Genomic DNA, 56,552 nt, shown 5'->3' with positions numbered 1-56,552 from the left:
GTTGGACGCGGCCAGCGACACGGCGTCGCCGTACGGCCGGATGCGGCGCTCCGCCTCCGCGGCGGACAGGCTCACCGCGAGCATGGTGCCCGTGCCCGCCAGCCGGTGCTGGAGCCGGCCGCGGTGCACGGTGACCGCGACGGCGTCCTCAAGGCTGTAGACGCCGGCTTCGTAGAACGCAGCGACCTCGCCGGTGCTGTGTCCCACGACGGCGTCGGGGCGCACTCGGTAATGGCGCCACAGGGCCGCGAGGCCGGTCTGCAGGGCGAAGTTGGCGGGCTGCGCCAGCCAGGTCTCGTTCATCCTCGATTCGGCTTCGCCGGCGGTGAGTTCGTCCACCAGGGACCAGCCGGTGAGCTTCGCGATCTCGTGGTCGCAGCGCTCGACCGCCTCGCGGTAGACGGGCTCGCTCTCGAACAGCCCGCGTCCCATCGCCCACCACTGCGGCCCCATGCCGGTGAACACCCAGACCAGCCGCCGTCGCGGAGCGGCCCGGCGCTGGTCCACGAGCACGCGGGGGTGTTCCTCGCCCCGTACGTACGCTTCCAGGCCTTCCGTCAGCGAGGCGCGCGAGGAGTACACGACCGACAGCCGCGATTCGTGGTGCTGGCGGCGGTGCGCCAGGGTGTGGCCCAGGTCGGACAGCGACACGGGCGCTTCGTCGTCGCCCGCGCCGGTGATCTCCCGCAGCACGCCGGCCGCCAGCCGGGGCAGGGCGCCGGGATCCCGCGCGGTCAGTGGCATGACGGTCCAACGCGACTTCCGCGACCTGGCGTTCGGGGCGTCTCCGGAGCGGTCGGAGCGGGGGCGTACCGGTGTCTTCGGCGCCTCCTCCAGCACCACGTGCGCGTTCGTTCCCCCGAATCCGAACGCGTTCACTCCGGCGCGGGCCGGCCCGTCGTGCTCGGGCCAGTCAGTCGGCCGGGCCGGAATCTCGTACGGCAACGACGCCAGGTCGATGGCCGGGTTGATCCTCCCCAGGTTGATGTGCGGCGGGATCGTACGGTGCTTGAGGCACAGGACGGCCTTGATCAGTCCCGCGATGCCCGCGGCCGACTCGGTGTGGCCGATGTTGGGTTTGACGGAGCCGACGTAGCAGCTGGCGCCCGGCTTCCGCCCGACCGACAGGGCACGGCCGAGTGCGGCTGCCTCGATCGGGTCGCCGACCGGTGTCGAGGTCCCGTGTGCCTCGACGTACTGCAGGTCGCCGGGTTCGACGCCCGCCTCGGCGCAGACCCGCTCGATGAGCTCCACCTGAGCGTTCGCACGAGGGACGGTGATGCCGTCGGTACGGCCGTCCTGGTTGACGCCGCTGCCGATGATCACGGCATGGATCGGGTCGCCGTCACGCTCGGCGTCCGCCAGCCGCTTGAGCGCGACCATGCCGACGCCCTCCGCCCGGACGTAGCCGTTGGCCGAGGCGTCGAAGGTGCACGAGCGGCCGTCGGGGGACAGGAAGCCGCCCTGGGTCTCGGCGATGGTGTACTGCGGCGCCATGTGCAGCAGCGAGCCGCCGGCGAGCGCCAGGCTGCTCTCGCCGCGCAGCAGGCTCCGGCAGGCAAGATCCACGGCGACGAGCGAGGAACTGCAGGCGGTGTCGATCGAGACGCTGGGACCGCGGAAGTCGAAGCAGTGCGAGACGCGGTTCGACAGCATCGTCATCATGGTGCCGGTCGCGGTGTGCGCGGCCAGCGTGTCGAAGCCGAGGTCCGCGAACTGCAGGATCTTGTAGTCGAGGGTGAACCCGCCGACGAATACGCCGATGTCACGCCCCGCCAGTTCCGCGGGTTTCTGCCCGCCGTCCTCCAGGGCCTCCCAGGCCACCTCCAGCAGTTTGCGCTGCTGCGGGTCCATGTACTCGGCCTCACGCGGGCTGATGCCGAAGAACGCCGGCTCGAACTCGTCGAACCCGTCGATGTAGCCACCGCGACCCCCGACCAGCCGCCCTCGCCTCGCCTTGTCCCGGCTGCCGAGCGTCGTGACGTCGTACCGGTCGGCCGGAGTCGTCGTGATGCAGTCCTTGCCGTCGATCAGGTTCTGCCAGAAGGCCCGGTGGCTGGATGCCCCGCCCGGAAACCGGCAGCCGATGCCGATGACTGCGATCTTGTCGCGGGTGATCGCGTTCCCCATGTCTGTCATAGTCGAAGAGTCGAAATCCCTGAGTCGTGGTCCCTGGCGCGGCGTCGCGGACAAGCAGGACCGCCCGCCGTTGCGCGACGGGCGGTCGAGTGTCCCCGACGGGTCAGGCCCCGCTGAGGGCTTCGTACACGGCGACACCGAGGGCTTTGTGGTCGCCACTGACGTAGCACTCGCGCTGCATCGACGCGTACTCCTGGCTGGAGATGCGGCCGTCACCGTCCTTGTCGATGATCTGCATGACAGTGCCGGCCTGGTTCGGCTTGAGGCCGTAGGCCTTCAGCAGCGGGACGATCTCCTGCTGGTTGATGTAGCCGTCGTTGTCGCTGTCGGCGAGCGCGAACTCGGCCACCTCGCGGCCGATCGTCCCGACGACGTCCTTGACGGTCGCCCCGTCGAGGATCGCCGCGAACTCGTCCCGCGAGATCCGACCGTCGTGGTCGCTGTCCGCCACGTCGGCCAGCTCCTGCCACCATCCGTCGTACTGTCGGCGCACGGCCTGGGCCTTCTGCGGGTCCGCCTGAGGGAACTGCTGGATGATCGCGTCTGCACGCTGCTGGAAGTCTTCCTGCGTGATCAGACCGTTGTGGTCGGTGTCGAAGAGGCCGAACATGTTCTCGGACTTGCCGTGCGTGAAGCTGTCGGTCACGGGGGTGCGCCCTTTCTCGTCGTGGGCCCATGTGATGCATGAGCCACGCGCGCGATGATTGCACTGAGCAACGTATTGCACACGGAGAGTATTCGCATGTGCACGTGCAGGGTCGCCGCCGCGTGGTCAGCGAACGGGTGATGCCGTGCCGCCTGCCGCCTTACGGAGTCATCGCCGGCGGATCGTCGAAGGCTACTGCGCGCCGTAGACCGGCTGCGCGGGCTGCGCCTCGGCGAGGAGTTTCAGGGTCGCCTCGCCCGCCTCCGCCGGGGTCCAGCGGGCGCCCTTGTCGGTGGCGGGGCCCGGGCGCCAGCCCTCCATGACGGTGATCCGGCCGCCCTCGGACTCGAAGACCCGGCCCGTCACCCCCGCGGAGGCGGCGGAGCCGAGCCAGACCACGAGCGGGGAGACGTTCTCCGGGGCCATGGCGTCGAAGCCCCCGCCCTCCGGGGCGGCCATGGTCTCGGCGAAGGTCTGCTCGGTCATCCGGGTCCGGGCGGCCGGGGCGACGGCGTTGACCTGGACGCCGTAGCGGCCCAGTTCGGCGGCGGCGACGAGGGTCAGGCCGACGATCCCGGCTTTGGCGGCGGAGTAGTTGCCCTGGCCGACGCTGCCCAGCAGCCCGGCTCCGGAGCTGGTGTTGACCACCCGGGCCTCGGGCGTGCGACCCGCCTTCGCCTCGGCCCGCCAGTGCGCGGCGGCCTGCCTGAGCGGCAGGAAGTGGCCTTTGAGGTGAACGCGCACGACCGCGTCCCAGGCGTCCTCGTCGAGGTTGACGAGCATACGGTCGCGCAGGAACCCGGCGTTGTTGACCAGGGTGTCCAGGCGGCCGTAGGTCTCCAGGGCGGTGCGGACGAGTGAGGCCGCGCCCTCGGTGGTGGCGATGTCGCCTCCGTGCGCGACCGCCTCGCCGCCGAGCGCGCGGATCTCGTCGACGACCTGCTGAGCCGGTCCGGCGGTCCCGCCCGTGCCGTCGAGGCCGACGCCGAGGTCGTTGACGACGACCCTGGCCCCCTCGGCCGCGAAGGCGAGGGCGTGGGCGCGGCCCAGGCCGCGGCCCGCGCCGGTGACGACGGCCACGCGTCCGGTGCACAGTCCCGTCATGGGTGGGAGTCCTTTCGTCGGGTGCTCTCGTCCGGTGTCTCGGGGCGTGCTACTTGTTGACGCCGGCGGCGTCGAGGAAGGCCGGGCGCTCCCCTCCGCCGTGGACGTGCAGGCTCGCCCCGCTGATGTAGGCGGCGCGGTCGGAGGCGAGGAAGACGCAGGCGTCGCCGACGTCGGCGGGCGCGGCGAGGCGGCCGAGCGGGACGGTGCGTCCGACGGCGTTGATGCCGTCCTCGTCCCCGTAGTGCAGGTGCGACAGTTCGGTGCGCACCATGCCGGGGACGACCGTGTTGACCCGCACCAGCGGCGCCCATTCCACGGCCATGGAGCGGGCGAGGCTGTCCAGGCCGGCCTTGGCCGCGCCGTACGCCGCGCTGCCCGGTGACGGGCGCGTTCCGCTGACGCTGCCGATCATCACGATCGACCCGCCGCCGCCCTGACCGCGCATCAGCTCGTACGCGGCGAGCGATGCGGTGAGGGGGGCGAGAAGGTTCAACTCCACGACCCGGGCGTGCCGTTCGGGTTGGCCCTCGGCGAGGAGCCGGAAGGGAGTGCCCCCGGCGTTGTTGACGAGGGTGTCGAGGCGTCCGTACTCGTCCCGCACGCGCTCGAAGAAGGCGCCGCTCGCGTCGGCGTCGCGCAGGTCGGCGGGGAGGAAGCGGGCCGTGCGGCCGGCCGCCTCGACGGGCTCGTCCGGGGGCCGTCGCGCGCAGGTCACGACATCCGCGCCGGCCTCCAGGAACGCCCGGGCGATGCCGGCGCCGACGCCCCGGGTTCCGCCGGTGACGACCGTGACGCGTCCGGTGAGATCGATGATCGCCGCCAAAGGGCACCTCCCGCAGTGCGCACTCCGCTGCTACCTTCTCGCCTAACAAACGTTTGGTGGAAAGGTAGCTGATCTGCCCATGAGTGTCTCCACCTCCGTTCCCGAACAAGGCATCGCCGTCGTCACCGTGGACTTCCCGCCGGTCAACGCCCTTCCCGTGCACGGCTGGTACGAACTGGCCGCCTCCGTGCGCGCCGCCGGCGCCGACCCGAAGGTGCGGTGTGTGGTGCTCGCCGCCGAGGGCCGTGGCTTCAACGCCGGAGTCGACATCAAGGAGTTGCAGCGCACAGCCGGGCACGAGGCCCTCATCGGCGCCAACCGCGGCTGCTACGAGGCGTTCGCCGCGGTGTACGACTGCGAGGTCCCGGTGGTCGCCGCCGTACAGGGCTTCTGTCTGGGCGGCGGCATCGGACTGGTGGGGAACGCCGACGCGATCGTCGCGGCCGACGACGCGGCCTTCGGCCTGCCCGAGCTGGACCGGGGCGCCCTCGGCGCGGCCACCCACCTCGCCCGGCTGGTTCCCCAGCACCTGATGCGCGCCCTGTACTTCACCTCACGCACCGTCAGCGCCGAGGAGCTGCACCGGCACGGCTCGGTGTGGCGCGTGGTGCCGCGAGCCCAACTCCACGCCGCGGCATTGGAGTTGGCCCGCGAAGTCGCCGCCAAGGACGGGGCTCTGCTCCGCCTGGCCAAGGCGGCGATCAACGGCATCGACCCCGTCGACGTGCGCCGCAGCTACCGCTTCGAGCAGGGCTTCACCTTCGAGGCCAACCTCAGCGGCCTCGCCGACCGCATCCGCGACACCTTCGGCACGGACCGGGACACCTTCGGCACGGAACAGGAGCAGCAGCCGTGAGCAGGGACAAGACGATGACCGCCGACGAGGTCGTCGGCCGGCTGGACAGCGGCATGACGCTCGGCATCGGCGGCTGGGGTTCGCGGCGCAAGCCGATGGCGCTGGTGCGGGCGCTGCTGCGCTCGGACGTCACCGGCCTGACCGTCGTCTCCTACGGCGGCCCGGACGTCGGGCTGCTGGCCGCCGCCGGGAAGATCCGCAAGCTGGTCGCGGCCTTCGCCACCCTCGACTCCGTTCCCCTGGAACCGCACTTCACGGCGGCCCGGCAGCGCGGCGCGCTGGAACTGGTGGAACTGGACGAGGCCATGGTCATGTGGGGCCTGACCGCGGCAGCGCACCGGCTTCCCTTCATGCCGATCCGGGCCGGCCTCGGCTCGGACGTGATGAAAGTCAACCCCCGCCTGCGGACCGTGCGTTCGCCGTACGAGGACGGCGAGGAACTCGTCGCCGTCCCCGCGCTGCGCCTCGACGCCGCGCTGGTGCACCTCAACCGCGCGGACAGGCACGGCAACGCCCAATATCTCGGCCCCGACCCCTACTTCGACGACCTGTTCTGCGAGGCCGCCGACGCCGCGTACGTCTCCTGCGAACGGATCGTGGACAGCGCGGACCTGCTCAAGGACGCCGGGCCACAAACCCTCCTGGTCAGGCGCGCGTTCGTGAACGGCGTCGTGGAGACACCGAACGGCGCCCATTTCACCTCCTGCGACCCCGACCACGACCGCGACGAGGCCTTCCAGCGCGCCTACGTACGTGCCGCCCGCGACCCGGAGGCCTGGCGGGCCTTCACCGACCGGTTCCTGTCCGGCGACGAGGACGCGTACCAGGCCGCGGTGGCGGCGTTCCACGAGGAGGAAGCAGCGGCATGAGCGACACCCGTACGACAACGATGGCGACGCGCGCCGAGTACTGCGCGGTGGCCTGCGCCGAGGTCTGGCGGTATGCGGGGGAGGTTCTGGCCAGCCCGATGGGCACCGTCCCGGCGATCGGCGCCCGGCTGGCGAAGCTGACCTTCTCCCCCGACCTGCTGCTGACCGACGGCGAGGCACTGCTGGCCGGCGACGTCCCGGCGATCGGCGCCAAGCCCGGGGTGGTCGAGGGCTGGCTGCCGTACCGGCAGCACCTGGCCCTGGTCGCGACCGGGCGGCGGCACGTGATGATGGGCGCGAGTCAGCTCGACCGGTACGGCAACCAGAACATCTCCTGCATCGGCGACTGGAACCGGCCCACCCGGCAACTGCTGGGCGTGCGCGGCGCCCCGGTCAACACCCTCAACAATCCGACCAGTTACTGGGTGCCACGGCACTCCAAGCGAGTGTTCGTCGAGCGGGTGGACCTGGTCTGCGGCGTCGGCTACGACCGAGCCGCCGCGGCGGGTCCCTCCGCGGCTCGCTTCCACCAGATCGCGGACGTCGTCAGCGACCTGGGCGTCTTCGACTTCCGCACGCCCGACCGGACGATGCGGCTGCGCTCGCTGCACCCAGGTGTCACGGTCGAGCGGGTCGTCGAGGCCACCGGCTTCCCGCTCACCGTCCCGGACGAGGTGCCGTACACCCGGCAACCCACCGCCGAAGAACTGCGGCTGATCCGCGAGGTCATCGACCCGAAGGGGCTGCGCGACAGCGAGGTGCCCGCGTGAACGACCTCGCGATCACGACCCCACTGACGGAACTGGTCGGCGTACGGCACCCCGTCGTGCAGACGGGCATGGGCTGGGTGGCCGGTCCCCGCCTGGTGTCGGCCACCGCCGACGCGGGCGCGCTCGGGATCCTCGCCTCGGCCACCATGACGACCGGGCAACTCCGTTCCGCCGTCCGCGAGGTCAAGTCCCGTACCGACGAACCCTTCGGGGTCAACCTGCGGGCGGACGCCGCGGACGCTGCCGAGCGGGTGCGGATCATCATCGAGGAGGGGGTGAAGGTCGCCTCGTTCGCGCTCGCGCCCTCCCGCGAACTGATCGCCCGGCTCAAGGACGCCGGTGTCGTCGTCATCCCGTCCATCGGCGCCCGGCGGCACGCCGAGAAGGTCGCCGCATGGGGCGCCGACGCGGTGGTGGTGCAGGGCGGGGAGGGCGGCGGGCACACCGGGAAGGTCGCCACCACCGTCCTGCTCCCCCAGGTCGTCGACGCGGTGGACATCCCGGTCGTCGCGGCCGGCGGGTTCCACGACGGCCGCGGCCTGGTCGCCGCGCTCGCCTACGGCGCCGCCGGGATCGCCATGGGCACCCGCTTCCTGCTCACCTCCGACAGCACCGTCCCCGACGCGGTCAAGGCCCGCTACCTTGCGGCCACGGTCGACGACGTCACCGTCACGACCAAGGTCGACGGCCTCCCCCACCGGATGCTGCGCACCGAGCTGGTCGACTCCCTCGAACGCTCGGGCCGGGCAACCGCCTTGCTGCGCGCCGTACGTCACGCAGCGTCCTTCAAGGGGCTGTCCGGCATGAGCTGGGCGCAACTGGTCCGCGACGGCCGGGCGATGAAGCACGGCAGGCAACTGGCGTGGAGCCAGGTCCTGCTGGCCGCCAACACCCCCATGCTGCTCAGGGCGTCGATGGTCGAGGGCCGGACCGACCTCGGCGTGATGGCCTCCGGCCAGGTCGCCGGGCTGATCGACGATCTGCCGTCCTGCGCGGAACTCGTCGACAGGATCATGACGGAGGCCCGGGCGACGCTTCGCGGACTGCCTCCGGCCGGGTAGAGCCGTGGTCCGCCGGTCCCGTCAGAGCCGTTCGACGATGGTGACGTTGGCCTGGCCGCCGCCCTCGCACATGGTCTGCAGGCCGTAGCGTCCGCCGGTGCGCTCCAGTTCGTGCAGCAACGTGGTCATGAGCTTGGTACCGGTGGCGCCCAGGGGGTGACCGAGGGCGATGGCGCCGCCGTTGACGTTGACCTTCTCCGCGTCGGCGCCGGTCTCCTTCAGCCAGGCGAGCACCACTGAGGCGAAGGCCTCGTTGATCTCCACGAGGTCGATGGCGTCGAGGGTCATCCCGGCCTTCTTCAGGGCGTACGCCGTCGCCGGGATCGGCGCGGACAGCATCCGGATGGGGTCCTCGCCGCGCACCGAGAGATGGTGTATGCGGGCGCGGGGCGTCAATCCGTGCTCCCGTACGGCTCGTTCGCTCGCGAGCAGCAGGGCGGAGGCGCCGTCGGACACCTGGGAGGAGACGGCGGCGGTCAGCCGGCCGCCTTCGACCACCGGCTTCAGGCCCGCCATCTTCTCCAGCGTGGTGTCGCGGCGGGGGCCCTCGTCGGCGGTCACGTCGCCGTAGGGAACGAGTTCGCGGTCGAAGCGGCCCTCGTCGGCGGCGCGCACGGCCCGTTGGTGGGAGCGGAGCGCGAACTCCTCCATGTCCCGGCGGGAGATGCCCCACTTCTCGGCGATCATCTCGGCGCCGGTGAACTGGTTGACCGGCCGGTCGCCGTAGCGGGCCCGCCAGCCCTCGGAGCCGGCGAAGGGGCCCTGGGTGAGCCCGAGGGGTGCGGCGGCCTGGCGGCTGGCGAAGGCGATGGGGATCATCGACATGTTCTGCACACCGCCCGCGACCACCAGGTCCTGGGTACCCGAGAGCACGGCCTGCGCTGCGAAGTGCAGGGCCTGCTGGGAGGATCCGCACTGGCGGTCCACCGTCACCCCTGGCACCTCCTCGGGCAGCCCGGCGGCCAGCCAGCAGGTGCGGGCGATGTCACCGGCCTGCGGGCCGACAGCGTCCAGGCAGCCGAAGACGACGTCCTCGACGGCGGCCGGGTCGACGCCCGAGCGCTCCATCAGCGCCGTCAGCACGTGGGCGCCGAGATCGGCCGGGTGGACGGCGGCGAGCCCGCCGCCGCGCTTGCCGACCGGCGTGCGTACGGCTTCGACGATGTATGCCTCGGCCATGGCCACTCCTTGGGGGCTCGGTGGTTGCTGCGGTGTCATTCGCGCAGGGCGATGCCCTCCAGCACCATCGACAGGTACTGGCGGGCGATCTCCTCCGGGCTGTGCTGTCCGCCCGGCCGGTACCAGGACGCGGCGACCCACACGGTGTCGCGCACGAAGCGGTAGGTGAGCCGGACGTCGAGGTCGGCGCGGAAGACCTCGGTGGCCACTCCGCGCTCCAGCGTGCCCAGCCACGCCTTCTCGAACCTGGCCTGCGAGTCGGCGAGGTAGTGGAAACGCGGCTGGTTCACCAGGTGCTTGGACTCCTTCTGGTAGATGGCGACCGCGGCACGGTGCCGGCCGATCTCCCGGAAGGACTCGGTGACAAGGGCTTCGATCGTCTCCCTGGGGCCGAGCCCGGAGGCGAGTACGGCGTCGTAGCGGTCCCACAGCTCGTTCAGGAAGGTCGAGAGGATCTGGTCGAGCATCGACTCCTTGGAGTCGAAGTGGTAGTAGAGGCTGCCCGCGAGCATCCCGGCGGCATCCGCGATCTCGCGGACGGTGGTGGCCTTGTAGCCCTGCGCGGCGAACACCTCGGCGGCGGTCGCCAGCAGTTCCTCGCGCCGCTCGGGCGAGGGGCCGGGGGCCATGGTCTTCTTGCTGCTCTTGTTCGGCACCGGATCATTCTCGCCTCAGGCGTGCTGGCTGCTGACGGACAGGACCTCGCCGGTCAGGTACGAGGAGTAGCCGCTGGCCAGGAAGACGATGACGTTGGCCACCTCCCACGGCTCGGCCCAGCGGCCGAACGCCTCGCGGGCGGTCAGTTCCGCCAGGAGTTCCGGCGTGGTGACCTTCACCAGGTGCGGGTGCATGGCGAGGCTGGGTGAGACGGCGTTGACCCGCACCCCGTACTCCGCGGCCTCGACGGCGGCGCAGCGGGTGAGGGCCATGACCCCGGCCTTGGCGGCGGCGTAGTGTGCCTGGCCCTTCTGTGCCCGCCAGCCGATCACGGAGGCGTTGTTGACGATGACGCCCCCGCTGCCCGCCGCCTTCATGCGGCGCAGCGCGGCGCGGGTGCAGCGGAAGGTGCCGCCCAGGGTGACGTCGAGGACCTTGTCCCACTGCTCGTCGGTCATCTCGACCAGGTCGGCGGTGCCGCCGAGTCCGGCGTTGTTGACGACGACGTCCAGGCGCCCGTGCCGTTCCTCGACGAGGTCGAAGAGCGCGCCGACCTGGTCCTCGTCGGTGACATCGCAGGGCAGTGCCGCGACGCGGTCCGCGCCGAACTCCGCGGCCAGCGCCGCCTCCGACTCCTTGAGCCTGCGGGCGTGGGCGTCGGAGAGCACGACGCGGGCGCCTTCCTCCAGCAGCCGGCGGGCGGTCGCGCCACCGATGCCGGCGCCCGCGGCGGCGGTGACCACGGCGGTACGGCCATGAAGGAGGGCGTGGCCGGGGACGTAGGGCGGCGGGGGCGTGGTCACGGGCGGGCCTCCTTCGGCAGGCCGAGAGCGGCTCCGGACGGCTCTCGACGACTGACGGCCCGTCAGGTTAACCTACCAAACACTTGTTAGGGAAGGAGAGCGGATGTCCGCTGCCCGCACCGCACCCACGGAGCCCCTCCGCACCAAGGAGGCGGGCGCCTGATGGACCTCGACTTCTCCGCCGCAGAGGACGCCTTCCGCGCCGAGGCCCGCGCCTGGCTCGCCGCCCATGTGCCCGGCACCCCCCTGCCGTCGCTGGAGACGACGGAGGGCTTCGCGGCCCACCGGGACTGGGAGCGCACCCTGTTCGCCGACCGCTGGTCGGTGGTCTCCTGGCCCGAGGAGTACGGTGGCCGTGCGGCCACCACCTTCGAGTGGCTGATGTTCGAGGAGGAGTACTACGCGGCCGGTGCGCCGGGCCGGGTCAGCCAGAACGGCATCAACCTCCTCGCGCCCACCCTCTTCGAGCACGGCACGCCTGAGCAGTGCGCCCGCGTCCTGCCGTCCATGGCGAGCGGCGAGGTGATCTGGGCCCAGGCCTGGTCCGAGCCGGAGTCGGGCTCCGACCTCGCCTCGCTGCGCTCCACGGCCGTACGCACGGCCGGCGGCTGGCTGCTCAGCGGCCAGAAGACCTGGTCGTCGCGGGCGGCGTTCGCCGACCGCGCCTTCGGACTGTTCCGCAGCGACCCGGACGCGGACCGGCCGCACCGGGGTCTGACGTACCTCATGTTCCCGCTGGACGCGGAGGGGGTGACGGTACGGCCCATCGGGCGGCTCGACGGCAAGCCCGCCTTCGCCGAACTCTTCCTGGACGAGGTGTTCGTGCCCGACGAGGACGTCATCGGCGAGCCCGGGCAGGGCTGGCGGGTCGCGATGAGCACGGCGGGCAACGAACGCGGGCTCACCCTGCGCAGCCCCGGCAGGTTCACCGCCGCCGCCGACCGCCTCACGGCGCTGTGGCGGTCCGCCGCGGACCCGTCCGACACCGCGCTGCGCGACCGGGTCGCCGACGCGGTGATCGGCGCCCGCGCCTACCAGCTGTTCGCCTACGCGGGCGCATCGCGGCTGGCGGCCGGAGGTTCGATCGGTGCCGAGTCGAGCCTCAACAAGGTCTTCTGGTCCGAGCTGGATCTCGCCCTGCACGAGACCGCCCTGGACCTGCTCGGCCCCTACGGCGACCTCGCCGACGACGCCGGGGACGCGCCCGCGCACGGCGGCTGGGCCGAGGGCTACGTCTTCTCGCTGGCCGGCCCCCTCTACGCGGGCACCAACGAGATCCAGCGCGACATCATCGCCGAGCGGCTACTCGGCCTGCCGAAGGGACGCCGGTGATGCGGTTCCTCCTCGACGACGAGCAGCGCGACTTCGCCCGCTCGCTGGACGCCCTGCTGACGGCGGCGGGCACCCCGGCCGTCGTCCGCTCCTGGGCGGCCGGGGAAACCGGGTCCGGACGCGCCCTGTGGACCCGGCTGGCCGAGGCCGGGGTCTTCGCGCTCGTGGTACCGGAGCAGTACGACGGCCTGGGCGCACTGCCGGTCGAACTGGTCGTCGCCTTCGTGGAGTTGGGCCGCCACGCGGTGCCGGGGCCACTGGTGGAGACGGTCGCGGCAGCGGCCCTCCTGGACCGTCTGGGTGAGGCGGTGCCGGCCGCCGCCTGGCTGCCGGGGATCGCCGTCGGCAAGGTCGTCGGCTCCCTGTGCCTGCTCTCCCCCGCCGGCCCCTACGCCCTGGACAGCCCTTACGCCCTGGACGCGAGCGCCGCCGACGCGGTGTTCGCCATCGAGGGTGACACCCTGCGCCTGGCCGAGGCGCACGGTCCCGTACAGCGCTCGCTCGACCCGGCCCGGCGGCCGGCCCGCCCGCTCGGCGGCACCGTACTGGCCCGGGGACCGGCCGTCGCCGCCGCAGCCGCGCACGCCGCCGAGGTCGCTGCGCTGGCCACAGCCGCACAGGCCCTCGGACTGGGCCGCGCCCTGCTGGACCGGACCGTCGAACACGCCCGGCAGCGCAGGCAGTTCGGGGTTGCCATCGGCTCGTTCCAGGCGGTCAAGCACCGGCTGGCCGACACGCTCATCGCCCTGGAGTTCGCCCAACCGATGGTCCACGCCGCCGCGTTGGCGCTGGGGCGGGGTGACGACGGGTTCGGACGCGAGATCGCCGCGGCGAAGGTCTCCGCCTGCGAGGCCGCGTACGCCGCGGCGCGCACCGCCCTGCACCTGCACGGCGCCCTCGGCTACACCGAGGAACCGGACCTGTCCCTGTGGATCCGCAAGGCCCGCGCACTGCGCACCTCCTGGGGCACACCGTCGGCGTGCCGGGCCCGGGTGCTGGCTCCCTGACCGGCGCCGGTCAGGGCAGCGTCCAGAACCGGACCGTGACGAGGTAGAAGACAACAGCCCAGAGGGCCACCGCCACCGCGACGACACCGAGGCCACGGAGGTTGCTCCTTACCGCCGGTTCGTCCGGCGGTGGCCGCAGCCATCGCCCGAGCAGCGGGTTCACGTAGTAGGGCATGGTCAGGAAGCTCATGATGAAACTCGACAGCAGGTTGCCCACGAGCAGGCCGATCCAGAGCCGCAAGTGCAGCGGGGACAGAGCGAGCGTCAGCAGCACGACGGTCGGGTACAGGCCGACCCAGATGGCGAGGGAGGTCCTGGTCTCGGAGGGCGGCGGCGGTGCCTCCTTGCCGTTGCCCCCGAAGGCAAACCAGCTGCCGAACGAGTTGTCGATCGTACGCAGTTTGAAGTCGCTGAACTTCTCGCCCTCGGCCAGGATCTCCTGCCGCTGGGGCGACGTCAGCCAGGCGTCGAGGTGCTCGGCGCTGTCGTAGCGGTACAGCGTGGTCCATTCCTCCTGGAGCCCCTCGATGGGGCGGAAGAGCTCGGTCCCGCGAAACCCCTCGAACTTGCCCTCCTCCTGGACCATGCGGTGCTGCCAGGCGAGGAACTCGTCGACCTGGTCCGGGTGGACGCGGTGGGTGACCACCACGGTGACCAGCGGATCCAGTGACTGCGTGCCGCTGCTGACCACCTGCTGGGTCGCCGGACCGTCGAAGTACTTGGCGCCGACGTCGAGATACGTCTGCCTGGTCGCGCTGTTGATCCACGCCTGCAGATGCGCCACCGAGTCGAACCGGTACACGACGACCCAGTCGGGTTGCAGCGGTGTCGGCGGTGAGATCTCGGCGCCGAGGAAACCGGGGTAGTAGGAGGCCGCGGTGTTGAGGTCCTTCTGCCACGACTCGAACTCGCGCTCCATCCCGGGCAGGACCTTCTGGCCGATGATCGCCGTCGCCGCGGCAGCTATGTTCTTTCCGGTGTTCATGGTGGCTCAACCTGCCGACACCGACTGCTCCGCGGGGAGTCGGCCGTAAATGCGTTCCGGAGTCAGCGGCAGCGCTCGGTAGCGGACGCCCGTGGCGTCATGCACCGCGTTCGCGAGCGCGGGGGCCACCGGGTTGATACAGCACTCGGCCATCCCCTTGGCCCGCATGGGCCCCACCGAATCCGCCGAGCCCACCAGGAGCACCTCGGTACGAGGGATGTCGGCGTAGGTGGGGATACGGTAGTTGCGGAGGTTCGGGTTGACCATGACGCCGCTGTCGTCGACGTGATGGTTCTCGGTCAGCGCGAAGCCGATTCCCTGGGCGACACCGCCCTCTATCTGCCCCCGGACCTGCTCCGGGTTGATGATCACCCCGGCGTCCGCGGCCTGCACGCTGTACAGGATCCGGATCTCGCCCGTCACGCGGTGTACGGCGACCCGGAACCCCTGCGTGTTGGAGGTGACGCTTCGGGGCGAGCCGTATGCCTTGCGTGCGGCGGTGAAGCGGATTCCACGTGTCCGGGCCAGCGCGACAAGTTCGGCCAGCGACACCCGCCGGTCCCCGCAGACGACCCCGTCGTCGTCCATCGTGCACATCACGACATGGACGCCCGTGTGCGCCGCGGCGAATTCCAGGATGCGGTCGCGCACGGCATTGGCCGCCCGCAGGACCGCGTTGCCCGCCACGAAGAGGCCCGCGCTCGCGAAGGCACCGGTGTCGAATCCCGTGCGGTCGGTGTCGGACTGCACCAGACGGATGCGCGACGGCGTCGTGCCCAGCTGGTTGGCTGCGATCTGGACATGGGCCGTGGAGGTTCCCTCCCCGAACTCGGCGGTACCGACGGCCAGTTCGTAGATGAGATCGTCGCCCAGCGTGACCCAGGCCTCGGAGAGGTGTTCCGTCGGGGGCGCGGTCTCGTGCAGGGAACTCGCCACGCCGGCTCCGACGAGCCACTCGGGGCCGGGAGGCGGCCGGTCGGCCGTACGGGCCAAGGCGTCGCCCACCAGGTCGATGCACTTGGCGAGTCCGTCCTCGGTGAAGATCACGTCGTCGGGGCCGTCGTGCAAGGCGACCAGGGGCTCACCCGGCCGCACGATGTTGCGTCGGCGCAGTTCCAGCGGGTCGAGGTGCAGGGCGCGGGCCAGTTCGTCCATCGCCGACTCCACGGCGAACGCCGGCTGCGTCATCCCGTAACCTCGCAGCGCCCCGCTCGGCACGGTGTTCGTGTAGACGGAGTACGCGTCGTACTTCTTGTTGGGGCAGCGGTAGATCATGACGGCGGCTCCGCCCGCGTACATCGTTTCGCCGCCGTGGTTGCCGTAGGCGCCCGTGTTCGACACGTTGCGCACCTGGAAGGCGGTGAGCGTTCCGTCGGCCTTCGCGCCGAGCTTGACCGTCAGGGTCATCGGATGTCGCGGCGAGGCCGTGGTGAACTCCTCCTCACGCGTGTACTCGAGACAGGTGGGCCGCCCGGTGTCCAGGGTGGCGAGCGCGACCAGGTCCTCCGAGATCACCTCCTGCTTGCCGCCGAATCCGCCGCCGACGCGCTTGCAGAACACCCTCACCTGGTCCGGGCGCAGTGCGAACAGGTGCTCCAGCTTGACCTTCGCGATCGACGGTGACTGCGAACTGGTGCGGACGTTCAGCCGGCCGTCCTCCATCCAGGCGATCGAGCCGTGGGTCTCCAGATGCGCGTGCTGCACCCGCGGTGTGAAGTACGTGCCTTCGTGGATCACGTCGGCCGCGGCGAATCCCGCGTCGACGTCGCCGATGTGCGAGTGGAGTTCGACAAGGATGTTGTGGACGGGGTCGCGGACGAACGGATCGTCGGAGCCGTGCAGCTGGGGTGCGCCGTCGGCCATCGCCGCCTCGGGGTCGAACACCGCCGGCAGCACCTCGTACTCGACCGCGAGACGCCGGCAGCCCTCCTCGGCCGCCCCGACCGTGTCGGCCAGGACCGCGGCGACGCGCTGGCCGGCGAAGCGGACCGTGTCGTCGAGGACGTAGGTGTCGTCCGGGTCGACCAGGTGGTCGGTGTGGATCGCCGTGCTGAAACGTCTGCGGGGTACGTCTTCCCAGGTGTAGACCCGGTGCACGCCGGGCGCCGCGAGGGCGGCGCTCTTGTCGATCGAGCGGATCCGGGCGTGCGCGTGGGGTGAGTGCAGCACCTTGAGGTGCAGCATGCCGTCGATCTGCGTGTCCATGGTGAACTCGGCGTGACCCGTCACCACATCGTGGCCCGCGGGCGCGCCGACGCTCGTCCCGACGGCCTTGCCCGGTGCTGCCGTCTCCACCGCGCTGACGCCCTTCACGGCGTCCTCGATCGCCCGGTAGCCGGTGCAGCGGCAGAGGTTGCCCTTCAACGCCCGTGGCAGATCCGCCTTCTGGTCCTCGGTGAAGGTCGCCGAGGTCATGATCATCCCTGCGGTGCAGAAACCGCACTGGAACCCGGGGGCGTCCTCGAACTGCCGCTGCATGGGGTGCAGGGCGCCGGGCCGTCCAAGGCCCTCGATCGTGGTCACCTCCCGGCCGTCCGCACGGAACGCGGGGGTGATGCAGCTGTGTACCGGTACGCCGTCCAGCCACACCGTGCAGGCGCCGCAGTCGCCCGCGTCGCACCCCTTCTTGACGCCGAAGTGGCCGAGTTCGCGCAGGAAGGTGCGCAGGCACTGGCCGGGGGCCGGCTCCCGGTCGAATTCCTTGCCGTTCACGAGGTAGCTCATGCCAGGTCCCCAGCCGTGAGTTCCCGGCGGATCTCCTCGGCGAAGTGCCGTGTAAGATGCCGGCGGTGGTCAGGGGTTCCGTTGGGATCGGCGAACCAGACGTCGGCCGGCACGGCGTCGATGCTCTGCCGCAGGGTTCGGACATCGGGCAGGGAGTCGAAGGCGATGCGGACCGGCCGCGTGGTGCCGGCGGTGACGGTGAGCAACAGGTCGCTCGCTCCCAGCCGTTGTGTGCCGACGAGGAACACCGTCGAACGGCCGAGCCGGGTCAGCGTGAAGCGACGGTGCGCGGTGCGTTTGCGCAGCGCGTGCTCCGGAATGGTGATGCGCCGGAGGATCTCCCCGGGGGCGAGAACGTTGCGGTGGTCGCCCGTGACGAAGTCGAGGGCGTCGACGAAGCGCACGGAGCCGTCGGGCGCCCATAGTTCGTACTGCGCCTCCAGCGCGACCGTCAACGTGATCATCGGGCCGGCGGGCAAGGACATGCAGATGTTTCCGCCGACGGTCGCCGCGTTCCAGACCTTGAACGAGGACAGGAATGCCTCACAGCTCTTCCGGAAGAGGATTCCGGCGGTCCAGTCCTTTGGCCATGGGAAGGCGTACAGCTCGCGAATTGTGCATGTGGCGCTGATCTCCAGGCCCTCGCCCGTCGGGACAAGAGGCTCCCAACGCAACGCCGTCAGGTCGATCAGCCGTCGCAGGTCCGGCTGTTCCGTGGAATAGAGCCATGTTCCGCCTGCGAGCCAGGCGTCGCCCTCGTGCCAGTCCATGCCTGGCCGTTCGGACGGTCGCCGGATTACTTCGGTGATGGTGTTCAGGTCCATGAAAACCGACCTACGGGAGAACGGACCTACAGTAGCCGCGAGGGACCGGCGGGCACACAGACACTCTTGTTGCAGCTTATCGCAGCATGCGGATGAGGGCCCGGCCGACGACAGCTGAAAGTAGCCGGTGCACCCCGGACCGTAACGGGGCGGCGGGGCCGCGCGGACGCGGTGCGGGGGAGTCCGTCCGCGCGGCTGTCCGTGCCGCAGGGTCAGCTCGTCGCGCGTACCGCTTCGCCGATCAGGTCGGCAACCTCCTTGGGCCGGGAGACGGCGACCGCGTGTGACGCGCCCTCGGCCTCGACGACGGTCGCCCCGGCTCGTTTCGCGGCGAAGCGCTGCACCTCCGGGTTGATCGCGCTGTCCGCGCCGGCCACCAGTGCCCAGGACGGCTTGGTCTTCCACGCGGCGGCGGAGGCCGTCTCCTCGAAGGCCGCGGCGGCGAGCGGGCGCTGTGCCGCCGCGAGGACCTTCGTGACCTCCGCGGGCACGTCGGCGGCGAAGACCGACGGGAAGGCCTCCTCGGCGATGGTGACCTCGACTGCGGGGTCGCTGCCCGCAACGGGATACGTCCACTGCTTGAGGTTGCTCACCAGCGGCGAGGCGGGGAAGCGGCCCTGCAGTTCGCCGAGGCTCTCCCCGTCCTCCAGGACGTAGGCGGCCACGTAGACCAACCCGACGACGTTCTCCGTGACACCGGCCACGGTGATGAGCGCACCGCCGTACGAGTGGCCGACCAGCACGACCGGACCGTCGATCTGGGACGCGACAGAGGCGACGTACGCGGCGTCGGCCGCCAGGCCCCGGAGCGGGTTCGGCGGTGCGATCACGGGGATGCCGCGGCTCTGCAGTTCCGCGATGACCCCGGACCAGCTGGCCGCGTCGGCGAACGCGCCGTGGACGAGGACGACCGTGGGCGTGGAGGTAGTCATGTCTGCGTTGGCTCCTCGGACTCAGGCGGTGTGCAGGGCCGCGTGCAGGGTGCGGACGGCCATGGTGATGGCGGCTTCGGCCGCGTGGGTCTCACGCAGGGCGTTCAGCATCACGAAGTCGTGGATGATGCCCTGGAACCGCACGGCGGTGACCGGCACGCCCGCCGCGCGGAGCTTGTTGGCGTACGCCTCGCCCTCGTCGCGCAGCACATCGGCCTCGCCGGTGATGACGAGGGCCGGGGGCAGGCCCTTGAGCTGCTCGGTGGTGGCGCGCAGCGGGGACGCGGTGATCTGGGCGCGCTCGGCCTCGTCGGTCGTGTACTGGTCCCAGAACCACTGCATGCCGTCGCGGCGCAGGAAGTAGCCGGTGGCGAACTGGTGGTAGGAGCCGGTGTCGAAGTTCGCGTCCGTGACCGGGTAGAACAGCACCTGCTGGACCAGCGGGACCCCGCCGCGCTGCTTGGCCATCAGGGTCAGCGCGGCCGTCATGTTGCCGCCGACCGAGTCGCCCGCCACGGCCAGCCGCGTGCCGTTGAGGTCCTTGGAGGCGCCCTGCTCCACGACCCACTTCGCGACGGCGAAGTTCTGCTCGATGGCGACCGGGTAGCGCGCCTCGGGTGACAGGTCGTACTCGGGGAACACGACCGCGGCGTTCGCGCCGACGGCGAGTTCGCGCACCAGGCGGTCGTGAGTGTGGGCGTTGCCGAAGACCCAGCCCGCGCCGTGGATGTACAGGATCACCGGCAGGGTGCCCTCGGCGCCGGCGGGCCTGACGATGCGGGCGCGGACGGTGCCCGTCGGACCACCGGAGACGGTGATCCACTCCTCGTCGATCGCCGGCTTCTCGATCTCGCCGGACTGCACCTCGTCGACGGCCTTGCGCCCCTCCGCCGGGGGCAGGTCGAAGAGGTAGGGCGGGTTGGCGGTCGCCTCCGCGAACGCGGCTGCCGCGGGTTCCAGCACCGGCTGGACCGGCGCGAGGGCATCAGACATGCGAATCTCCTGGAATTCGTCGGGCACGCCGGTTCTTCCGGCTCACGACCCGGATGGCAGCGCCGGGCACTCCGACGCCGCTGATCCGCACGGTAAATCCGCTGTGCGCGCGACAGTTGCCCGACAGTGCACGTCTGATGTCCCCGCAGTGCACGGCAACGGTCCCGGCCCGCCCAGCGGTCGACGACGGACGAACCCGTGCCCCGCTTCCCGCGCCGAACCCAGTGCGCTGTGAGCAATGTTCCAGTGCACGGACGGGACACACAACGGCCTCCGCCGCGCCTAGCGTGGCGGCTCGGCGGTCGCGGTTCGCCCAAGGCTCGACAGCGAACACCCGCGCCATCTCCGCATTTCCCGTCCGCCGAATTCCCATGCAGCGGACATCGAAAACGCTCATCCCGGAAGGGGTCCTGCACACGTGTCTCCAATGCCGGTCGGCGGACTGGTACCCCAGGCCACCGACGATGCCGCAGAGCTCGTCGTCCGCAACGCGAGAATCCATACGGGAGAACCGGGCCACCCGCAGGCCGAGGCGCTCGCCGTCAGGAACGGTGTCATCACGGTCGTCGGTGACGACAAGGACGTGGCCCCGCACATCGGGGCGGCCACGAAGGTGGTGGACGCGCTCGGCCGGCGGATGATCCCGGGTCTCAACGACGCGCATCTCCATGTGATTCGCGGCGGGCTCAACTACGTACTGGAGCTGCGTTGGGACGGCGTCCGCACGCTGCGCCAGGGCCTGGCGATGCTGCGGGAACAGGCCGCACGTACCCCGAAGGGCCAGTGGGTGCGGGTGGTGGGAGGCTGGTCGGCCGAGCAGTTCGCCGAACGGCGGCTGCCGACCGTCGCGGAACTGAACGCCGCCGCCCCCGACACCCCGGTGTTCGTCCTGCACCTGTACCAGTCGGCCGTCCTCAACCGGGCGGCGGTGCGGGCCGCCGGGTTCGACAAGGACACGCCCGACCCCAAGGGCGGACGGATCGTACGCGGCCGGGACGGGGAACCGACGGGCATGCTGCTGGCCGCGCCCAGCGCCCTCGTCCTCTACTCGACCCTGGCCAAGGCTCCGGTTCTGGAGGGGGAGGACAAGAGGGTTTCGACCCGTCATTTCCTCCGCGAGCTGAACAGGTTCGGTCTGACCTCGGCGATCGACGCCGCCGGCGGGTTCCAGAATTTCCCCGACAACTACAGCACCGTCGTCGAGCTGGCGAAGGCCGGTCAGTTGTCGCTGCGCATCGCCTATCACCTGTTTCCGCAGACCGCGGGCCAGGAGATAGCCGACCTCACCCGTTGGATCGACATGGCCCGGCCCGAGGACGGGGACGCATGGCTGCGCCTCAACGGTGCGGGCGAGAATCTCACGTGGGCGGCGGCGGACTTCGAGAACTTCACCCAGCCGCGCCCGGAACTCGGCGACTACGAGGCCGAGTTCGAGAAGGCGGTACGTCTTCTCATGGAGAACGGCTGGGGATTCAGGCTGCACGCGACGTACGACGAGACCATCCGCCGGGATCTCGCGGTCTTCGAGAAGCTGGCCGCGGAAGGGCTCTTCCCGGCGGGTAACCGATGGCTGTTCGACCACGCGGAGACCGTGTCCGCGGAGAGCCTCGACCGTGTGGCCGCGCTCGGTGGTGCAATGTCCGTCCAGAACCGGCTGTCCTTCCAGGGCGAGGCGTTCCTGCGCCGCTACGGCCCGGGCAGAGCCGCGGACGCCCCGCCGATCCGGGCCATGCTGGAGCGCGGGCTGACCGTGGCCGCCGGCACGGACGCCACCCGGGTGTCCACCTACAACCCCTGGGTCGCCCTGCACTGGCTGGTGAGCGGTCGCAGCGTCGGTGACGTCATGCTCCGCCCGCCGGCCAACCGTGTCGACCGGGCGACCGCGCTGAGGATGTTCACCCGCGCCGGCGCCGAACTGACCGGCGAGGAGAAGGTCAAGGGCGTCCTGCGCCCGGGCTGCTACGCGGACCTCGCGGTCCTGTCCGACGACTACTTCACCGTGCCCGAGCCCGCGATCGCGCACATCGAGTCGCTGCTCACGGTCGTCGGCGGCCGGATCGTCTACGCCGCCGGCGAGTACGAGGGGCTCGACGAGGAGCTGCCGTCCGTCACCCCCGAGTGGAGCCCGGTGGCGCACTTCGGCGGCTACCAGGCATCCCGGCCGTACCTGGCGGGCGTGCGCCAGGCGGAGTCCCTCGGTGAGGCCGTCGCCGAGTCGGAGCAGCACCGCGCGTGGCGTGTACAGCGCGGTCTGATCCCGGGCTCCGCCGACACGCCGTTCGATCCCTGCTTCGTCCTCTGAGCTCGCGGGGGCGGCCAGGTGCCGCCCCCGCCTCTCCCCGGAGGAACGTCAACAGCCACCGTCCACAAGACGGTTCTTGTCCGACGCGGACACCCGTCCGCGCCGTTACTCATGGAAAGGCATTCTCATGGTCAACATCGCCGAGGTCACCGCGTCCCCCAGCCCCGACCTGCTGACGCCCGACAACTGTGCGGTCCTGTTCGTGGACCACCAGCCGCAGATGTTCTTCGGCACCGGCAGCGGCGACCGCATCGCGATCATCAACTCCACCGTGGGCCTGGCCAAGGCCGCCAAGGTCTTCGACGTCCCCGTGGTGCTCAGCACCGTGGCCGCCGAGTCCTTCTCCGGCCCGATCATGCCGCAGCTGGGGGACGTCTTCCCCGACCAGAAGGTCATCGACCGCACCACGATGAACGCCTGGGAGGATGACGCGTTCGTCGAGGCCGTCAAGGCGACCGGCCGCAAGAAGCTGGTCATCGCCGGTCTGTGGACCGAGGTCTGCGTCGTCCTGCCCGTGCTGTCCGCCATCGCCCAGGGCTACGAGGTCTACGTGGTCAGCGACGCGTCCGGCGGCGTCAGCCCGCAGGCCCACGAACACGCCGTCCAGCGCATGATCCAGGCCGGCGCCGTCCCCGTCACCTGGGTGCAGGTCCTGCTGGAGCTCCAGCGTGACTGGGCCCGCACCGAGACGTACGTCCCGGTCACCGAGGTGGTGAAGGAGCACGCCGGCGCCTACGGCCTCGGTGTGGTCTACGCACAGGCCATGATCGACCCCCACGCCGCCGGCTGAGCCCCGCCCCAACGAAGAGAAGTCAAGGACCGAGTCAGGAACAGGCAGGAAGAGATGGATGCGGGACTGCTGGTCCTCCGGCTGGTGGCGGGACTCCTCATCGCCGGCCACGGAGTGCAGAAGGTGAGCTTCCGGCTGGGGGGCCACGGCTTGGCAGGCGGGACGGAGGAGTTCCGCCACGACGGCTTCCGCGGCGGCCGGCTGACCGCGGTCGTCGCGGGCGCCAGTCAGATCGGTGCCGGCCTGTTCCTGACCGCGGGACTGCTCACGCCCCTGGCGGCGATGGCCGCCATCGGCGTGATGACGGTCGCGGGCACCGTCAAGTGGCCCAAGGGCCTCTGGGTGCAGAACGACGGCTACGAGTACCCGCTGGTCCTCGTGGTCGTCTCCGCGGCGCTGGCCCTCACCGGGCCCGGCCGGTGGTCCCTGGACCACGCGCTGGGCGTCACTCCGTGGCCGGTGTGGGTCGCCCTCGCCGCGATCGTGCTCGGCCCCGCCAGCGGGCTGCTCACCCGCGTGGTGCTGCACCGCGAGCCCACCGCACCGGAAAGGAAGCCCCATGCGCAGGCTGCTGACTGACGCGGTCCGCACGCTGGCACCGCCGAGAGAAGACCGCCATGGCCCGCTGCCTCCCCTGATGCTGACGCTGACCGTGGTGACCGGTCTCGTCGACGCGGTGAGCTATCTGGCGCTGGGACACGTCTTCGTCGCCAACATGACGGGCAACGTGGTGTTCCTCGGTTTCGCGCTGGCGGGGGCCCCGAACCTGTCCGCGCTGGCCTCCGTCGTCGCCCTGGCGGTGTTCCTCCTCGGCGCGCTGGGCGGCGGCAGGCTGGGTACGCGGTTCGCCGCGCACCGCGGGCACCTGTTGCGGACGGCCACCGCCGCGCAGACGGTCCTGGTCGCCGTCACCGTCGCCGTCACGGCGGTCACCGGCGGCCGGGTCACCACCGGAGTCCAGTACACGCTGATCGTGTGTCTCGGGCTCGGCATGGGTCTGCAGAACGCGGTCGCCCGGCGCCTCGGCGTCCCCGACCTCACCACGACCGTACTGACTCTCACCCTCACCGGGCTGGCCGCGGACTCGACCCCGGCGGGCGGTGCGGCACCTCGGCCGGGCCGCCGGATCCTGTCCGTGTTGGCCATGCTGCTCGGCGCGTTCGTCGGCACCGAACTCCTCCTGCACGGCCATCTCGTGCTCACGCTGGGCCTTGCCCTGCTGCTCCTGGCGCTCACCTCCGTCGTCACGCACCGCCTGTCCGCCACCGACGCCGCCTGGACCCGGTCGCCGTCCTGAGGAAAGTGGCTCCTATGGTCACCAGTGACTACGCCCACCCTGTCCCCGCACCGGTCTGGACGAGCATGAGCACCGCACCGTCATCACCAGCACCCGCAGAGACCGACTCGCCGTGGGCGCCGCTTGCGGGGCGCGTCTTCCGGGCGCTGTGGATCGCCCAACTGGTCTCGAACACCGGCAGCTGGATGCAGACGGTGGGCGCCCAGTGGCTGCTGCTCGGAGACGGTGCCGCGTTGGTGACGCTGGTACAGACCGCCTCCAGCCTTCCCGTCGTGCTGCTGGCCCTGCCCTCCGGGGTGGTCGCCGACCGCTTCGACCGGCGCTCGGTGCTGCTGGCCGCGCAGTTCGCGATGCTCGCGGTGTCCGGTGTGCTGGCCGTGCTGGCGTTCACGGACGCCCTGACGCCGACGGTGCTGCTCGCCCTCACCTTCCTGCTGGGGTGCGGCACCGCGCTGATGGGCCCCGCCTGGCAGGCGATCCAGCCGGAACTGGTGGAGCGCCGCCGGCTCGGTCAGGCGGCGGCGCTGGGTGCGGTGAACATGAACCTGGCGCGCGCCGTCGGTCCGGCACTCGGCGGGGCGGTGATCGCGGCGGCGGGCGCAGGGTGGGTCTTCGCCTTCAACTCGGCCTCGTACCTGGGCACAGCGGCGGTCCTTCTGGTGTGGCGGCGCCCGCAGACGGCCGCCCCTGCGGCGGGGAACGAACGACTGCCGGCGGCCCTGCAAGCCGGCCGCCGCTACGTGTGGAACGCGCCCGGCGTGCGCCGAGTCCTCCTGCGTACGCTCCTGTTCATCCCGGGCGGCGCCGCCTTGTGGGCACTGCTTCCGCTGAGCGCGAGCCGCTCCCTCGGGCTCGGCTCGGGCGGCTACGGACTGCTGCTGGGGGCGGTGGGCGTGGGAGCGGTGGCGGGTGCGTTCGCGCTGCCTCGCCTGCGCCGGGTGCTGGGGGCCAACGGCACGCTCGCTGCCGGCGCCGTGGTGTTCGCCGGGGTGCTCGCGGCGCTGGCGACGGTCCGCACCCCGTGGCTCGTCGCGATCATTCTGATGCCCGCGGGCCTCGCCTGGATCGGGGTGCTGTCCACCCTCAACGCGGCCGTGCAGACGCGGCTCCCCGGCTGGGTCAGGGCCCGTGGGCTCGCCGTCTACCTTCTGGTCTTCCAAGGCGGTCAGGCGCTGGCGGCACCCCTGTGGGGTGCGGTGGCCGACCGGGTCGGGCTCGGCGCCTGTCTGCTGATCGCCGGCGCCGTGATGCTGCTCAGCGCCGCCAGCGTACGCCGGTGGCCGCTGCACGACGCCCAGGGGATCAACCCCTCGCCCAGCGACCACTGGCCCGCTCCTCCCCTGGTGTTCGAGCCGGGAGAGGCCGACGGCCCGGTCCTGGTCTCCGTCATCTACCGCGTCCCTGCGGACAACCACGCCGACTTCACGGACCGCATGCACCGTGTCGCCCGTTCCAGGCGCCGTACGGGGGCCCTCACCTGGGGCCTCTACCAGGACGGCAACGACCCGCAACGCTTCGTCGAGACCTACCTGGTCGCCTCCTGGGCGGAACACAGCGCCCAGCACCACGTGCGTCTTACGGCCACCGACCGCCGCCACGAGGAGCGGGCTCGTGAGCTGCTCGCCCCCGGGACCCTGCCCGAGGTGACCCATGCCTTCGACACCGTGTCGGGGCCGGTGGTACCGGATCAGGCAGGCCGGCCTGCGCCGGGGTCCGACGGCACCGGGCACGCATCGTCGTGCGGGATTTCCGGCCCATAGCCGCGTGGCCGCCCATACGGACGGCCACGCCGATGAATTCAGCTCTTTCGAGTGCGCTGCGAGCGGTCAGCCCAGTTGTGTGTCCAGCCACTGCAGGATCTCGGGCGTCACCGGGTCGGTGATGTCGGCAAACTCCGCATGCTTCTTCAGGAACTTGGCCACGTACGGGCAGACGGGCACGATCCGCTTTCCGGAGTCGCGCACGTCGGTGAGCGCCTCCCGGACCAGGATCGAGGCGAGGCCCTGACCGGCGAAGGCGTCGTCGACCTCGGTGTGGTAGAAGACGCGCTGGTCCCCGCGGTCGCGGTATGCGGTCAGTCCGGCACGCTTGCCGTCGACCAGGATTTCGTAGCGGTTCTTGCCGTCTATCCGCTCAACGGTCGGAACGGCGGAAGGCTGGGGCATGAGGTTCCTTTCAGAAAGGGGTGGTGACGCGTCCGGGGTCAGTGGCGCGGTGGATTCCTGCGCGGCGCGATGACAGCGTTCGGCAGGGCGGGGGCGGGAAGACGGTCTCCCGCATATCCTTCGACAACGCCGAAGCGATCGGAAGATTTCTGCCATTCCTCCCGGGCTTTCGCAATATCCTCATGGCTGCGCCCGATGAAATTCCACCACATGACGATTTCCTCCTCGAAGGGAGTTCCGCCGAGCAGGACCGCCCTGGCGGTACCGTCCGACTCGTTCGTCAGCGTCAACGTGCCGGAACCCGGATGGACGTAGCCCAACTCGGCGGGGCGCAGGAGGACTTCGGCCAGGCGGACATCTCCCTGGTCGATCAGGAGACCATGCTCGAAGCCGGGGTCGACGGCGAGCGTCAGCACCCCACGTGGCTGGAGCACGATCTCGGCGCCGAGCAGGGGCGTGAACGTCGGCACCGGGGAGGTGACACCGGCGAGGGAGCCGAGGAAGACCCTGATCTCGGCCCCGTCAGTCTGTACGGGCTCCGGTGCGTAGTACTGGAAGTCCCGCGCGGCGTTCCGGTGTTGTTCGGGCAGCGCCACCCACAACTGGACGCCGTGCAGCACGGTGGCGCGCGGGGTGGAGACTTCCGAGTGGCAGATGCCGTACCCGCCCGTCATGAGGTTCAGCTCGCCGGGCCGCACGAAGGCGTGACTGCCCAGGCTGTCGCGGTGCTCGATCTCCCCGCTGAACAGCCAGCTCACCGTCTGCAGGCCCGTGTGGGGATGCGGGGCGACGTCCATCCCGCCCGTCTCGGAGACATCGTCGGGGCCGTAGTGATCCGCGAAGCACCAGGCGCCGATCAAGGTCCGGGCGCGCTGCGGCAGTGTGCGCCGCACGGTCATCGCCCGCGGACCGCCCAGGGGAACATCGCGCGCGTTCAGTACGTCGACCCGCGGTGTCCCGGCCGGCTGCTCGCCGGCCGACGATCCACCGCACCGCCCTTCGATCGGCTTCGTTTCGGCGTGGCTCATCATGCTCCTCTCACCCTCCTCGATTGTTTCACATTCAACCAATCTACCTCGTCTCCGATGCGGTACGCGCCCGGCTCGGCCCGGCGGATCAGCGGAGTGCGGCCAGGGCCGGCTCCACGGCCCGGTGGAACGTCGGGTAGGTGTAGATCATGTTCTGGAGCCGCTCGACCGGCACCTCCGCGTGAACGGCGACGTTCAGCCATACAGCAGCTCGCCCCCGGCCGGTCCCGCGGAGGTCGCGCCGACCAGGACCCCCCGGTCGGCGTCCTCGACCAGCTTGATGAACCCCTCGCCACCCGGACCGTGGATCCAGCCGCGGGTCGAGGAGGTGTTGGGCACCACCGCGGTCCGCACCCGCAGGCCCCGGTCGCGGGCCTGTCGCTCGGTCAGTCCCACGGCCGCGATCTCGGGATCGGTGAAGGTGACGCGGGGCAGCGCGCGGTAGTCGGCGTCGGGGCCGGGCCGGCCCAGGATGTCGCGGACGGCGAGCTGGGCCTGGTACATCGACACATGCGTGAAGGCGCCGTGGCCAGTGATGTCACCGACCGCCCACAGTCCCGCCGCCGCCCGCATCCGGCCGTCCGTGGGCACGATACCCGCCACCGGATCCAGCCCCACCGTCTCGACGCCCAGGTCGGAGAGCTCGGCATACCGCCCGGTGGCGACGAGCAGGCGCGCGGCGCGCAGGGGTTCGGCCCGTCCTTCCAGAAGCACGCTGCACTCGGTGCCTTCATAGCCGACTCGGCGAGCGCGAACGCCGGTGAGCACGGTCACGCCGTCCGCCCGCAGGGCCTGCGCGGCGAGTTCCCCGGCTTCCGGTTCCTCCTGGGACAACAGCCGGTCCTGCCCCTCGATCAGCGTGACACGGCAGGTGAAGCGGGCGAAGACCTGGGCGACTTCCACGCCGATGGCACCTCCGCCCAGGACCAGCATCGACGTCGGCAGCTCCTTGGCCGCCATGGCGTCCCGGTTGGTCCAGTACGGCGTCGTCGCGAGGCCGCATACGGGTGGGATCCGCGGCCTGCTGCCGGTGGCCAGCACGACACCGCGGCGGGCCTCCAGGGTGCGCCCGCCGACGGTGACCCGTCGTGGCCCGGTCAGACGCCCCCTTCCACGGACCAGCCGACCCCCTCTGGCCTTCAGACGGTCGGCCGCCACCTGGTCGTTCCAGTCGTCGGTGGCTTCTTCCCGGATGCGACCGGCGACCCGGCCCCAGTCCGGGGCGACGTCCGCGTCCCCGGCGAGGGCAGGGACCCGGCGGGACTCGGCAAGCAGGTTCCCGGCCCGGATCATCATCTTGCTGGGCACGCATCCCCAGTACGGGCACTCGCCTCCGACGAGTTCCGCCTCGACGCCGACCACGTCCAGGCCGGCCTCGGCCAGCGTCCCCGCGGCGTACTCGCCGCCGGGCCCCAGGCCCACGACGACCACATCCACCTGCTCGTTCATGTTCATGTCTCTCTGCTCGTAACAGCCGTCGGGCCAACCGCCGGGCAGAGAGGCTAGGGCAGTGGCACGGCGGCCTCTGCCTGTGAGTGCACGGTTGTCGTCCCGAGAGCGAACGCCCGGCGATCGGCAGGACGCCCGGGGCGCTGTCGGGCACCTACGCGTGCACTCACGGGCAATGCCTGTGCCGGTTCAGCCCCTAGCGTCGACCGCGTATTCACCGCACGGCACCTCAGGAGGCGCGCCATGACCACCAGCTCCAAGCCCACGAGCAGTCAGCCGTGGCTGCATCAGAAGGGCCCGGTCATCCAGGAGTTCGGCACCGTCAAGCAGTTCCCCATCGCCCTGTCCTACGAGGCGCGCATGTACTCCTGCCAGCGCCTGAACAAGGTGCTGGCAGACACCCAGATCCTCTACGGCCTCTACAAGAAGCACCACTGGATCATGCGGGGCGCGACCTTCTACCAGTTGCACCTGCTCCTGGACAAGCACGCGGGAGAGCAACTGGAACTCGTCGACACCCTCGCCGAGCGCGTCCAGACCCTGGGCGGCGTCGCCGTGGGCGACCCCCGGCACGTCGCCGAGATCACCTCGATTCCGCGCCCGCCGGACGGTGTGGAGGAGGTCCCGGCCATGCTCTCGCGGTTGCTCGAGGCGCACGAGACCATCCTGACTCAGGCCCATGACGCGGCCACCCGCATCGCACAGCTGGGCGACGACGGCACCAATGACCTGCTGGTCTCACAGGTCATCCGCACCGGCGAACTCCAGGCCTGGTTCCTGGCCGAGCACCTGGTCGACACCCCGCTGGTCCGCACCTGAGCCGGGCGGGACCGGCAGGCCCTGCGCGAGGGCCCGGTCCACCCCGATGCCCCGTCAAGACCGCTGCTCCCCTGGAGTACCCATGGCTTCGCCAACCGTCGTCGAACTGTCCCGGTGGCAGTTCGCGATCACCGCGATCTTCCATATGACCTTCCCCGCGCTCACCGTCGGGCTCTCCGTGCTCCTGGCCGTCGTGTACACGGTCTACGTACGCACGGGAAATCCTCTGTACCTGCAGATCTTCCGGTTCTGGAAGAAGATCTTCGCCGTCGGCTTCGGCCTGGGCGTGGTCGCCGGCACGGTGATGACCTTCGAGTTCGGCCTCAACTGGGGCGTGTACGCCCATGCGGTCGGGCCGGTCATCGGGGTCACCATCGGCATGGAAGTGATCACCGCCTTCTTCCTGGAGGCGGGCTTCATCGGCCTGATGCTCTACGGGGACGGGCGGATCCGCCCGCGCACCATGGCCCTGGCCAGCTGGATGGTCGCCTTCGGAACCCTGCTGTCCACCACCTGGATCCTGTCCGCCAACAGCTGGATGCAGGACCCGGTCGGCTACCAGAAGGTCGACGGCCAGTTCCACGCCAGGGACTGGATCGACATCCTGCTCAACCCCGCCTTCGCCCACCGCTTCCCGCACATGCTGCTGGCCGTGCTGATCAGCGCCGCCTGGTTCGTGGGCGGCATCTCCGCCTGGTACCTCGTCAAGAACCGCGTCCACGCTCAGCCGATGGCCCGCCGCTGCCTGTCCATCGCCCTGGGCGTCCTCGGTGTTCTGATGCCGGTGCAGCTGTATGTGGGAGACGGCACCGCGGTCTTCATGGGCGCACACCAACTCCCCAAGCTCGAGGCGTTCGAAGGCAACTGGAAGAGCGACAACAACGGCTACAACCTGCTCGTCGTCCCCGACACGGACAAGGGCGAGAACCGTTTCCATGTCGAGATCCCCCATCTCGGCTCGGTCATCGCCCAGAACCTCGGCGGCGCGAAGACGACGCCCGGACTGCTGCAGACCCCGCCCGCCGAGCGCCCCAACATGTGGACCACCTTCTACGGCTTCCGCGCCATGTACTTCACGGCGCTGCTCATGTTCGGCACGGCCTTCGCGGGAGTGGTCCTGCGCGTCCGGCGGCGTCTGTACCACTCCCCGCGCTTCCTGAGGTGGATGGTGTGGATGACCCCGGCCGGGATCATCGCCATCACCGGCGGATGGATCGTCGCCGAGACCGGCCGTCAGCCCTGGGTGGTCTACGGCCAACTGCGCACCGCCGACGCCGTCTCCCACCTCACCACCCCCGAAGTCGCTGCCGGCCTGTGCGGTTTCGTCCTGCTCTACGTCACTCTGTTGGCCATCTGGGCCCGCTACATCGTCCGCACGGTCAAGGCCGGTCCCGAGGCTCTGCCCACCGGGCCGGTCTCGCCCGATGCATCGGAGGCCCTCGTTGCTTGAGTACGCCGGTTACGCCCTGGTTCTCTTCGCGCTCGGCATGTACGTCGTCCTCGACGGTTACGACCTCGGGGTGGGCATGCTGAGTCTGGCGGCCCGGCCGGAGCGCCGGCGGGAGTACGGCGAGATCGTCGCCACTGCCTGGGACGCCAACGAGAGCTGGATCATCCTGGTCGGCGTCGTTCTGTGGGCCGGCCTGCCCGGCGTCTACGCCGTGGTGATGCCCGGCGTCTATCTGCCGCTGATCGTCATGCTGCTCGCCATCATCCTGCGGGGACTGGGTCTTGAGATGCAGAGCGCGGCCGGCGGCTACCGACGGGGCTGGGCACTGCTGTTCGGCGGGGCGTCCCTCGCCGCCACCGTGTGCCAGGGCCTGGTCCTCGGCGCCGTACTGACCGGCCCGCACCAGCGGAACGGAAACTTCCAGGGCGCGGCCTTCGACTGGCTCAGCCTCTACAGCGTGCTGTGTGCCCTCGGTCTGGTCGCCGTCTACCTGCTGGCCGGGGCCGCCTGGCTGCAGGACAAGACCGAAGGGTGGTCGCCGGCGGGCGTGCGCCGCATCGGACGGTCCCTGCTGCTGGTCAACGCGGTCATGGCGGTCGTACTGGGCCTGCTGCTGCGAAGCGCCGACCCGCAGCAGTTCCACCTGGGCCAGCCGCTGCGTGCCGCACTGTTCTGGCTCGCTGTCGCCGCCGCCGTCGCGGCCGGCGCCGTCGCCTGGTTCGGCTTCGGGCGCCGTCCCGACTGGCGACCGTTCGCGGCCGTGGCCACGATGACGGCCTGCGGGCTGCTGGGGCTGGCGATTGTCTCCCTGCCGGTCGTCGTGCCGCCCGGGCTGACCGTCCATCAGGCTGCCGGCCCGCACTCCTCCCTGCTCTTCCTGGTCCTCGGCGTCGGCCTGTGCATGCCGTTCGTGCTGGCCTACAACATCTATGCCTGGCGGAGCTTCCGCGGCAAGTACACCGATCCGGTGGAAATTCCCCTCCCGCCGCTGCCCGCCCGGTCCCAGCCCCTCACGGCCGCCCCCGTGCCCACCGGCGCGCTGCGGACGATCGTGCGGCGCATCGTGCTGGTGGTGCTCGGCATTCTGGCCGCTGCCCTGTCCCAGGACGTGTTCGGCGGCAACTCCGACCTGATCGGCCCGATCGGTGTCACTGTGCTGGGCTGCACGGCACTGGCCGCCTGGATCATCGGCGACCGCCGCGACCGCCGCGCCGGATACTTCGACGCGGACACCGGGGCGGAGACCGTCTCGTGAGCACCACCGCCGTGCTCCTGGACGAGCTGGCCGCGGACAGGACCGAAGACCCGGTCCCCGCCAGGCTGAAGGCCTGGGCGGCCACAGGCCGATCCGAGCTGCGCCGCGCGGGAATCCTGCGCGGCACGGCCCAGCTGGGCACCGTCCTGTGGGCGGGCGGGCTCTCCTGGGGCGCCCAGCGAGGCCTGTCCGCGCTGCGCGGCGACCCACAGCAGGGGACGGCCGTACTGCTTCCCGCCCTGCTCATAGCGGCCGGCGTGGCACTTCGCGCCGGACTGCTGGCCGCGGCAGACGCGGCAGCCGCCCGCGGCGCCCGTGCCGTACGCGAGACCCTGCGCCGCCGGCTCATCGAGACGGCGCTGCCCGGCCGCGGACCGGCCCGGACCGATCTGGACGACGCGGGGCTCGTCCAGGCCGTCGACGGCGAGGTGGACCAGCTGACCGACTGGCTCACCGGCTATCTGCCCGCGCGGACCACCATGCTGCTCGGCAGCGGCCTCACCTTGGCAGCGATCGCGTGCCGCAGCTGGTTCACAGCCCTGCTCGTGCTGGCGGCCACCCCGCTGCTGCCGGCCAACCTGAAGGTCATCGGCCTGGGCACGCAGGCCGCCGTCGGCGCCCAACTGGCGGCGATCCGCGCCCACCAGTCACGGCTGCTGGACCATCTGCGCGGACTGCCCACCCTGGTCGGGCTCGGTGCCCACGACGAGGCGGCTGTTTCGGTGGCCCGGGACGACCAGGAAGTCGCCCATCGCACCGAGAAGGTACTGCGGATCGCCTTCCTGTCGACCGCGTGGGTCGAACTGCTCATCACCGGCACCCTCGCGGTGGTGGCGACCTACTGCGGCCTGGTCCTGCTCGGCTACCTGCACCTGCCCGTCGTCCCGGACCACATGAGCCTGTCCGCCGCGCTGTTCGTCCTCGTCCTGGTACCCGCCTACTTCGCCCCGGCCCGGGACCTGGCCGCCGGCTACCACGCCCGCGCCCAGGCGAGTGCCGCCGTCGAGTTGCTGGCCCCGATCCTGGACGCGGCCGACGAGAACGTTCTGCCTCCCGCCGAACCGGTCCGGCGGGCCCGACTGGCTTCGGCGCCGCCCGGGGTGCTCCTGGAAGCCGTCACAACGCATCACCCGGGACGGGAGGCACCTGCCCTGGACCGCGTCAGCGTGCGGGTCGCGCCGGCCCAGTGCCTGGCCGTCACCGGACCGAGCGGGGCGGGCAAGTCCACCCTGCTGGCCGTCGCGGCGGGTCTGTCCGCCCCGCACGGCGGACGCGCGCTCCACCTGCTGGACGGACGTGCCGTCCCCGCCGATCCCGGCCGGGTCTCCTGGGTGGGCCAGCCGGCACACCTGCTGCCCGGCACCCTGCGCGAGAACCTCCTCCTCGCCCGGCCCGCCGCAAGCGACGACGAACTGCTGGGCGCGGTCGCCTCCCTCGGCTTCGAAGACCTCCTGACCGCGTTGCCACAGGGGCTGGACACACCACTCGGCGAACGCGGCACCGGCCTGTCCTCCGGCCAGTCCCAACAACTGGCTCTCGTCCGGGCGTTGCTGCGGGACGCCCCCCTGCTGTGCCTGGACGAACCCACCGCGCACCTCGACCCGGAAGCGGAGCAGCGGGTCCTGTCCGCGCTGCGGACGCTGGCCCGGGACCGTACGGTCCTGCTCGCCACCCACCGTCCGGCACTGCTGCCGCTGGCGGACCAGGTCATCACGCTGGACCACGGGAGAACCCGATGAACCGGACCGGCGCCTGGCACCTCCTGCGCACGGCGGCGCCACGCCCCGCTGTCCTGACCGGCATGCTGCTGGCCGCCGCGGGCGAACTCAGCGGTGCCGCACTGCTCGGCGTCTCCGGGTGGTTCCTGACAACCTGCGCCGTGGTCACCCTCCAGGCCAACACCACCTGGTCCTGGATGTATCCCTCAGGTGCCGTCCGGACGCTGGCCCTGGCCCGCACCGGGCTGCGCTACCTCGAACGCCTGGTCAGCCACCGGACGCTGCTGACCGCCTCCGTGGCGCTGCGCACTCGGCTGGCCCGTGGCGCTGCCCGCCTCACACCCCGTGAGTTGCGCGGGCAACGTGACGGGACGCTGCTCACCCGGCTCACCACCGACGTGGAGACCGTCGCGGGCCTGCCCGCGAACGTCCTCGCACCGTTGGTCGCGGCGATCACCACCGCGTGCCTGGTCGAGGTCCTGCTGCTGTGGGCGATGCCGCTCCTGGGGGCGGCCGAACTGGTCGTCTGGGCGGCCGGTCTCGTCTGCGCCCGGCGGGCCCACCACCGTGCGCGAGCCCATCTGGCCACCGCCGCCGAGGCCAGGGCCGCACTGCGTACCGTGCTGCTCGCCAGCCGGGCCGCCTTCAACGAACTGCGGTGCCTGGACGCCGTGCCACAGGCGCGACGGGCGGCGACGGCCGCCATGACGGCTGTCGAGTCCGCCGAGTGGGCCGCTGCCCGAGCCGAACGACTCGGCCGTCTGGCGCTGCGTCTTCTCGCCGCCCTGGGCCAGGCGGCGGTGCTGGTGGTCGCCCTGCGCGCCGCCCCGGCCCAGCCGATCGCCGTCGCAGTGGGCGAGGTGCTGCTGGTGGCCGCCGGATGGGAGTTGCTGGAAAGGCTGCCCCGGTTGCTGCAGCACCTGGCCCAGGCCGGCGACGCAGCCGGCCGTCTCGCGCACCTCGCCGCCGAGGAGCAGCCCGCGAAACGGCAGCGGGAGGCCGCCCGCTCTGTGGAGACGACCGGCCTCCCGCTTCTCGACTCGTCCGCGACCCTCACCACGACTCTCTCGGGCCCTGGCCTGATTCTGATCACCGGCCCCAATGGCAGCGGGAAGTCGACGCTGCTCAGTCAACTCGCCGGGCGTCTGCCGGCCCCCGCCGGCACGGTCCTCCTCGACGGCACGCCGGTGCATGAGCTGTCGGCCCGTGCCGTCGCGGGGACGGTCACCCTCGTCGAGGCCGACGACTGGCTGGCCGACGACACGGTGGCAGCCAATCTGCGTCAGGCGGCGCCCTCGGCCGACCCCGCCGCCCTACGGGCCGCACTGGAAGTTGTCGGCCTGTCGACCCTGCCGCTCGACACCTCGGTGGGCCCCGGCGGGGGCCTGCTGTCCCAGGGGCAGCGAAGGCGCCTTGCCACCGCGCGCGCCGTGCTGAGGTGTCCTCCGGTCCTGCTGCTCGACGAACCCACCGCCGGTCTGGACCGCCCCACCGCCGAGGCGCTGCTGGCCGCGCTGCCCCGGGCGCTGCCCGAGACCTCGCTGGTCATCGCCCTGCAGGAGCAGGACCTCGACCTGCTGGACCGGGCGCCGACCCGGGTCGTCCGCCTCGGCCGGGCCCTCGCCACCCGCCACGCGGGCGATCAGACCGGCCATGCGGCCTGTGGCCTCCCGTGGCCGCGATCAGGACCTGCTCGCCGGTGAGGGCGTTGTCCAGGCCCTGCGCGGACGCCCTGTCCCAGACGTTCGGCGCCGTGGACATGGCCGTCCCGCCGGGATCACCGGCGAAGCCGTCAGATGAGGGGCGGCCGACTCAGTGGGCGCGGTCAGTGAACGCAGCGGGTGACGTCGCTACTTGCCGTGGTTGAGGCGGGCTGCGAGGAGGTTGGGATCGTTGTTGGTGAAGTAGGCACCGCTGGCGATGTAGGCCGTGCCGCCCCGTACGGCGAGCGAGGTCGGGTTCTCCAGCCCGTCGGCTGCGCTCAGCACTGTGCTGTGGCTGCCGTCGGGCTGGACCAGGGCGACCTCGTTGTTCTTGTTGATCGCCGCGAGCAGGGTGTCACCGGCGCCGGTGAAGTCGATGTCGTCGATGTTCACCAGTCCGGTGGCCCGGGTTTCGACGGGACCGGCGCCACCGTGGCAGGTGAGGGGAATGCGCAGCACGGTGCCTTTGTCCAGGTTGGACACCCAGGCCGCACCGTTGTGGATCTTGATGCCGTTGGCTCCCAGGAATCCGGCGGGCTGCACGCCCACCGGCCGGGCACCTTACTGAAGTTGAGCTCCTACCTGCATGACCGGACCGGCGGAATGATCGGCACGCGATGCCGCCGCTCGGCTCGGTCGGCGACCCGGTCCGGCGGCTTCTGTCCGCCACCGAGGAGGTCGTCGAGCCACGGCGCAGTCCAGCACTCCACACCATGAAGGCGTCCGCCACCGGCACCACCGCTGGCTCCTCGGCGATGAACAACTCGACCTGACACGACTACCCGAGATCCTGCGAGCCAACCTCCGACACCACCGGCTCGACGTACTGGGCGAGGACCCATTCGAACTGATCTCACTCCCCGCCTGTCAGTGTCGATCGTCATCATGGGAGACATGACCAACCCGAACCTGTGCACCGGCAGTATCTGGCGGCTCCACCACGGCGACCAGGAGATCGCCCGACTGACCGTGACCGGCGCCGACATGCCCTGGACGCACGCCGAAGTCGAGACACTTCCCGGTTTTGAAGAGTTCCGTCCCCTCTTCAGTGAGCAAGAGCGGGCTGTCGACGAGGAGGACTGGGAGCGGGCCGACGTCTGCTACACCCAGATACGCAGTGCGCTCACCCTGACGTTTCCCGACGGCGGCCCGGTCGCCGAGTTCATGCTGCACATCCACGACGACGGCACCGCCGGTTGGCGCTGGCACGACGAGCCCTTCGACGCGGTGAACCGGTGATGCGCTGGGTTCGCTGCTTCTGGGCCGAGGACGCCGTCTGGTTCTACTTCGAGCTGGGCGCCGATGGGTACGTGATCCGGCACCGGTCTGACTGCGGAACTGCCTGTCTCTGAGTGGGAGGGGTACGAGGGCACTGGGTCGTCACCGAGCCGCGCACCCCGTGTGCGGGACGGGGGCGGGCGTTTTCTTGGAATGCAGCGACGGAGAATGCGTGACTATGCTGGATTTAGCTCTATCAGGGGCTTGAACCAGGGCGCAGGCTCCACTGGCCGCCCCACAGCCGAGCGCACCGCGGCGCTCTTCAGCCTCGTGCGCTCGTCGTGCGCTTCCCGGACCTCCCAGGGAGTATTCCCATGGCTGCTCAGACCGCCTCAATCGTTCTTGAGGCAGAGGCACAGGAGCTCGCCGAGGCAACCTCGCAGCATCCTTTCCTGTACGAGCTGGATCCGACCGCAGCACGCAAGGTCCTCGACGACCTCCAGGCCGCTCCGGTCGACAAGCTGCCGGTCGACGAGGAGTGGGTCACCGTACCGGCCGCGGTGGGCGATGTACGGGTACGCATCGTCAAACCGCAGGGCGTCACCGGAACGCTGCCCGTCGTGTTGTACATGCATGGCGGTGGCTGGGTCCTGGGCAACGCCGGCACTCACGACCGCCTGGTGCGCGAACTGGCGGTCGGCGCACGTGCGGCAGTGGCCTTCGTGGAGTACACGCCATCGCCCGAGGCCCACTACCCCGTGGCCATCGAGCAGGGCTACGCCACCGCGCAGTGGATCGTCCGTGAGGGAGCGTCCAAGGGACTGGATGCAGAGCGCATGGTAGTGGCCGGGGAATCGGTCGGCGGAAACATGACCGCTGCACTCGCCCTCATGGCCAAGGAACGCGGTGACGTCAAGTTCGTACAGCAGTCGATGTACTACCCGGTCACGGACGCGGCCATGGACACCGGTTCCTACGACCAGTTCGCCACCGGCTACTACCTGAGCCGCAAGCTCATGGAGTGGTTCTGGGACGCCTACACGACCGACCCGAAGCAGCGCGCGGAGATCACCGCGTCTCCCAACCGCGCTACCGTCGAGCAGCTCTCCGACCTGCCGCCCGCCCTGCTGATCGTCGACGAGGCCGACGTGCTGCGCGACGAGGGTGAGGCGTACGCCGCCAAGCTCCGAGCAGCCGGCGTTCCGGTAACCACGGTGCGCTACGACGGCACAGTCCACGACTTCATGATGCTCAACTCTCTCAGCCGGTCCAAAGCCGCCCGTGGAGCCATCGACCAGGCCACGCAGTTCCTGCGCAACGCCCTCGGAACCGACCAGGCCTAGATGCTGCGGTGCCCATTCGGTGGCCGATAGGCCACGAATCTGAGACTGGCTGGTCAGCCTGTTCGCTCTTTGGAATGAGTCGGCCGTGAAGATCGGCCGTTCGGTCTGGACTAGTGGAAGTCCCCGCTCATGTGGGGCAGGCCGCTCTCATCGCCACGGACGCGGCGATCACGGTGCTGGTGCACGCGATCGATGTCGATATCGCCTCGGAGCAGATCGCCGCCGAAGCCAAGTTGAAGGCTCTCCTCAAGCGTGAACCCAGCGGTGGCATGTCGAGCGCACCCACGCCTGACAGAACGCCAAAGCCGCACTGTTTGACCAGATGTGAAATCTGGTCATACAGTCGAGCCCATGAGTGATTCTCAACGGCTGTCCAGCGGCTCGCAGGCGCGTCGGCTGCGGGCCGAGCGGATTCTCGACGCCGCCGCCGAGTTGCTGCGGGCGCACGGGTACCGGCGGGTGTCGGTCGACGATGTGGCCCGACGGGCCGAAGTCGGCAAGGGGACCATCTACCTGCACTGGAAGACGCGCGAAGCACTGTTCTGGGGCGTGCTGCAACGCGAGTCCATGCGGCTTTTCGAGCGGCTGGTCGCGGAGCTGTCCCAGGATCCCGAGTTCGCGCTGCCGCATCGGCTGATGCGGGCCATCTTCCTTGACGTCCTCGACCGGCCCCTGGTTCAGGCGGTGCTGCTGGCCGACGCCGACGTACTGGGCAACCTCGCCAAGGACGAGACGGTTGCCGCCGCCCAGCGCGAGCTGGCGGGGAACCCCAACTACCTGGAACTCCTGCGTGAGCAGGGCCTGCTCCACCCCGACCTGAACGCCGAGGCCGCCGGTCACATCCTCGGCAGCGTCATGAGCGGCTTCCTCACCGGCGAGGCGGACGCCGAACACACCGGACTGCCACGGGAGCAGCGCGCGGACCTGCTCTCCGGAGTGCTCCGGCGGGCGCTGGAGGCCGAGGGCCCGAAGCCGCCGGAGGCGGTGGCCGCGCTCAACGCCCAGGTCGTTGCGTTGTTCACCGCCATCACCGACACCCAGCGCGCCCAGTTGCAGCGCGCATACGGATAGGGGGCACATGTCCACCACGCAAACGCCACCCGCACGCCGGGCGGCATCCTTGGACCGGGGCCCCGGGGGACGATGGTGGGCGCTGACCGCGCTCACTCTCAGCATCCTCGTGGTGGCTCTGGACAGCAACGTCCTGATGACGGCGTTACCCACGCTGTCGCTGAAGCTCGGCGCATCCACCAGTCAACTGCAGTGGATCACGGTCGGTTACACGCTCGCCTCGGCGGGCCTCCTGCTGCCCGCCGGGAAGCTGGGCGACCGGTTCGGCCGCCGCTCCACCCTGCTGGCCGGTCTCGTCGTCTTCGGTGCGTCATCGCTCGTCGCGAGTCAGGCGACCACGGCCTCCGAACTCATCGCCATGCGCGTGCTGATGGGGGCCGGCGGGGCGATGATCATGCCGATGGCGCTGGCGGTGCTTCCGGTGCTCTTCCCGGAGGACGCCGAACGGGGGCGGGCCGTCGCAGTCACCGCCATGGGCACCATGCTCGGGCTGCCGCTGGGTCCGCTGCTCGCCGGATGGTTGCTCAAGCACTTCGCCTGGGGATCGATCTTTCTCATCAACGCGCCGGTCGTCGTCCTCGGCCTGATCGGCGTCTGCCTCTGGGTGCCCGAGAGCAAGGACCCGTCGGCGCCCAGGGTGGACTGGTCAGGCGCCCTGCTTTCGGCGACCGGGGTGACGGCCCTGGTCTACGGCCTGATCGAGCAGCCGATCCGCGGGTGGGACCCGCCCGTGCTGAGTGCACTGACCGTCGGTGCCATGCTGCTGATCGGCTTCCTGGTACGGCAGTTGCGCGCCAGGTCACCCCTGATCGACCTGTCGCTCTTCGCCAGCCGTGGCTTCACCTGGGGGTCCGTGGCCTTCACGGCAACCAGTTTCGCCTTGAGCGGGGCGCAGTTCGTGCTCACGCCCTATCTGCAGGTGGTGCAGGGCAACGACGCCCAGGGAACCGGGCTGCGGATGCTCCCCCTGATCGGGGCGATGCTGGCCGGAGCCGCGCTCGGCGAGAAGGTGCTCGCACCGCGCCTGGGGGCCAGGATCCTGATCCCCGCCGGCATGCTGGTCAGCGCGGCCGGTCTCGTCGTCCTCACCCGCGCCCCGGCCGGGGGCGGTTACGGCCTCGCCGCCATCGCCCTGGTCATCTTCGGGCTCGGACTCGGCCTCGTCCTGCCGCTGTCGGTGGACACCGTACTCGCCTCCCTGCCCGCGGAGCAGACCGGGGTCGGCAACGCCATGTCCCGCACCCTCCAAGGCGTCGGTGTCGTCTTCGGCTCCGCGCTGCTGGGCAGCGTACTGAACCGCGGTTACCGCACACAGCTCACCGGCGCCCCGCACACCTTGCCCGCCGCGGCCACGAGCGCCGCCCAGTCCGGCGTGGCCGGTGCGCACTCCGCCGCTCGTCACCTGTTCCCGGCGGACAGCCGACTGCTCGTCCACGCGGCGGATCACGCCTACGTACACGGCATGGCCCAGGCCTCGTTCCTCACCGCCGCCCTGCTCGCCGCGTGCGCTCTCACGGTCGCGGCCCTGCTGCCCAAACGTGAGCCAGGCCACGACACTTCGGCTAACCGCACATAAGAAGCGGCAGCAGGACGGCGAATCGGTCCCACAGCACAGCGGTTCGGACAGCCATGACGGCAGCGCAGGCACAGGTCTCCCGTGATCGCAGAGCGTCGTAACTCCATGATCACGGGAGACCTGTGCCTGCCCCGTCCGTCAACTACCCCCGCCCGCGCCTATCTGCGCGACCTCTCAGTCGGCGCGACAAAGCCTTCTGACGAATGGCCTGCCGATGTACTTCGTGACGCTGGTGACGCTCTCGGGGATCCAGAGCGCCACCGGTTTGGCTCAGTTCACGCTGGTGTACGCGTCCGCGATGCTGAACGCACTCGCGCAAGCCGGGCACTCCACGCGGCCAGCTGCCCGGCAAAAAGGTTTCACTCCGATGCAACCTGCCTCCGAGCCCGTGCGTATTAGAGGCGATACCGCACTTCATCCGGGGGGATTACATGTACGTGGACCGTTCGGCCGGTCGGACCGCCGGCCGTTTCGGCGCTGTTGTCGTGGCCTGTGCGGCCCTGTTCTCGGCCGTCGGTTGTTCCGCGGACGCGGGTACCGGCGTCAGGGCGGCCCCTGACACGCCGGGTGCCCGGACCTCCGCCGCGGCGGCCGAAAAGGCCGCGGGCAGGGACAACGACGGCGCGGGCAGAGCGTCCAGCGCACACCCGGTTCCGTCGGTGCCGGAGCCCGCCGTGCTTGCGCAGGCGCGGGTGAACATATCCGACGGGCAGACGGTGGGTGTAGGCATGCCGATATCCGTCACCTTCTCCCGGCCGGTCCCCGTCGACGAACGCAAGGGTGTGGAGAGCTGGCTGCGCGTACAGACCTCGTCGGGCACGAGGGGGGCGTGGAGCTGGGTGAAGGACAGCAGCCTCCCGGACGGGCAGCGTGTCGACTTCCGCCCCAGCACCGCCTACTGGCAGTCCGGCACCCGGGTCTCTCTCCGTGTCGGCTCGCACGGCGCCCGTCACTTCACCATCGGCCGGTCGCTGGTGGCCACGGTCGACGCGAAGACGCACATGATGACCGTCCGTACCGGCGGTACGGCGCGGCGTATCCCGGTCACCACAGGGGCACCGGGGACGGATACCTGGAACGGGACGATGGTCGTCATGGACAAGCAGCGCAAGGTGCTCATGGACTCCCGCACCGTGGGCCTCGGGAACGAGTACCGCGGCGACTACTTCTGGGCCGTGCACCTGACGACGTCGGGGACGTACGTGCACCAGAACCCGCGGGCGGACACCGAGGCCGGACACCGTAACGTCACCCACGGCTGTGTCGGCCTCGCCTCCGACGGCACCGCCCAGCGTTTCTACGACCAGGTACGGGTCGGTGACGTCGTCACGGTCACCGGGGCCGACAAGGACACCGTCGCCGCCGGCAACGGCTACGGCGACTGGAACCTGACCTGGAAGCAGTGGCTCGCGCACAGCGAGGCCGGCGCCGCCACGACCGCATGACCCCCATCGCACCGGCCCTGCGCGGCACGCGCTGCGCGCCGTAAGAAGAGAGCACGACAAGGTGACCGAGGACGAGTTCGACCTCTTCTACATGGCTGCCTGCCCGCGTCTGGTCGGTCAGCTGTACGCCCTGACGGGCGACTACGCCGAAGCCCAGGACGTGGTCCAGGAGGCGTTCGCACGCGCCTGGGAGCGGCGTTCGTCCGTGCTGAGCGGCGACCGGGATCCCGAGGCGTGGATCCGCACGGTGGCACACCGCCTGGCGATGGGCCACTGGCGGCGGGCACGCCGCTGGTGGGAGCTGGTGCGGGGCGAGTCCGTGCCGCAGGCGGCGCCCGAACCGAGTCCGGACCATGTGGCGTTGGTCGCCGCGCTGCGGCGCCTGCCGGAGGCTCAGCGGACCGCGATCGTGCTCCATCACCTGTGCGATCTGAGTGTGGAGCAGATAGCCGCCGAGACCGGTGCGGCCGTCGGCACCATCAAGGCACGCCTGTCACGCGGCCGTTCGGCACTCGCCGCTCACCTGGTGAGCGAGGAAATCCACTCCACGGAGGAAGCCTGTGTCTGACCAGCTGCCACCGCATCCCCTGACCGAGACGGAGCTGTCGGCCCGGCTCCGTGGCCTGGCCGCGCAGGGCGCGGCACCGGCCACGGGGGCACAGGCGAGGAGCCGGGCGCAACGCCGCCGCCGCGGCAAGCGCGTTGTGCTCTCCGCCGGCGCGCTGGCGGCGGCGGCCCTCACCGCCGTCACCTCCGGCGCCCTCGGCTCCGTCACCGGGGCGACCGCACCCCCTGCGGCGTCCGTGTCCCACACCCCCACACCGGCCCCGTCCCCGGCGCCGGTCCAGCGGGTGACGATCGACCTGGACGCCTACACGCTGACCATGAGGGGCAGGAGGTTCCCCATCAGCGGGATGTGGGACAACTGCCCGATCGGCGAGAGGGCGGTCACGGTCACCGCCAAGTACCCCACCCTGACAATGCCCCCCAACAAGTACAGCAAGTTGACCAAATATGTGGACGTCAGGCAGTGGGCGGTCACCTTCACCGACCGCCGTCACCACGAGCGGCTGCTGATGTGGGCGCTGGACCCCTCCGCCGGTCTCAACAGCATCGGCCACAACTCCAGCCCCGGCTCCATCGCCCTGGCGCCCGAGGCCGGGAAATGGGTGTACGACGCCATCAAGCCCGGCGCGCGAGTGGAGATCAAGGGCCGACAGGCCGCGAGCGCGGACCCGGACTCCGTGTGCTACGACCGCCTACCGGTCACTGGCGACCGCTGAGGCCGAACCAGCAGCGTGGCGCGGGCACGTGATGCAGCGCATTTGGCTTTCCCTTATCCAAGGCCCCCATTCCTGAAAGCTTCGAACCTCGATGACCAAAATAGCTGCCAGGGCACCCGAGAACGTCTTCCTTCCGGGTGACCGGCGCCGGCACCGCAAGCCCAGACAGAATGGCGCGGGAACCGGATTTCGCCGGGCCCTCGTCCTCGCCATGGCCGTGCCCGCGGCGTCCGCCGCCCTGGCGGGTCCGTCCGCCTTCGCCGCCCAAAAGGATGTCGTCACGACGGCCAAGTCCCATGACCTGGACACCGACGACCAGCAGATGGCCAAGAACCTGGAGACCCGGGTACTCGATCAGCGGCTGGGCTCGAACGTGAGCGGCGTGGTCCTCAACGCCGACTCGAACACCACCGTATGGGGCCACAACGCCTCCACCGCGCTGATGCCGGCGTCCAACGCCAAGCTCGCCACTGCGACCGCCGCCCTGACCGTGCTCGGGCCGAAGCACCGGTTCACCACGAAGGTCGTCTACGGCCACGGCACCCTGACCCTCGTCGGTGGCGGCGACCGTACCCTGACCACCGCCGACCTCGCAGAGTTGGCGAAGACCGCGATCGCCGGACTCAAGGCCGCGGGCCGGACCACCGTGAAGGTCACCGTCGACGACAGCCTGTTCCCGGAGCCGACCCTGGCCAAGGGCTGGAACGACGGCTACTACCCCGACACCGTCGCCCCGGTCCGCGCGCTGGTCGTCGACGGGCACGGCGTCCAGGACACCTCCATCGACGCCGGGCAGGTCTTCGCCGAACAACTCGCCGCGGACGGCGTAACGGTCACCGGTCACGTCACCCGCGCCACCGCACGCTCGACGGACGTTCCGGTGGCCCAGCACAAGTCGGCGCCGCTGTCGGACATCGTCCACACCATGCTCAAGCACAGCGACAACAACATCGCCGAGACCCTGCTGCGGATGACCGCCCTTGGCGCTGGCCGCCCGGCCACCTTTGAGGGCGGCACCAAGGTCGTGCGCCACGTGCTGAGCCGGGTGTACGGCGTTTCGCTCGACAACTTCCAGCTCTACGATGGCAGCGGCCTGTCCCGGGCCGACCGCATCCCGGCCACCACCCTCGCGCAGATCCTCGAACTGCCGGCACAGCCCCGCTACGCGCACACCCTCGGCTCCGTCCTCGACGGCCTGCCCGTCTCCGGCGAGGCCCGCAGCACGCTCGGCCCGGAGTACGGCCGCTTCGACGACGCCAACTCCAAGTGCGCGGTGGGCAAGGTGCATGCGAAGACCGGCACCCTCACCGGCGCCATCTCGCTGAGCGGTCTGACTCAGGGCAAGGACGGCAAGTGGAAGGTGTTCTCCTTCGTCGAGAACGGCGCCACGGCCGACCCGAACGCCATCAAGGACGCGATGGACGACCTCGCGGCGACCGTCAACGGCTGCTACGCGTAAGGGATTCAGCCTCGGCACTGAGGAGCTCTGGTATTCAACTGTCGCCAGATCCCCGTGGAGCCCAGCCCGTTGGTGACCGTTTGCATGGCGGGCAGCGCTCGGGTCGCCTGAAAGGTCTGCAAGGAAGCGGTGTGTCCGCGGCTACCGGCTCGTTTCGTCGGCATCGGCACCTGCGCAGTGCTGCCACGTACAGCACGCATCGACGAGCGCGGCACCCCCTTTGCACCGTCGAGCACCTTCGGGAACCTCCCTCTGCAGGATCCCCTCTGACAGGGCGGTATGCCACCGCCGACGGGTGAGCTCCGCGTCGCTTGGCCCGGTCGAGCGCCTCGGGAGTCTCCGTCGTGGTGGCTCTTCGGAGATTGGAGACACCCCCCATGCGTCTTTCCACCGCTCACAGAACCGCCACCCGGCGGATCGCCTCCGTCGCGATCGCCACCGGTGCGGTGCTCGGACTCGTCGGCGCGTCCACCGGGACGGCCGGCGCGGCGACACCGACGCACCCCGGCCGCCCGGACAGTCCCATCATCGGCGGCACCGAGAAGCCCGTCGGCGCGTATCCGTTCATGGCGGCGCTGCTGTCCAAGGGCCGGGGCAACCCGCTCGACCGGCAGTTCTGCGGCGGCAGCCTGCTGGCCCCGAACGTCGTCATGACGGCCGCGCACTGCGTCGTCGATGAGCAGCCCAAGCAGCTCGAAACGGTCGTCGGCCGTACCGTGCTGTCCAAGAAGAACCAGGGCCACCTGCGCAACGTCACCGACATCGTCGTCCACCCCCGGTACGCCAGGGGCCAGGAGGCGTACGACATCGCGTTCCTGATGCTGGACAAGCCGGTCACCGGTACCGCACCGGTCAACCTGCCGACCGTGGGCACGGACGCACTCATCCGCCCGGGCGCCAAGGCCACGGTCATCGGCTGGGGCAACACCGACACGGAGGTGCCCAACTATCCGGACCGGCTGCGAGCGGTGAACGTCCCGATCGTGTCGCACATCGAGTGCAAGGCGTCCTACTCGAGCTACGACAAGAAGGTCAACGTCTGCGCGGGCGTCGAAGGCAAGGACTCCTGCCAGGGTGACAGTGGTGGACCGATGTTCCGGAAGCTGCCGGGCCGCCGCGGGGTCTACCAGACAGGGATCGTGTCGTACGGCGACGGCTGCGCGGCACAGGGGGCTCCGGGCGTGTACACATACACCGGTTCGGCCAAGCTGTGGGACACGCTGGGCGAGTCCGCCAAGGGCAGGAAGGTGAAGCAACTGCTCGGCCGCTGATCTGGTGAAAGGATGCCCTGTTCTCGCAAGATCCCCAGGTGAACAGGGCATCCGCAGAAGCCGGGCCACGGATCACCTCAGCTCCGAAGGTCCAGGCAAGTTCGAATCCTGCCCTCGCCGCGGGCGCAGGCTTCGCACGCTTCGGCGCCGCGAAGGGGCCGGATCCAGTCCGCGCAGTGCTCCGCAGGCGGCTGCCGCGGCATGGGTGCCGAACACGGATCCCGAGTGCCGGCCGCGCGAGAGCATCTGTGACGGCCCCGGAGACATTGCCCGGGACGCGCTGTGCAGCGGCGCACGGCGGAAGTAGTCGTCGAGTTCGAAGCCCTGGATGAAGGTGCCGTTCAGCACCGCAGCCGCCGTGCCGCCGGCGGCACGCCCCAGCCGATGAGCGGTGTGCTCCCGGCGCCCTCCATGGCCAGGACGGCATCAACAGCCCCCACCGGGAAACGGCGAGCATCCCGAAGGCATGGGCACGGGCGAGCATACGGCCGTGCCGGGCCGCGGGCATCAGCTCGGTCAAGTGCGGGTCCACCAAGGCCGGTTCGCCCCCCATCCGAACACCGAGCAGGACGCGCAGCACGATGAGGGACGTCGCGTCCTGAGCGGAAACCGGCACCACCGAGAGGACCGCTTGAGGGGCTGGAGGTCCGTCATGACTGCAGGCGCTCCAAGACTCCCCGGGTGACCGGCAGGTCGGCGGTCGATCAGGGCAGGCCGGTGGCGTCCAGCCCGGAGCGCAGCAAGGTAAGCAGGTCGGCCAGCGCTGCTGGCGGATCCGGTTCGAGTGCGACGAGCATCATTGCGTCGATGATGAATCGGGCCACTGCGCGGATCCGTAGGTCGGGAGTCTCCAGGCCACGGTCGGCCGCGAGCGCGTCGGCCAGGGTGTCCGCGTGCCGTAGCCACATCTGCTGCCAGTGGACGCGCAGTGCCGGGGTGCCGTGCACGAGGGCGAGGAACGCCTCGAACTGTTCCCGCTCCCGCGGATCCCCTGTAAGCAGTGACACCAGGTACTCCTGCACCGCGTCGAGCACGTCCCGGCCAGGAGAGCGCTGACCGACCGCGGCAACGAGGCCGGCGGCGATCTCCGGCTCCCGGTCGAAGAGCAGCGCTTCCTTGCTGCGGAAGTAGGAGAACAGGGTCGGCACCGAGACCTCGGCGGCCTCGGCGATCTCCGCCACGGTGACCGCGTCGTAGCCGCGTTCGAGGAACAGCCGCAAGGCCGCGTCGGCCAGTGCCCGGCGGCTGCGGGCCTTCTTGCGCTGCCGCAGGCCGGGCGCTGAACGGTTCGGTTCGGTCACACATCGAACCTAGCAGGTTCCATAGCGACGCAAAATCTTAAGTGGCTTAAAAACTTCAGTGGTTGAAGAACCGTCAGCTGCTGTGCTTCACTCGTGCCGCCGGCCGTCGAGATGACGCCGTCCTCCATCCGTTGCCCCGCCAGAGATCCAACAGCAACGAGTGCCGGGGTTCGCTCATCCGAGTTGTTGACCGAGAGCCGCCGAGGGACCGCAACGATTTTCCGGCCGCCACCAATGCCTTGCCCTATCACCCGACTCGCGAAAGGAGTATCAGGTGCAGCGCGACAGGGATTCTCAAGGGATTCGGCTTGAATCACCCGCGTTTTCTTGCGATATGTGCGGCAGACCGATTCGCCGAGGCTCCCAAGATGACATCAGGGCCGGGAAGAAGCGTCCACGATACTGCTCGAACGCCTGCCGTCAGCGCGCCTACCGTCAGCGGCTCAAGGACGATGGAATGAGTGCTTCGACTGCGACCGGAACAGCCCGTTTGAGCAGTTTCATCGGCCGGACCGATGAGCTGGTGGAGCTGAAGCGGCTGGTGCGCGCCACACGACTGCTGACCCTGACAGGGCCCGGGGGTGTGGGCAAGACACGTCTGGCGGTGGAGTTGGCTGCCCTTGAACAGCGCGGCGGACGCTGTGAAGTCAGCCTTGTCGAACTGGCGTCGGCGGCCACGGGTGAGCAAGCGCGGCAGCGGATCACCGAAGCGCTCGTGGGAACCAGGGAAGCGCGTGCCCCAATGGTGGGGGCACGGAGCGGGACGGGCTCCGACCGCGATCGGCTTCTGGTGCTCGACAATTGTGAGCATGTGCTCGACGACTGCGGGCTGGCCCTCAGCGCGTTACTCCCTCGCCATCCGGGCCTGCGCGTCGTGGCCACCAGTCGCGAACCATTACGATTGCCGGGCGAAACGGTGTACTCGGTGGGCGGTCTCTCCCTGCCGGATCCCGATGGCGCCGGATCGCTCGCCGGCTTGCTGCGCTCGGACGCCGTCCAGCTCTTCGTCCACCGGGCGCAGGCCGTCTCCTGCGGATTCCAGCTCACCGCGGACAACGCCGTACACGTCGTCGCGTTGTGCGCCGGGCTCGACGGGCTGCCGCTGGCGCTTGAGCTGGCGGCCGGTCTCGTGCGGGCCTTTCCGCCGGGCGAGATCCACCATCGGCTGGACGACCGCTTTTCCCTCCTGACATGCGGATGGCGTACGGCGGATCGACGTCACCAGAGTCTTCGCTCGGCCATCGAATGGAGCTATGACCTGCTGACGCCTCAGGAGCGGTCGCTGTTCCGGTCACTGTCGCTGTTGCCGGGCGGGTTCGGGACGGATGCCGCCGCGGCCGTCGCCGCGGACCATGACATACCCCCGTCGGCCGTGCCGCAGCTGCTGGCCGGCCTTGAAGCCAAGTCCCTCATCGTCCCCGGTGCCGACGGGGCGGGTTCCGCCCGGTTCCGGATGTTGGAGTCGATCCGGTGTTACGGGCACGAACGGCTCCGTGCCGAGGGCGAGGAGATACGGGCCTACGACCGTCTCGTCGACTGGCTGGCGGAACTCGCGCGCCCGTTCCGGGAGGCAGCGCTCACGCCTGCCGAGACCTGCCGGCGGCTGGACGAGGAACGCGACAACCTCACGTCTCTGCTGCAGTGGTTGAGCGTGGGCAGCGACCCACGCCAGCTCCTCCTCGCCGGGGCACTGGCCCTCGTGGACATCAACCGGGGGTGCGGGGCGGAGTCCCGCACGATGCTGGCCGGGGCGTTGGACCGTACGGATCCGGGAGCGGACGACCGCAGCATCGCTCTGTGCATGCAGGCGCTGCTCATCGCGTGGGAGGGGAACGCCGGCGAAGCGGTACAGCTTGCGCTGCGGGCAGTGACGCTCGAGCGCCGGCGCCCGCAGCGCCGCGATCATCTGATCTGCCGCATGCTGCTGGTGCTGAGCCTGGCCCGGACGCAACACGGCGACCAGAGTTCGAGGGCCGATCTCGAGGAGTGTTTGGAGATCAGCCACCGGGTCGGCGATCGCGTCATGACCGCGTTCTGCCTGATCCTCCTCGCCTGGCAGTTGCTTGGCGGCGGCGATACGGTCCAGGCGGTGCGGCTGGTTGACCAAGCCCTCCCGATCCTGCGGGGCGAGGCCAATCCGGTCCTGCTACGAGTGCTCCTGCACACGGCCGGCGTCCTTGCCCTGGAACGGGACGACTGCGCTGCGGCGGAGGCGTACTTCGCCGAGGCGCTGGGAGACACGGACCAGGTGAGCGACGCGGCTCACCTGGGCGCAGCCGGTCCCGCGCTCTGGGGCCTGGCTGTCAGTGCGGCACGGGGCGGTCGGTTCGAGCGGGCGCTGCGGCTGTTCGCGGCCGTCGAAAGGTACGACGTGTCCGCGGCCCTCGTACTGCCTCCCTGGTTCCGAGCGCAGGTGGAGGAGGCGGCGGCCACAGCGCTGAGGGCGCTGCCCAAGGCACGGGCCGAGGGTGCGCTTGCGGCAGGGCGCCGGCTGGGTCCACGACAGATCGTGGACTACGCACGGGACGGACAGCCGGCAACGGCACCCGGTGGGGACGACCCGCTCAGCCCGCGCGAACGGGAAGTGATCGACCTGGTGGCTGCCGGACTCACCAATCGACAGATAGCGGCCCGGTTGTTTCTGTCGGTTCGCACCGTCGAGACCCACGTCCGCAACGTCCGCGCCACACTCGGACTGCGTTCCCGTACCCATGTCGCCGCATGGTCCGCACGGCGGGCGCAGGCCGTGACCACACGCACCGAAGAAGGGGCCGGAGCCGGGTCCGTGGTGTAACGGTGTTCGTCACCGGGGGCCACGTCCGCTGATTCGCCGTTGACGAACCGGAGCCGCATCCGAGCCGCCGGGTGAGGAAAGCACGGCGGCCAGCGCCGCCAGGGGAGATGAGTGGCCCCTGGCGGCGCCTTTTTGTGCGCTCGTACGCCGTGCTGTTGCCGCTGTGGCTGACGCCAAGGCCGCGAGGCCGCGATCCGCCGACGCCTCGTGTCTAGCTCTACGGTCCCAAGCCGCCGTCCTACGCCACGGACCGGTGTCCGCGTCACGTCGGCGTAACGGTGGGCATTGCCGATGTGGCGGCCCTCCAGGATGAGGATTCTTGTATGCGCAGTTCGATCCCGTGGCGGTGACCGAAGGAAGAGACCCGCCTGCTGATTCGACGCCGCCCTTGTCCGTGCGATTGCGGGCGTGCGGCGGTGGTCGCACCGGAAGCGGATCGTCCTCCCCATCCAGGCACCCTTCGAGGAGTTCTCCGTGCGTATTGTCATGTCCGCTACGCGTATGGCCGTGGTCGCCGCAGCCGTGGTGGCCGCCGCATCGACGGTTGTCCTTCCCGCCACTTCTGCCACAGCCGTGACCGCAAAGCCCGCGGCGGCCTCGGCCAACTTTGTCGTGAGCCAAGCCCAGTTCCAGCACATGTTCCCGAACAAGAACCCCTTCTACACCTATGCCGGGCTGCGCAACGCGATGAACTCCTTCCCGGCTTTCGCCCACACGGGCAGCGACACGGTCAAGAAGCAGGAGGCGGCTGCCTTCCTGGCGAACGTCAGCCACGAGACCGGCGGCCTGCGGTACACAAAGGAGCAGAACCCCGCCAACTACCCGCACTACTGCGACGCGAGCCAGCCGTACGGCTGCCCGGCCGGCCAGGCGGCCTACTACGGCCGCGGACCGATGCAGCTGAGCTGGAACTTCAACTACAAGGCAGCGGGTGACGCGTTGGGCATCGACCTGCTGCACAACCCGAACCTCGTGGAGACCGACGCCACGATCTCGTGGAAGACCGCGCTGTGGTACTGGACCACTCAGTCGGGTCCCGGCTCCATGACGCCGCACAAGGCGATGGTCAGCGGTGCCGGATTCGGTGAGACGATCCGCAGCATCAACGGCGCGCTGGAGTGCAACGGCCAGAACCCCGCCGAGATGCAGGACCGTGTCAACCTCTACCGGCAGTTCACGCAGACCCTGAATGTCACCCCCGGAGACAAGCTGACCTGCTGATCGCGACGGTGGCGGCGGTCCGTCACCACCACGCCGCATCGCACGCTGTCGCACCCACCGTGGTGCCCGGCCGGCAGGCGACACCCTTGGCCCCAGGAGGCCGGCACACAACCGGCCTCCCCCCTCCGCCTTGCTGCGGTCGCCTTCTCGCGCCGTTCAGAACCCGCTCGTTGACGTCATCCGGCGAGGAATCATGCGCAGAACACCTCTGAAAATCCCCCTGCGACCTTCCCTGACAACCCTCGTGACCGCGCTGGTCGCCGCGATCGCAGCGGCGCTGTTGGTGGCCACACCGAGTACGGGCGCGGGTGCGGTTGCTCCACGCTCCGCCGCACCGGCTGCCGCGGCGGCGATCGACCACACGGTCACGTTCGTCAACAGCACCGGCAGGAAGATCTGGATCGGCAGCGCTGTCAACGCCGACAGGTCGAAGAACTTCGACAAGCTGCCGATCCTGGAGCCCGGCCAGTCGGCGACGGTGACCATTCCCGAGACGACGGCGCCCGGCCACTGGCGCGGAAAGTTCTTCGCACGCATGGGATGTACCGGGAAACCGGGCAGCAACTTCCACTGTGCGGTCGGGGACTGCGGCGAGTTCGCCGACCATTGCGCCAAGGACACCGGAGAACAGCCCGCCAGCCTCGCGGAGTTCAACTTCGACTCCAAGGACGCTGTCGCTCCCTGGTACGACGTGAGCTACGTGAACGCGTTCTCGGTGCCGATCACGATCGCCCCCCAGAACGTGCGCCCCGGCGGTGGCGGGTGCGACACGGTGGGCTGCGCGAACAACCTGCTGCCGAACTGCCCCGCGGGCAATCTGACGCGCTGGGCGGACGGCAAGCCGATGCTGTGCACCAACCCCAACCGGGATGCCAAGACCGCCTATAGCGACATGATCGCCTCCCACTGCCCGAAAGCCTATGGGTGGTCCCGGCAGGACCAGGAGCCGGGCAACCAGGTGATGCGGCAGTGCAGCAAGTGCAGCGGCTTCCTCGTGACCTTCCACCGCGCCTCGTGACCGCAGAACACGCGGCCCCCTGGCCGTGAACGCGTCTTGACGAACGGCCGGATGAAAAGGAAGAAGCCATGCGAAAAACGCCCAACTTACGTGGTCTCGCCGTGATTCTGGCGGCTCTGGCCCTACTCGCGTTCGGCAATCACGCCGGCACGCCCACCAACGCGGTGAACGCGTCCTCCGCCACGGTGAAGAAGAAGGGCATCAGCGCCTGGAACTTCACCGGCGTCACCAACGCGCTCGCCGACTCGAAAGCCGGTTGGTTCTACACCTGGTCCTCGGGCAAGCAGCAGATCACGCCCCCGTCCGGGGTCGAATTCGTGCCCATGATCTGGGGCAAAGGCTCGGTGACCGATGTGGAACTCGGCCAGGCCGAACAGCAGGGCAAGACCCTGCTCGGGTTCAACGAACCCGATATGCCGGGACAGGCCAACATGACTGTGCCGCAGGCGCTCGATCTGTGGCCCCGGCTGCAGTCGACCGGCATGCGGCTCGGAGCGCCCGCTGTCGCCACCGGCGCCGACGTCGCAGACGGCTGGCTCGACCGCTTCATGAAGGGCGCCGCCAGCCGTCACTGCAAGGTCGACTTCATTCCCCTGCACTGGTACGGCGGGGACTTCGACGCCACGCATGCGACAGCCCAGCTGCGGAACTACCTCCAGGCCACCCACAACCGCTACAGGAAGCCGATCTGGCTCACCGAGTACGCACTGATCGACTTCTCCACCGGCACCCCGAGGTATCCGACACAGGCGCAGCAGGCCGCGTTCGTGAAGCAGTCGACCGCCATGCTGCAGGGGCTGCCGTTCGTCGAACGGTATGCATGGTTCACCCTCTCCACCAGCCACGGTGACGGCACCGGACTCTACAACGGTGCGACGGCCAACGAGGTGGGCGCCGCCTATCGCGCGGCCGGCTGAGAAACAGCCCCACCCTCCATCCGGCAACAGCCTTGTCGGATCACGCATGCCGCCACGGACACGGAGCACATCGCTCCCTTCACCGATCCACCACGCCGTGAAACGACACCACATGAAACGAGGAACGAGCATGAGCAAGCGAAAGCTCTACGTCCCACTGGCCACGGGAGCCGTCGCGCTGACCGCCATACTGGGGCTCTCCCCGGCGAGTTCGGCCACGCCCAGGGCCCCGCAGGCAGGGGCCTGCTGGGCGACGCACTACGGTCCCATGCCCCCTGGAGCCCTCACGGCCAGCGGCGAGATCTTCGACAACAACAAGAACACCGCGGCGACCTCGCTGACACGCAATCCGCAACTGCCGTTCGGGACCCGCGTGAAGGTGACCAACGTCGCGAACGGCAAGTCCCTCGTCGTGCGCATCAACGACCGCGGCACCTTCCAGCAGACGCCGCAGGAACCGAAGTGCCTCGACCTGACCGACGGTGTCTTCAGCCGGCTCGGCGGCAGCCTCAACCCCGACGCCGGCCACATCGTGGTCCACCAGAAGGTCCTGAACTGATCCCGGGCTCTCGATCCACTGCCACCAGAAGGAGAGCCTCATGACCACCATCGGGCAGAAGACGGTAGTCGGACTGGCCACACTCGCGGTCGGCTTCGGACTTGTCTCTCTCGCCGCCCCCGCCGGGACGGCCGCTCCCGCGGCCCCCGTCATCCACCGCTGCGACGTGCACCACACCACTCCCGGGAGCCACCTCTTCGTCCGGCTCCAGACCGGTGACGAGGGACTCTGCTTCACCGGCCAGGGCACCACGACGGACGTCCAGAACCTGACCCCGTTCGAAGCGATCAACCTCAAGCCCGCCGACGGCAAGCTCATGCAGGTGACCGTCACCTACGTCACCGCGATGGGCGAGCAGAAGGACAAGGACCTCAACCGTGAAGGCCAAGTCTTCAGGTTCCCGGGTTACGCGTTCCTCAAGAAGGTTGTCATCAAGCCCCTTTGACGACCGACGGGTGCCTGGCCGACGGTCCTCGATCCCTGGCACGCCCAGCATGTGATGCGCCACCCGCAACACCCGGCGAACCGCAGGTTTGGTCCGGCTCGCACGGAAAACCACTCGGCGCGGCCGCGGAAGACGGCGACCGCGCCGAGTACCGCCCACGCACCGTTCCGCCCTGGGAGTTCGTACCGCCTGAACACCCCGGCTGCCCGGGCAAAGGTCCGGCTCCCCGACAACGACCCGCTGGGCCGCGGTGCCTTGCCCTACTTGGGAGAGAACCCGATGCGGTCGGAAGTCATCAAGCAGACCAACGCCGAACGCATCAAGGCCGGTTGCCGGCCGAACTGGCAGTGCTCGCCTACTATGCGTCGATCCCGCCGTCGCTTGGCTTCCCCGGCGCTTCCGGAAGCGTCGGCACCGCCGCGGTTCAGCTCGCCGTGGTGCACGGCGCGCGCGTGATCGGCACCGCCAGTCCGGCAAACCACGAGTAGCTGCGCTCACTGCGGGCCGAGCCCGTCGCCCACGGCGAGGGCCTCGTCGAGCGGGGGTTCGCGTACTTGCGCCCGACGGCGTCGGCACTCGACGTCGCCGGGAGCGGGGTGCTGCCCGAGCTCGCCGACGGCCCGGAGCACGTCGTGACGGTCACCGACTTCGGTGGCGCGCAGAAGCACGGGGTGACGTTGAGCCGTGGCGACGCCAGCCGCGTGCACCTGCTCAACGCACCGTTCGGCTTCGGATCTCGTCGGCTTTGTGCTCGGGGAGGACCTCGGCCAGGACACGTTCCACTCCGACCTGGGCGGCGATTGCTTTCGCCGTGCGGGTGTTGTCGCCGGTGATGATGACGACGTCCAGGCCGAGCTGTCTGAGGGCGGTGATGGCGGAGGCGGAGTCGTCCTTGACCGCGTCGGCGACGGCTTCCAAGCCGCTGCGGGAAGCGAAGTGTTCGCGCCGCGGTGCTGCAAGGGGCGCCGTCGCGATGCGGTCCGCTCGACCCAGGCGCCGCGCGGCAGTCCTTCTGCCGCCGCACGCCCGTCAGAATCTGCGGTGCGTCCAGAAGGGCCTCAGCGAACCGTCAGCGTCCCCTTCATGTTGGGGTGGTACGTGCAGATGAAGGAATAACTGCCCTTCTTCGACGGCGCCGTGAAGCTGCCGGACTTGCCGCCAGCGATCCGTCCGGTATCGAACGCCTTGCCCTGCGTCGCGGTGACGGTGTGCGCGGCGGAGTCGTCGTTGACGACAGTGACCTTCTGGCCTGCCCGCACAGTCAGGGTCGCCGGGCTGAAGGCGAAGTTCTTCATGGTGATCTGTGCTGCGCCCGCGGCAGGCGACGGTGCGGCTAGGCTGGAGGAGGTCGGCGAGAAGAAGTTCTCACTCGCGCTTGAGTATGCGGTTGCCAGCGACAAGGCTGCGGCCGTCGCGACCACGAGGGCTGCGGCGCGTCGGCAGTGATGGGCGGACGACATGGCCTGGCTCCTTCTTGGTAGGTCGGCTTTCGTTCCGCGAGGGCCGGAGGAAGGTGTTCATCGGGGACGGTGGCTGAGCGCCGCTCAGGTACCGCCGTCCAGTAAGCGATGAAACATCCCGGCCAGGAGCTTCATTTTATCGCCGGGTCATGGCGCTCGCAGGGCGCAGCGGCGCGCGGGGAGGGTGAAGGCGCGACCATGACCGAGCTTGAAGGTGCGTCCGCCCACAGCATGAGCACGGCGACGCCGACGTCCCCCGGGAAGGAGATCTGGAAGAGGGGGCAGCGCTCCGGCCTGATGCCCTCGGCGGTTCGGACAAAGGCTTCGTCATGTGAGCGCCCGTGCCTGGATGGCCGACCGTCCGCGGAACGTACTAGGGCCTGTGTGATGTCGTGATCAATCTTGCCGATCCGGGTCCGTCGGGAAGGCGGATCCGGTAGGAAGGCAATCGTGACGCGCAGGCAACTCACCGACGAGCAGTGGCAGTT

General features: G+C 70.1%; 53 protein-coding genes and 1 pseudogene (1 of these 54 running past the window's edge). 34 read left to right on the top strand and 20 right to left on the bottom strand.

Going from position 1 to position 56,552, the window contains the following annotated elements; genetic code table 11:
* The 4 genes from ACWD35_RS20110 to ACWD35_RS20095 all read right to left on the bottom strand — a co-directional run.
* A protein-coding gene (locus tag ACWD35_RS20110; RefSeq protein ID WP_451352625.1) for a non-ribosomal peptide synthetase/type I polyketide synthase crosses the window boundary here: on the bottom strand, positions 1-2,139 show its 5' portion. It extends 7,269 nt beyond the left edge of the window; the window shows 2,139 of its 9,408 coding nt (coding positions 1-2,139); the start codon lies at positions 2,137-2,139; the stop codon falls past the left edge of the window.
* 103 nt (positions 2,140-2,242) lie between these two features.
* Positions 2,243-2,785, bottom strand: coding sequence for an EF-hand domain-containing protein (locus ACWD35_RS20105; RefSeq protein WP_451352624.1), 543 nt, complete (start codon positions 2,783-2,785; stop codon positions 2,243-2,245).
* A gap of 192 nt (positions 2,786-2,977) precedes the next feature.
* Complete coding sequence (locus ACWD35_RS20100) at positions 2,978-3,889, bottom strand: SDR family oxidoreductase (RefSeq protein WP_451352623.1); 912 nt, start codon at positions 3,887-3,889, stop codon at positions 2,978-2,980.
* Positions 3,890-3,938: 49 nt separating this feature from the next.
* Complete coding sequence (locus ACWD35_RS20095) at positions 3,939-4,715, bottom strand: SDR family oxidoreductase (protein WP_451352622.1); 777 nt, start codon at positions 4,713-4,715, stop codon at positions 3,939-3,941.
* Positions 4,716-4,794: 79 nt separating this feature from the next.
* On the opposite strand from ACWD35_RS20095, the gene ACWD35_RS20090 reads away from it, so the two are divergent.
* From ACWD35_RS20090 to ACWD35_RS20075, 4 genes are read left to right on the top strand one after another with little or no spacing between them, the layout of a single operon-like run.
* Positions 4,795-5,571 (top strand): enoyl-CoA hydratase family protein, encoded by a 777-nt coding sequence (locus ACWD35_RS20090; RefSeq protein ID WP_451352621.1) that lies wholly within the window; start codon positions 4,795-4,797, stop codon positions 5,569-5,571.
* A gap of 14 nt (positions 5,572-5,585) precedes the next feature.
* A complete protein-coding gene (locus ACWD35_RS20085; RefSeq protein WP_451352799.1) occupies positions 5,586-6,440 on the top strand; it encodes a CoA transferase subunit A in 855 nt (284 codons plus the stop codon).
* Positions 6,437-7,210, top strand: a complete 774-nt coding sequence (locus ACWD35_RS20080) for a CoA-transferase subunit beta (RefSeq protein ID WP_451352620.1) — start codon at positions 6,437-6,439, stop codon at positions 7,208-7,210. The genes ACWD35_RS20085 and ACWD35_RS20080 overlap by 4 nt, the downstream gene beginning before the upstream one ends.
* An 11-nt stretch (positions 7,211-7,221) precedes the next feature.
* Complete coding sequence (locus ACWD35_RS20075) at positions 7,222-8,271, top strand: NAD(P)H-dependent flavin oxidoreductase (RefSeq protein ID WP_451352798.1); 1,050 nt, start codon at positions 7,222-7,224, stop codon at positions 8,269-8,271.
* A gap of 21 nt (positions 8,272-8,292) precedes the next feature.
* Here the strand turns inward: ACWD35_RS20075 and ACWD35_RS20070 are convergent, their stop codons facing one another.
* From ACWD35_RS20070 to ACWD35_RS20060, 3 genes are read right to left on the bottom strand one after another with little or no spacing between them, the layout of a single operon-like run.
* Entirely contained in the window at positions 8,293-9,450 is a 1,158-nt protein-coding gene (locus ACWD35_RS20070; RefSeq protein ID WP_451352619.1) for an acetyl-CoA C-acetyltransferase, read from the bottom strand.
* A 35-nt stretch (positions 9,451-9,485) separates the two neighbouring features.
* Positions 9,486-10,079: a TetR/AcrR family transcriptional regulator gene (locus tag ACWD35_RS20065; protein WP_451352797.1), complete on the bottom strand. Its 594-nt coding sequence runs from the start codon at positions 10,077-10,079 to the stop codon at positions 9,486-9,488.
* A 42-nt stretch (positions 10,080-10,121) separates the two neighbouring features.
* Positions 10,122-10,910, bottom strand: coding sequence for an SDR family oxidoreductase (locus ACWD35_RS20060; protein WP_451352618.1), 789 nt, complete (start codon positions 10,908-10,910; stop codon positions 10,122-10,124).
* A 162-nt stretch (positions 10,911-11,072) separates the two neighbouring features.
* On the opposite strand from ACWD35_RS20060, the gene ACWD35_RS20055 reads away from it, so the two are divergent.
* Both ACWD35_RS20055 and ACWD35_RS20050 read left to right on the top strand, forming a co-directional pair.
* Positions 11,073-12,242: an acyl-CoA dehydrogenase family protein gene (locus ACWD35_RS20055; RefSeq protein ID WP_451352617.1), complete on the top strand. Its 1,170-nt coding sequence runs from the start codon at positions 11,073-11,075 to the stop codon at positions 12,240-12,242.
* On the top strand, positions 12,242-13,249 hold the full coding sequence (locus ACWD35_RS20050) for an acyl-CoA dehydrogenase family protein (RefSeq protein WP_451352616.1): 1,008 nt from the start codon (positions 12,242-12,244) through the stop codon (positions 13,247-13,249). The genes ACWD35_RS20055 and ACWD35_RS20050 overlap by 1 nt, the downstream gene beginning before the upstream one ends.
* 10 nt (positions 13,250-13,259) lie before the next feature.
* Here the strand turns inward: ACWD35_RS20050 and ACWD35_RS20045 are convergent, their stop codons facing one another.
* The 5 genes from ACWD35_RS20045 to ACWD35_RS20025 form a co-directional block, all read right to left on the bottom strand.
* Positions 13,260-14,234 (bottom strand): antibiotic biosynthesis monooxygenase, encoded by a 975-nt coding sequence (locus tag ACWD35_RS20045; protein ID WP_451352615.1) that lies wholly within the window; start codon positions 14,232-14,234, stop codon positions 13,260-13,262.
* Positions 14,235-14,240: 6 nt separating this feature from the next.
* A complete protein-coding gene (locus ACWD35_RS20040) occupies positions 14,241-16,958 on the bottom strand; it encodes a molybdopterin-dependent oxidoreductase (protein ID WP_451352614.1) in 2,718 nt (905 codons plus the stop codon).
* The gene (locus ACWD35_RS20035) at positions 16,955-17,782 is read right to left on the bottom strand and encodes an FAD binding domain-containing protein (RefSeq protein WP_451352613.1); all 828 of its coding nucleotides are present in this window, start codon (positions 17,780-17,782) and stop codon (positions 16,955-16,957) included. Before ACWD35_RS20035 ends, ACWD35_RS20040 begins: the two co-directional genes overlap by 4 nt.
* Positions 17,783-17,994: 212 nt before the next feature.
* A complete protein-coding gene (locus ACWD35_RS20030) occupies positions 17,995-18,714 on the bottom strand; it encodes an alpha/beta fold hydrolase (protein ID WP_451352612.1) in 720 nt (239 codons plus the stop codon).
* A gap of 21 nt (positions 18,715-18,735) precedes the next feature.
* The gene (locus ACWD35_RS20025) at positions 18,736-19,707 is read right to left on the bottom strand and encodes an alpha/beta hydrolase (protein ID WP_451352611.1); all 972 of its coding nucleotides are present in this window, start codon (positions 19,705-19,707) and stop codon (positions 18,736-18,738) included.
* Positions 19,708-20,134: 427 nt separating this feature from the next.
* Here ACWD35_RS20025 and ACWD35_RS20020 point away from each other — a divergent pair, with 427 nt between their 5' ends.
* From ACWD35_RS20020 to ACWD35_RS20000, 5 genes are all read left to right on the top strand, one after another.
* The gene (locus ACWD35_RS20020; protein ID WP_451352796.1) at positions 20,135-22,009 is read left to right on the top strand and encodes an amidohydrolase; all 1,875 of its coding nucleotides are present in this window, start codon (positions 20,135-20,137) and stop codon (positions 22,007-22,009) included.
* 127 nt (positions 22,010-22,136) lie between these two features.
* A complete protein-coding gene (locus ACWD35_RS20015) occupies positions 22,137-22,799 on the top strand; it encodes a hydrolase (RefSeq protein WP_451352610.1) in 663 nt (220 codons plus the stop codon).
* Between the two features lie 54 nt (positions 22,800-22,853).
* The gene (locus ACWD35_RS20010) at positions 22,854-23,378 is read left to right on the top strand and encodes a DoxX family protein (protein ID WP_451352609.1); all 525 of its coding nucleotides are present in this window, start codon (positions 22,854-22,856) and stop codon (positions 23,376-23,378) included.
* Entirely contained in the window at positions 23,359-24,096 is a 738-nt protein-coding gene (locus tag ACWD35_RS20005; protein WP_451352608.1) for a YoaK family protein, read from the top strand. Before ACWD35_RS20010 ends, ACWD35_RS20005 begins: the two co-directional genes overlap by 20 nt.
* Positions 24,097-24,110: 14 nt before the next feature.
* Complete coding sequence (locus ACWD35_RS20000) at positions 24,111-25,856, top strand: MFS transporter (RefSeq protein ID WP_451352607.1); 1,746 nt, start codon at positions 24,111-24,113, stop codon at positions 25,854-25,856.
* A 66-nt stretch (positions 25,857-25,922) separates the two neighbouring features.
* Here the strand turns inward: ACWD35_RS20000 and ACWD35_RS19995 are convergent, their stop codons facing one another.
* From ACWD35_RS19995 to ACWD35_RS19985, 3 genes are all read right to left on the bottom strand, one after another.
* Positions 25,923-26,261, bottom strand: a complete 339-nt coding sequence (locus tag ACWD35_RS19995; RefSeq protein WP_451352606.1) for a GNAT family N-acetyltransferase — start codon at positions 26,259-26,261, stop codon at positions 25,923-25,925.
* A gap of 38 nt (positions 26,262-26,299) precedes the next feature.
* Positions 26,300-27,289 (bottom strand): pirin family protein, encoded by a 990-nt coding sequence (locus ACWD35_RS19990; RefSeq protein WP_451352605.1) that lies wholly within the window; start codon positions 27,287-27,289, stop codon positions 26,300-26,302.
* 195 nt (positions 27,290-27,484) lie between these two features.
* The gene (locus ACWD35_RS19985; RefSeq protein ID WP_451352604.1) at positions 27,485-28,744 is read right to left on the bottom strand and encodes a dihydrolipoyl dehydrogenase family protein; all 1,260 of its coding nucleotides are present in this window, start codon (positions 28,742-28,744) and stop codon (positions 27,485-27,487) included.
* Positions 28,745-28,981: 237 nt separating this feature from the next.
* Here ACWD35_RS19985 and ACWD35_RS19980 point away from each other — a divergent pair, with 237 nt between their 5' ends.
* The 5 genes from ACWD35_RS19980 to ACWD35_RS19960 all read left to right on the top strand — a co-directional run bounded on the left by ACWD35_RS19980 (position 28,982) and on the right by ACWD35_RS19960 (position 35,683).
* Entirely contained in the window at positions 28,982-29,557 is a 576-nt protein-coding gene (locus ACWD35_RS19980) for a Dps family protein (RefSeq protein WP_451352603.1), read from the top strand.
* 82 nt (positions 29,558-29,639) lie between these two features.
* Positions 29,640-31,007 (top strand): cytochrome ubiquinol oxidase subunit I, encoded by a 1,368-nt coding sequence (locus ACWD35_RS19975; RefSeq protein WP_451352602.1) that lies wholly within the window; start codon positions 29,640-29,642, stop codon positions 31,005-31,007.
* Positions 31,000-32,262, top strand: a complete 1,263-nt coding sequence (locus tag ACWD35_RS19970) for a cytochrome d ubiquinol oxidase subunit II (protein ID WP_451352601.1) — start codon at positions 31,000-31,002, stop codon at positions 32,260-32,262. Before ACWD35_RS19975 ends, ACWD35_RS19970 begins: the two co-directional genes overlap by 8 nt.
* Positions 32,259-34,001, top strand: coding sequence for an ABC transporter ATP-binding protein/permease (locus tag ACWD35_RS19965; RefSeq protein WP_451352600.1), 1,743 nt, complete (start codon positions 32,259-32,261; stop codon positions 33,999-34,001). The genes ACWD35_RS19970 and ACWD35_RS19965 overlap by 4 nt, the downstream gene beginning before the upstream one ends.
* Entirely contained in the window at positions 33,998-35,683 is a 1,686-nt protein-coding gene (locus tag ACWD35_RS19960) for an ATP-binding cassette domain-containing protein (protein WP_451352599.1), read from the top strand. The genes ACWD35_RS19965 and ACWD35_RS19960 overlap by 4 nt, the downstream gene beginning before the upstream one ends.
* A 147-nt stretch (positions 35,684-35,830) precedes the next feature.
* Here the strand turns inward: ACWD35_RS19960 and ACWD35_RS19955 are convergent, their stop codons facing one another.
* Positions 35,831-36,232: a hypothetical protein gene (locus ACWD35_RS19955; RefSeq protein ID WP_451352598.1), complete on the bottom strand. Its 402-nt coding sequence runs from the start codon at positions 36,230-36,232 to the stop codon at positions 35,831-35,833.
* Positions 36,233-36,300: 68 nt separating this feature from the next.
* Between ACWD35_RS19955 and ACWD35_RS19950 the strand changes: the two genes are divergently transcribed.
* The 11 genes from ACWD35_RS19950 (at position 36,301) to ACWD35_RS19900 (ending at position 46,349) form a co-directional block, all read left to right on the top strand.
* Positions 36,301-36,456 carry a hypothetical protein gene (locus ACWD35_RS19950; RefSeq protein WP_451352597.1) on the top strand — a complete coding sequence of 52 codons (156 nt, stop codon included), beginning with the start codon at positions 36,301-36,303 and terminating at the stop codon, positions 36,454-36,456.
* Positions 36,457-36,577: 121 nt separating this feature from the next.
* The gene (locus ACWD35_RS19945; RefSeq protein ID WP_451352596.1) at positions 36,578-36,922 is read left to right on the top strand and encodes a hypothetical protein; all 345 of its coding nucleotides are present in this window, start codon (positions 36,578-36,580) and stop codon (positions 36,920-36,922) included.
* A 353-nt stretch (positions 36,923-37,275) separates the two neighbouring features.
* Positions 37,276-38,244, top strand: coding sequence for an alpha/beta hydrolase (locus tag ACWD35_RS19940; protein ID WP_451352595.1), 969 nt, complete (start codon positions 37,276-37,278; stop codon positions 38,242-38,244).
* 131 nt (positions 38,245-38,375) lie between these two features.
* Positions 38,376-38,603, top strand: coding sequence for a hypothetical protein (locus ACWD35_RS19935; RefSeq protein ID WP_451352594.1), 228 nt, complete (start codon positions 38,376-38,378; stop codon positions 38,601-38,603).
* Positions 38,596-39,315: a TetR/AcrR family transcriptional regulator gene (locus ACWD35_RS19930; protein WP_451352593.1), complete on the top strand. Its 720-nt coding sequence runs from the start codon at positions 38,596-38,598 to the stop codon at positions 39,313-39,315. Before ACWD35_RS19935 ends, ACWD35_RS19930 begins: the two co-directional genes overlap by 8 nt.
* Positions 39,316-39,322: 7 nt before the next feature.
* Positions 39,323-40,891: an MFS transporter gene (locus ACWD35_RS19925; protein ID WP_451352592.1), complete on the top strand. Its 1,569-nt coding sequence runs from the start codon at positions 39,323-39,325 to the stop codon at positions 40,889-40,891.
* 431 nt (positions 40,892-41,322) lie between these two features.
* A complete protein-coding gene (locus ACWD35_RS19920; RefSeq protein ID WP_451352591.1) occupies positions 41,323-42,336 on the top strand; it encodes a L,D-transpeptidase in 1,014 nt (337 codons plus the stop codon).
* 61 nt (positions 42,337-42,397) lie between these two features.
* On the top strand, positions 42,398-42,904 hold the full coding sequence (locus tag ACWD35_RS19915) for a SigE family RNA polymerase sigma factor (RefSeq protein WP_451352590.1): 507 nt from the start codon (positions 42,398-42,400) through the stop codon (positions 42,902-42,904).
* Complete coding sequence (locus ACWD35_RS19910) at positions 42,897-43,619, top strand: L,D-transpeptidase (protein ID WP_451352589.1); 723 nt, start codon at positions 42,897-42,899, stop codon at positions 43,617-43,619. The genes ACWD35_RS19915 and ACWD35_RS19910 overlap by 8 nt, the downstream gene beginning before the upstream one ends.
* 91 nt (positions 43,620-43,710) lie before the next feature.
* Entirely contained in the window at positions 43,711-45,078 is a 1,368-nt protein-coding gene (gene dacB / locus ACWD35_RS19905; protein WP_451352588.1) for a D-alanyl-D-alanine carboxypeptidase/D-alanyl-D-alanine endopeptidase, read from the top strand.
* Positions 45,079-45,455: 377 nt separating this feature from the next.
* On the top strand, positions 45,456-46,349 hold the full coding sequence (locus ACWD35_RS19900) for a S1 family peptidase (RefSeq protein ID WP_451352587.1): 894 nt from the start codon (positions 45,456-45,458) through the stop codon (positions 46,347-46,349).
* 704 nt (positions 46,350-47,053) lie between these two features.
* Here ACWD35_RS19900 and ACWD35_RS19895 read toward each other — a convergent pair.
* Entirely contained in the window at positions 47,054-47,650 is a 597-nt protein-coding gene (locus ACWD35_RS19895) for a TetR/AcrR family transcriptional regulator (protein ID WP_451352586.1), read from the bottom strand.
* 490 nt (positions 47,651-48,140) lie between these two features.
* Here ACWD35_RS19895 and ACWD35_RS19890 point away from each other — a divergent pair, with 490 nt between their 5' ends.
* The 7 genes and pseudogenes from ACWD35_RS19890 to ACWD35_RS19860 form a co-directional block, all read left to right on the top strand.
* Positions 48,141-50,444, top strand: coding sequence for an ATP-binding protein (locus ACWD35_RS19890; RefSeq protein WP_451352585.1), 2,304 nt, complete (start codon positions 48,141-48,143; stop codon positions 50,442-50,444).
* A 486-nt stretch (positions 50,445-50,930) separates the two neighbouring features.
* Entirely contained in the window at positions 50,931-51,665 is a 735-nt protein-coding gene (locus tag ACWD35_RS19885; RefSeq protein ID WP_451352795.1) for a chitinase, read from the top strand.
* A gap of 193 nt (positions 51,666-51,858) precedes the next feature.
* Positions 51,859-52,683: a thaumatin family protein gene (locus ACWD35_RS19880; RefSeq protein ID WP_451352584.1), complete on the top strand. Its 825-nt coding sequence runs from the start codon at positions 51,859-51,861 to the stop codon at positions 52,681-52,683.
* A gap of 68 nt (positions 52,684-52,751) precedes the next feature.
* Positions 52,752-53,600 carry a glycoside hydrolase family protein gene (locus ACWD35_RS19875; protein WP_451352583.1) on the top strand — a complete coding sequence of 283 codons (849 nt, stop codon included), beginning with the start codon at positions 52,752-52,754 and terminating at the stop codon, positions 53,598-53,600.
* Positions 53,601-53,730: 130 nt separating this feature from the next.
* Positions 53,731-54,159: a septal ring lytic transglycosylase RlpA family protein gene (locus ACWD35_RS19870; protein WP_451352582.1), complete on the top strand. Its 429-nt coding sequence runs from the start codon at positions 53,731-53,733 to the stop codon at positions 54,157-54,159.
* A 40-nt stretch (positions 54,160-54,199) separates the two neighbouring features.
* Positions 54,200-54,604, top strand: coding sequence for a hypothetical protein (locus tag ACWD35_RS19865; RefSeq protein WP_451352581.1), 405 nt, complete (start codon positions 54,200-54,202; stop codon positions 54,602-54,604).
* A 323-nt stretch (positions 54,605-54,927) separates the two neighbouring features.
* Positions 54,928-55,320, top strand: a pseudogene (locus tag ACWD35_RS19860) (NADP-dependent oxidoreductase); the annotation flags it as partial.
* Here the strand turns inward: ACWD35_RS19860 and ACWD35_RS19855 are convergent.
* The 3 genes from ACWD35_RS19855 to ACWD35_RS19845 form a co-directional block, all read right to left on the bottom strand.
* A complete protein-coding gene (locus tag ACWD35_RS19855) occupies positions 55,316-55,579 on the bottom strand; it encodes an HAD family hydrolase (protein ID WP_451352794.1) in 264 nt (87 codons plus the stop codon). The pseudogene ACWD35_RS19860 and the gene ACWD35_RS19855 sit on opposite strands and share 5 nt — an antisense overlap.
* An 83-nt stretch (positions 55,580-55,662) precedes the next feature.
* Positions 55,663-56,064 carry a cupredoxin domain-containing protein gene (locus tag ACWD35_RS19850; RefSeq protein WP_451352580.1) on the bottom strand — a complete coding sequence of 134 codons (402 nt, stop codon included), beginning with the start codon at positions 56,062-56,064 and terminating at the stop codon, positions 55,663-55,665.
* A 131-nt stretch (positions 56,065-56,195) separates the two neighbouring features.
* The coding region (locus ACWD35_RS19845; RefSeq protein ID WP_451352579.1) for a hypothetical protein at positions 56,196-56,552 on the bottom strand (357 nt) is incomplete at its 5' end.

The sequence above is a fragment of the Streptomyces sp. NPDC002671 genome (assembly GCF_053592475.1).
This window is presented reverse-complemented; position numbering and strand designations above follow the sequence as displayed.

Bases quoted from the DNA above. Each gene is read 5' to 3' on its own strand.
- ACWD35_RS20100 (WP_451352623.1), bottom strand. From the start codon at position 3,889: ATGACGGGACTGTGCACCGGACGCGTGGCCGTCGTCACCGGCGCGGGC.
- ACWD35_RS20090 (WP_451352621.1), top strand. From the start codon at position 4,795: ATGAGTGTCTCCACCTCCGTTCCCGAACAAGGCATCGCCGTCGTCACC.
- ACWD35_RS20085 (WP_451352799.1), top strand. From the start codon at position 5,586: ATGACCGCCGACGAGGTCGTCGGCCGGCTGGACAGCGGCATGACGCTC.
- ACWD35_RS20080 (WP_451352620.1), top strand. From the start codon at position 6,437: ATGAGCGACACCCGTACGACAACGATGGCGACGCGCGCCGAGTACTGC.
- ACWD35_RS20070 (WP_451352619.1), bottom strand. From the start codon at position 9,450: ATGGCCGAGGCATACATCGTCGAAGCCGTACGCACGCCGGTCGGCAAG.
- ACWD35_RS20065 (WP_451352797.1), bottom strand. From the start codon at position 10,079: ATGGCCCCCGGCCCCTCGCCCGAGCGGCGCGAGGAACTGCTGGCGACC.
- ACWD35_RS20055 (WP_451352617.1), top strand. From the start codon at position 11,073: ATGGACCTCGACTTCTCCGCCGCAGAGGACGCCTTCCGCGCCGAGGCC.
- ACWD35_RS20050 (WP_451352616.1), top strand. From the start codon at position 12,242: ATGCGGTTCCTCCTCGACGACGAGCAGCGCGACTTCGCCCGCTCGCTG.
- ACWD35_RS20045 (WP_451352615.1), bottom strand. From the start codon at position 14,234: ATGAACACCGGAAAGAACATAGCTGCCGCGGCGACGGCGATCATCGGC.
- ACWD35_RS20040 (WP_451352614.1), bottom strand. From the start codon at position 16,958: ATGAGCTACCTCGTGAACGGCAAGGAATTCGACCGGGAGCCGGCCCCC.
- ACWD35_RS20035 (WP_451352613.1), bottom strand. From the start codon at position 17,782: ATGGACCTGAACACCATCACCGAAGTAATCCGGCGACCGTCCGAACGG.
- ACWD35_RS20030 (WP_451352612.1), bottom strand. From the start codon at position 18,714: ATGACTACCTCCACGCCCACGGTCGTCCTCGTCCACGGCGCGTTCGCC.
- ACWD35_RS20025 (WP_451352611.1), bottom strand. From the start codon at position 19,707: ATGTCTGATGCCCTCGCGCCGGTCCAGCCGGTGCTGGAACCCGCGGCA.
- ACWD35_RS20020 (WP_451352796.1), top strand. From the start codon at position 20,135: ATGCCGGTCGGCGGACTGGTACCCCAGGCCACCGACGATGCCGCAGAG.
- ACWD35_RS20015 (WP_451352610.1), top strand. From the start codon at position 22,137: ATGGTCAACATCGCCGAGGTCACCGCGTCCCCCAGCCCCGACCTGCTG.
- ACWD35_RS20010 (WP_451352609.1), top strand. From the start codon at position 22,854: ATGGATGCGGGACTGCTGGTCCTCCGGCTGGTGGCGGGACTCCTCATC.
- ACWD35_RS20005 (WP_451352608.1), top strand. From the start codon at position 23,359: ATGCGCAGGCTGCTGACTGACGCGGTCCGCACGCTGGCACCGCCGAGA.
- ACWD35_RS20000 (WP_451352607.1), top strand. From the start codon at position 24,111: ATGGTCACCAGTGACTACGCCCACCCTGTCCCCGCACCGGTCTGGACG.
- ACWD35_RS19995 (WP_451352606.1), bottom strand. From the start codon at position 26,261: ATGCCCCAGCCTTCCGCCGTTCCGACCGTTGAGCGGATAGACGGCAAG.
- ACWD35_RS19990 (WP_451352605.1), bottom strand. From the start codon at position 27,289: ATGAGCCACGCCGAAACGAAGCCGATCGAAGGGCGGTGCGGTGGATCG.
- ACWD35_RS19985 (WP_451352604.1), bottom strand. From the start codon at position 28,744: ATGAACATGAACGAGCAGGTGGATGTGGTCGTCGTGGGCCTGGGGCCC.
- ACWD35_RS19980 (WP_451352603.1), top strand. From the start codon at position 28,982: ATGACCACCAGCTCCAAGCCCACGAGCAGTCAGCCGTGGCTGCATCAG.
- ACWD35_RS19975 (WP_451352602.1), top strand. From the start codon at position 29,640: ATGGCTTCGCCAACCGTCGTCGAACTGTCCCGGTGGCAGTTCGCGATC.
- ACWD35_RS19960 (WP_451352599.1), top strand. From the start codon at position 33,998: ATGAACCGGACCGGCGCCTGGCACCTCCTGCGCACGGCGGCGCCACGC.
- ACWD35_RS19950 (WP_451352597.1), top strand. From the start codon at position 36,301: ATGCCGCCGCTCGGCTCGGTCGGCGACCCGGTCCGGCGGCTTCTGTCC.
- ACWD35_RS19945 (WP_451352596.1), top strand. From the start codon at position 36,578: ATGACCAACCCGAACCTGTGCACCGGCAGTATCTGGCGGCTCCACCAC.
- ACWD35_RS19940 (WP_451352595.1), top strand. From the start codon at position 37,276: ATGGCTGCTCAGACCGCCTCAATCGTTCTTGAGGCAGAGGCACAGGAG.
- ACWD35_RS19930 (WP_451352593.1), top strand. From the start codon at position 38,596: ATGAGTGATTCTCAACGGCTGTCCAGCGGCTCGCAGGCGCGTCGGCTG.
- ACWD35_RS19925 (WP_451352592.1), top strand. From the start codon at position 39,323: ATGTCCACCACGCAAACGCCACCCGCACGCCGGGCGGCATCCTTGGAC.
- ACWD35_RS19920 (WP_451352591.1), top strand. From the start codon at position 41,323: ATGTACGTGGACCGTTCGGCCGGTCGGACCGCCGGCCGTTTCGGCGCT.
- dacB (WP_451352588.1), top strand. From the start codon at position 43,711: ATGACCAAAATAGCTGCCAGGGCACCCGAGAACGTCTTCCTTCCGGGT.
- ACWD35_RS19900 (WP_451352587.1), top strand. From the start codon at position 45,456: ATGCGTCTTTCCACCGCTCACAGAACCGCCACCCGGCGGATCGCCTCC.
- ACWD35_RS19885 (WP_451352795.1), top strand. From the start codon at position 50,931: ATGTCCGCTACGCGTATGGCCGTGGTCGCCGCAGCCGTGGTGGCCGCC.
- ACWD35_RS19880 (WP_451352584.1), top strand. From the start codon at position 51,859: ATGCGCAGAACACCTCTGAAAATCCCCCTGCGACCTTCCCTGACAACC.
- ACWD35_RS19875 (WP_451352583.1), top strand. From the start codon at position 52,752: ATGCGAAAAACGCCCAACTTACGTGGTCTCGCCGTGATTCTGGCGGCT.
- ACWD35_RS19870 (WP_451352582.1), top strand. From the start codon at position 53,731: ATGAGCAAGCGAAAGCTCTACGTCCCACTGGCCACGGGAGCCGTCGCG.
- ACWD35_RS19865 (WP_451352581.1), top strand. From the start codon at position 54,200: ATGACCACCATCGGGCAGAAGACGGTAGTCGGACTGGCCACACTCGCG.
- ACWD35_RS19850 (WP_451352580.1), bottom strand. From the start codon at position 56,064: ATGTCGTCCGCCCATCACTGCCGACGCGCCGCAGCCCTCGTGGTCGCG.